This window comes from Streptomyces sp. NPDC085944, from assembly GCF_040686295.1.
Taxonomy (GTDB): domain Bacteria; phylum Actinomycetota; class Actinomycetes; order Streptomycetales; family Streptomycetaceae; genus Streptomyces; species Streptomyces salinarius.
The window spans coordinates 425661-483331 of the sequence record NZ_JBFBJX010000004.1; the positions used below are offsets into that span (position 1 = coordinate 425661).

General features: G+C 71.8%; 42 protein-coding genes and 3 pseudogenes (1 of these 45 only partly in view). 21 read left to right on the top strand and 24 right to left on the bottom strand.

Translation table 11 applies throughout. The features are described from left to right. Positions 1–21: 21 nt before the first annotated feature. The 3 genes from AB0P07_RS10575 to AB0P07_RS10585 are packed head-to-tail and all read left to right on the top strand — an operon-like array spanning position 22 to position 2590. Complete coding sequence (locus tag AB0P07_RS10575; RefSeq protein WP_365547962.1) at positions 22–1455, top strand: S8/S53 family peptidase; 1434 nt, start codon at positions 22–24, stop codon at positions 1453–1455. 8 nt (positions 1456–1463) lie between these two features. Continuing rightward, the gene (locus AB0P07_RS10580; RefSeq protein WP_365548156.1) at positions 1464–2102 is read left to right on the top strand and encodes a sigma-70 family RNA polymerase sigma factor; all 639 of its coding nucleotides are present in this window, start codon (positions 1464–1466) and stop codon (positions 2100–2102) included. Further along, positions 2099–2590 (top strand): hypothetical protein, encoded by a 492-nt coding sequence (locus tag AB0P07_RS10585; RefSeq protein ID WP_365547965.1) that lies wholly within the window; start codon positions 2099–2101, stop codon positions 2588–2590. The genes AB0P07_RS10580 and AB0P07_RS10585 overlap by 4 nt, the downstream gene beginning before the upstream one ends. 21 nt (positions 2591–2611) lie before the next feature. Here AB0P07_RS10585 and AB0P07_RS10590 read toward each other — a convergent pair whose 3' ends face one another. After that, a complete protein-coding gene (locus tag AB0P07_RS10590; RefSeq protein ID WP_365547967.1) occupies positions 2612–3835 on the bottom strand; it encodes a cytochrome P450 in 1224 nt (407 codons plus the stop codon). A gap of 83 nt (positions 3836–3918) precedes the next feature. Beyond that, positions 3919–4716 (bottom strand): N-formylglutamate amidohydrolase, encoded by a 798-nt coding sequence (locus AB0P07_RS10595; RefSeq protein WP_365547970.1) that lies wholly within the window; start codon positions 4714–4716, stop codon positions 3919–3921. Between the two features lie 79 nt (positions 4717–4795). Here AB0P07_RS10595 and AB0P07_RS10600 point away from each other — a divergent pair, with 79 nt between their 5' ends. Continuing rightward, complete coding sequence (locus AB0P07_RS10600; RefSeq protein ID WP_365547973.1) at positions 4796–5137, top strand: DUF5713 family protein; 342 nt, start codon at positions 4796–4798, stop codon at positions 5135–5137. Between the two features lie 67 nt (positions 5138–5204). Here AB0P07_RS10600 and AB0P07_RS10605 read toward each other — a convergent pair whose 3' ends face one another. The 4 genes from AB0P07_RS10605 to AB0P07_RS10620 form a co-directional block, all read right to left on the bottom strand. After that, positions 5205–7424, bottom strand: coding sequence for an NADP-dependent isocitrate dehydrogenase (locus AB0P07_RS10605; RefSeq protein WP_365547976.1), 2220 nt, complete (start codon positions 7422–7424; stop codon positions 5205–5207). A 102-nt stretch (positions 7425–7526) separates the two neighbouring features. Then, positions 7527–8606 (bottom strand): mechanosensitive ion channel family protein, encoded by a 1080-nt coding sequence (locus AB0P07_RS10610; protein ID WP_365547979.1) that lies wholly within the window; start codon positions 8604–8606, stop codon positions 7527–7529. A gap of 154 nt (positions 8607–8760) precedes the next feature. Continuing rightward, positions 8761–10275, bottom strand: coding sequence for an amino acid permease (locus AB0P07_RS10615; RefSeq protein WP_365547982.1), 1515 nt, complete (start codon positions 10273–10275; stop codon positions 8761–8763). Between the two features lie 31 nt (positions 10276–10306). Beyond that, positions 10307–11353: a hypothetical protein gene (locus AB0P07_RS10620; RefSeq protein WP_365547985.1), complete on the bottom strand. Its 1047-nt coding sequence runs from the start codon at positions 11351–11353 to the stop codon at positions 10307–10309. A gap of 273 nt (positions 11354–11626) precedes the next feature. Here AB0P07_RS10620 and AB0P07_RS10625 point away from each other — a divergent pair, with 273 nt between their 5' ends. Genes AB0P07_RS10625 through AB0P07_RS10635 form a run of 3 tightly spaced genes read left to right on the top strand, consistent with a single transcriptional unit; the run spans position 11627 to position 15704 of the window. Further along, complete coding sequence (locus AB0P07_RS10625) at positions 11627–13066, top strand: FGGY family carbohydrate kinase (RefSeq protein WP_365547988.1); 1440 nt, start codon at positions 11627–11629, stop codon at positions 13064–13066. Continuing rightward, positions 13063–14466 (top strand): NAD(P)/FAD-dependent oxidoreductase, encoded by a 1404-nt coding sequence (locus AB0P07_RS10630; RefSeq protein WP_365547991.1) that lies wholly within the window; start codon positions 13063–13065, stop codon positions 14464–14466. The genes AB0P07_RS10625 and AB0P07_RS10630 overlap by 4 nt, the downstream gene beginning before the upstream one ends. Continuing rightward, positions 14463–15704 (top strand): FAD-dependent oxidoreductase, encoded by a 1242-nt coding sequence (locus tag AB0P07_RS10635; protein WP_365547993.1) that lies wholly within the window; start codon positions 14463–14465, stop codon positions 15702–15704. The genes AB0P07_RS10630 and AB0P07_RS10635 overlap by 4 nt, the downstream gene beginning before the upstream one ends. Before the next feature lie 39 nt (positions 15705–15743). On the opposite strand, the gene AB0P07_RS10640 is transcribed toward AB0P07_RS10635, so the two are convergent. Continuing rightward, positions 15744–16643, bottom strand: a complete 900-nt coding sequence (locus AB0P07_RS10640) for a lysylphosphatidylglycerol synthase domain-containing protein (protein ID WP_365547996.1) — start codon at positions 16641–16643, stop codon at positions 15744–15746. 195 nt (positions 16644–16838) lie between these two features. Between AB0P07_RS10640 and AB0P07_RS10645 the strand changes: the two genes are divergently transcribed. Next, positions 16839–18713 (top strand): ABC transporter ATP-binding protein, encoded by a 1875-nt coding sequence (locus tag AB0P07_RS10645; RefSeq protein ID WP_365548159.1) that lies wholly within the window; start codon positions 16839–16841, stop codon positions 18711–18713. Between the two features lie 16 nt (positions 18714–18729). Here the strand turns inward: AB0P07_RS10645 and AB0P07_RS10650 are convergent, their stop codons facing one another. The 10 genes and pseudogenes from AB0P07_RS10650 to AB0P07_RS10695 form a co-directional block, all read right to left on the bottom strand. Further along, positions 18730–20511 (bottom strand): SpoIIE family protein phosphatase, encoded by a 1782-nt coding sequence (locus AB0P07_RS10650; protein WP_365547999.1) that lies wholly within the window; start codon positions 20509–20511, stop codon positions 18730–18732. 117 nt (positions 20512–20628) lie between these two features. Beyond that, positions 20629–22233, bottom strand: coding sequence for a glycoside hydrolase family 13 protein (locus AB0P07_RS10655; protein ID WP_365548002.1), 1605 nt, complete (start codon positions 22231–22233; stop codon positions 20629–20631). A 144-nt stretch (positions 22234–22377) separates the two neighbouring features. Further along, on the bottom strand, positions 22378–23253 hold the full coding sequence (locus AB0P07_RS10660) for a carbohydrate ABC transporter permease (RefSeq protein WP_365548005.1): 876 nt from the start codon (positions 23251–23253) through the stop codon (positions 22378–22380). Positions 23254–23271: 18 nt separating this feature from the next. Further along, positions 23272–24231 carry a sugar ABC transporter permease gene (locus AB0P07_RS10665; RefSeq protein ID WP_365548007.1) on the bottom strand — a complete coding sequence of 320 codons (960 nt, stop codon included), beginning with the start codon at positions 24229–24231 and terminating at the stop codon, positions 23272–23274. Positions 24232–24298: 67 nt separating this feature from the next. Beyond that, positions 24299–25714 carry an extracellular solute-binding protein gene (locus tag AB0P07_RS10670; protein ID WP_365548010.1) on the bottom strand — a complete coding sequence of 472 codons (1416 nt, stop codon included), beginning with the start codon at positions 25712–25714 and terminating at the stop codon, positions 24299–24301. 151 nt (positions 25715–25865) lie between these two features. Continuing rightward, positions 25866–26879 (bottom strand): LacI family DNA-binding transcriptional regulator, encoded by a 1014-nt coding sequence (locus tag AB0P07_RS10675; protein WP_365548013.1) that lies wholly within the window; start codon positions 26877–26879, stop codon positions 25866–25868. A gap of 73 nt (positions 26880–26952) precedes the next feature. Then, positions 26953–31238, bottom strand: a pseudogene (locus tag AB0P07_RS10680) (discoidin domain-containing protein). A 266-nt stretch (positions 31239–31504) separates the two neighbouring features. After that, entirely contained in the window at positions 31505–32515 is a 1011-nt protein-coding gene (locus tag AB0P07_RS10685; protein WP_176152992.1) for a LacI family DNA-binding transcriptional regulator, read from the bottom strand. 38 nt (positions 32516–32553) lie between these two features. Then, the gene (locus AB0P07_RS10690; protein ID WP_365548016.1) at positions 32554–33498 is read right to left on the bottom strand and encodes an endonuclease/exonuclease/phosphatase family protein; all 945 of its coding nucleotides are present in this window, start codon (positions 33496–33498) and stop codon (positions 32554–32556) included. A gap of 84 nt (positions 33499–33582) precedes the next feature. Further along, a pseudogene (locus tag AB0P07_RS10695) lies at positions 33583–33762 on the bottom strand (hypothetical protein); the annotation flags it as partial. A 474-nt stretch (positions 33763–34236) separates the two neighbouring features. Here AB0P07_RS10695 and AB0P07_RS10700 point away from each other — a divergent pair. The 4 genes from AB0P07_RS10700 to AB0P07_RS10715 all read left to right on the top strand — a co-directional run bounded on the left by AB0P07_RS10700 (position 34237) and on the right by AB0P07_RS10715 (position 38852). Next, positions 34237–35961, top strand: coding sequence for a carbohydrate-binding module family 20 domain-containing protein (locus AB0P07_RS10700; RefSeq protein ID WP_365548019.1), 1725 nt, complete (start codon positions 34237–34239; stop codon positions 35959–35961). A 177-nt stretch (positions 35962–36138) separates the two neighbouring features. Next, entirely contained in the window at positions 36139–37254 is a 1116-nt protein-coding gene (locus AB0P07_RS10705) for an NlpC/P60 family protein (protein ID WP_365548022.1), read from the top strand. A gap of 4 nt (positions 37255–37258) precedes the next feature. Continuing rightward, entirely contained in the window at positions 37259–38194 is a 936-nt protein-coding gene (locus AB0P07_RS10710; RefSeq protein WP_365548025.1) for a hypothetical protein, read from the top strand. 64 nt (positions 38195–38258) lie between these two features. Next, complete coding sequence (locus tag AB0P07_RS10715; RefSeq protein WP_365548028.1) at positions 38259–38852, top strand: GNAT family N-acetyltransferase; 594 nt, start codon at positions 38259–38261, stop codon at positions 38850–38852. A gap of 175 nt (positions 38853–39027) precedes the next feature. Here the strand turns inward: AB0P07_RS10715 and AB0P07_RS10720 are convergent, their stop codons facing one another. Together AB0P07_RS10720 and AB0P07_RS10725 are read right to left on the bottom strand one after the other, a co-directional pair. After that, positions 39028–40545, bottom strand: coding sequence for an SAV_2336 N-terminal domain-related protein (locus AB0P07_RS10720; RefSeq protein ID WP_365548031.1), 1518 nt, complete (start codon positions 40543–40545; stop codon positions 39028–39030). Next, on the bottom strand, positions 40542–42032 hold the full coding sequence (locus tag AB0P07_RS10725; protein WP_365548034.1) for a hypothetical protein: 1491 nt from the start codon (positions 42030–42032) through the stop codon (positions 40542–40544). The genes AB0P07_RS10720 and AB0P07_RS10725 overlap by 4 nt, the downstream gene beginning before the upstream one ends. Positions 42033–42217: 185 nt before the next feature. Between AB0P07_RS10725 and AB0P07_RS10730 the strand changes: the two genes are divergently transcribed. After that, the gene (locus tag AB0P07_RS10730) at positions 42218–42637 is read left to right on the top strand and encodes a hypothetical protein (RefSeq protein ID WP_365548037.1); all 420 of its coding nucleotides are present in this window, start codon (positions 42218–42220) and stop codon (positions 42635–42637) included. A 22-nt stretch (positions 42638–42659) separates the two neighbouring features. On the opposite strand, the gene AB0P07_RS10735 is transcribed toward AB0P07_RS10730, so the two are convergent. Continuing rightward, the gene (locus tag AB0P07_RS10735; protein WP_365548040.1) at positions 42660–47666 is read right to left on the bottom strand and encodes a hypothetical protein; all 5007 of its coding nucleotides are present in this window, start codon (positions 47664–47666) and stop codon (positions 42660–42662) included. A 664-nt stretch (positions 47667–48330) separates the two neighbouring features. Between AB0P07_RS10735 and AB0P07_RS10740 the strand changes: the two genes are divergently transcribed. The 3 genes from AB0P07_RS10740 to AB0P07_RS10750 are packed head-to-tail and all read left to right on the top strand — an operon-like array spanning position 48331 to position 51859. Next, positions 48331–49656: a solute carrier family 23 protein gene (locus AB0P07_RS10740; protein WP_365548043.1), complete on the top strand. Its 1326-nt coding sequence runs from the start codon at positions 48331–48333 to the stop codon at positions 49654–49656. Then, complete coding sequence (locus AB0P07_RS10745) at positions 49653–51152, top strand: amidohydrolase family protein (RefSeq protein WP_365548046.1); 1500 nt, start codon at positions 49653–49655, stop codon at positions 51150–51152. Before AB0P07_RS10740 ends, AB0P07_RS10745 begins: the two co-directional genes overlap by 4 nt. Next, complete coding sequence (locus AB0P07_RS10750; protein WP_365548049.1) at positions 51149–51859, top strand: sulfite exporter TauE/SafE family protein; 711 nt, start codon at positions 51149–51151, stop codon at positions 51857–51859. The genes AB0P07_RS10745 and AB0P07_RS10750 overlap by 4 nt, the downstream gene beginning before the upstream one ends. A 43-nt stretch (positions 51860–51902) precedes the next feature. Here the strand turns inward: AB0P07_RS10750 and AB0P07_RS10755 are convergent, their stop codons facing one another. Continuing rightward, positions 51903–52943, bottom strand: coding sequence for a LacI family DNA-binding transcriptional regulator (locus AB0P07_RS10755; RefSeq protein ID WP_365548052.1), 1041 nt, complete (start codon positions 52941–52943; stop codon positions 51903–51905). Between the two features lie 286 nt (positions 52944–53229). Here AB0P07_RS10755 and AB0P07_RS10760 point away from each other — a divergent pair, with 286 nt between their 5' ends. Then, positions 53230–54753: an MFS transporter gene (locus AB0P07_RS10760; RefSeq protein ID WP_365548055.1), complete on the top strand. Its 1524-nt coding sequence runs from the start codon at positions 53230–53232 to the stop codon at positions 54751–54753. Between the two features lie 127 nt (positions 54754–54880). Beyond that, positions 54881–55012, top strand: coding sequence for a hypothetical protein (locus tag AB0P07_RS10765; RefSeq protein ID WP_269671209.1), 132 nt, complete (start codon positions 54881–54883; stop codon positions 55010–55012). Positions 55013–55050: 38 nt separating this feature from the next. Here AB0P07_RS10765 and AB0P07_RS10770 read toward each other — a convergent pair. Then, a pseudogene (locus tag AB0P07_RS10770) lies at positions 55051–55332 on the bottom strand (nitroreductase/quinone reductase family protein); the annotation flags it as partial. A gap of 122 nt (positions 55333–55454) precedes the next feature. Between AB0P07_RS10770 and AB0P07_RS10775 the strand changes: the two are divergent. Both AB0P07_RS10775 and AB0P07_RS10780 read left to right on the top strand, forming a co-directional pair. Next, a complete protein-coding gene (locus AB0P07_RS10775; RefSeq protein WP_365548058.1) occupies positions 55455–55961 on the top strand; it encodes a MarR family transcriptional regulator in 507 nt (168 codons plus the stop codon). A gap of 136 nt (positions 55962–56097) precedes the next feature. Continuing rightward, positions 56098–56370, top strand: coding sequence for a DUF4190 domain-containing protein (locus AB0P07_RS10780; protein ID WP_102931645.1), 273 nt, complete (start codon positions 56098–56100; stop codon positions 56368–56370). 69 nt (positions 56371–56439) lie between these two features. Here AB0P07_RS10780 and AB0P07_RS10785 read toward each other — a convergent pair whose 3' ends face one another. Next, complete coding sequence (locus AB0P07_RS10785; protein ID WP_365548061.1) at positions 56440–56868, bottom strand: VOC family protein; 429 nt, start codon at positions 56866–56868, stop codon at positions 56440–56442. Between the two features lie 67 nt (positions 56869–56935). Next, complete coding sequence (locus tag AB0P07_RS10790) at positions 56936–57367, bottom strand: ATP-binding protein (RefSeq protein WP_365548064.1); 432 nt, start codon at positions 57365–57367, stop codon at positions 56936–56938. 189 nt (positions 57368–57556) lie between these two features. Here AB0P07_RS10790 and AB0P07_RS10795 point away from each other — a divergent pair, with 189 nt between their 5' ends. Further along, a protein-coding gene (locus AB0P07_RS10795) for a phospholipase D-like domain-containing protein (protein WP_365548067.1) crosses the window boundary here: on the top strand, positions 57557–57671 show its 5' portion. Its footprint extends 1112 nt past the window's final position; only the first 115 of its 1227 coding nucleotides appear in the window; the start codon lies at positions 57557–57559; the stop codon falls past the right edge of the window.

The window sequence follows — 57671 nt, forward strand, 5'->3', positions numbered from 1 at the left end:
CCGACCCAGTGGAGGACAAGCATGGCACCACAGCGATTCCGCGAGCAGTTCGACCAGATCCAGCGCTCGATGCCGGACGTCCCGCTGGCGATGGGGCCCGACGACTCCGCCGAGTTCTTCTACGAGAAGGGCGTGGTCCTCGCCCGCGACGGCGAGGAGGCCCGCCTCGTCGAGGACACCGTGCGCGACCACTTCACCGCCATGTCCGGCCTGACGCCCGACCACGTGCGCCGGGCGAGCCCCGAGACCAACCGCACCGGCATCACCCGCATCCAGGTCGCCGATCCCGGCCAGGGCGTGGGTGAGGGCGACCCCGTCGTCGCCCACGCCCTGCGCTCCCTCAGGACCACGGAGGGCCGCGCGGGCCGCCGGCTGATCAGCCGCAACCACGTCGTCTCCATCGCCGTCAACGCCTGCCCCGGCGACGAACCCGTGCCCGTCCCGCTGAGCGAGCCGCCCAACCCGGCCTCCGACGGAACGCCGTACGACGCCGGGTCCGCCGTCGGCGTCCTCGTCATCGACACCGGCCTCATGCACGACTACCGGTCCTACCCGCTGCTGGCCCACACCGAGGGCGACGCCCAGATCAGGGAGTGCGACGACGACGGCGTCCTGTGCCAGTACGTCGGACACGGCACCTTCATCGCCGGACTCGTCGCCGCCGTCGCGCCCAACACCGACGTGACCGTCCGCAACACCCTCAACGACGCGGGCGCCGTCCTCGAGTCGGAGCTGGGCGAGAAGCTCTTCGAGGCCGTCGACCGCGACGGCTGGCCCGAACTCCTCAGCCTCTCCGCCGGCACCTCCAACGGCCGCACCGACGGCCTGCTCGGCGTGCACGCCTTCATGGAGGAACTCCGCGATCAGCGCACGCTGCTGGTGGCGGCCGCGGGCAACAACGCCAGCGCGACGCCCTTCTGGCCCGCCGCCTACGCCACCCTGCCCGGCTGGGAGGACTCGGTGCTGTCGATCGGGGCACTGCGCTCCGACGGCGAGTTCGGCGCCTGCTTCAGCAACCACGGCGGCTGGGTGCGGGCCTACGCCCCCGGCGAGCGCCTCACCGGTCCCTTGACCGGCTTCGTCTCACCCGTGCCGTACGTCTACCAGCACTCCACCTACGACGCCTGTCGATTCGGTTTCCTCTACGCCTGCACCTGCCAGTCCCCGCGGCACAACGGGGTGCTGAGCGAGCCGGGCGAGGCGCCCGCCAAGCCGGACCAGGTGATGTTCGAGGGGCACGCGCAGTGGAGCGGCACCTCCTTCGCCACCCCCGTTGTCGCGGGCCTGGTCGCCTCCCACATGACGGCGCACAAGGAGACCGACCCCCGCACGGCAGGCCGGCAACTCCTCGCGGCCACCACCGAGTACGCGGAAGTGCGCGGGGCGCACGTGCCGGCGCTGCTGCCGCCCACGTGGCACCCGGTTCCCGTCGACCCGTCGGCCGGCGGGTCGTGAACGGCCTGCTGCCGGTCGGAACCACCCGCTCCGCGGCGTACGATGGCACGTCGTACACGAGGGGTGGGACCGTGGACCGTGCAGATGTCGGGGCGCTCGTCCAGTCGGCGGCCGACGGGGACGCGGCGGCCTGGAAGTCACTGGTGGACGGGCTCGGCCCGCTCGTCTGGTCCGTCGCGCGCTCGCACGGGCTGTCCGACGCCGACGCCCACGAGGTGTACCAGACCGCCTGGTTCCGCTTCGCCCAGCACCTGGGGCGGATCCGGGAACCGGAGAAGACCGGCTCCTGGCTGGCGAGCACGGCACGCAACGAGTGCCTGAAGCTGCTGAAGGCGTCGAAGCGGTGGACGCCGACCGACGATCCGCAGCTGCTCGACCGGCCGAGCGAGGACCGTACGCCGGAGGAGTCGCTGCTCGACTCCGAGGAGGCCGCCGCGCAGACCGAGCGCGTACGGCTGCTGTGGCAGGAGTTCGAGGAACTGGGCGAGCGGTGCCGTCAGTTGCTGCGGGTGCTGATCTCCTCGCCACCGCCCAGTTATCAGGAGGTGTCCGCCGCGCTGGGAATCGCGGTGGGCAGCATCGGGCCGATGCGCCAGCGCTGTCTGCGCCGGCTGCGGACCCGGCTGGAGGCACGGGGGACGAAATGAGCGATCTGAACGACGAGTACGACGAGCGCGAGGGATACGACGAGCGCGACGGGGAGTCGCACGACGCTCTGCTGGAGGAGGAGCTGCGGCAGGCCGCCGCGATCCTGGACCCGGTCCCGGCCGAACTGCGGCGCGTCGCGGTCGACGCCTTCGCCCTGCACGACCTGGAGGCCCGCGTCGCCGAGCTGACCTTCGACTCGCTGCTGGACGGCATCCCCGTCAGGGGGGTGGCGGACCCGCCGCGGATGCTGACCTTCAGCACGGACGGGCTGACCGTCGACGTCGAGGTGACCGCGGACGGCCTGATCGGCCAGCTGCTGCCGCCGGGCCCGGCCGGCATCGAGGTGCTGAGCGGTCCCCGGGCCCATGCGCGGCTGACGGCCGACGACATGGGCCGGTTCACCGGCGACGCCCCGCCGACGGGGCCGTTCGCGCTGCGGTTGCGCACCGGCCGGGAGGTGGTCGTCACGGAGTGGCTGCGGACCTGAGCGCCCCACCGGACGGCGGTGCTACCAGGTGCAGGGCAGCGTGCGCGGTCCCCTGATCATGGTCTTGCGTCGCCAGGCCACCTGCTCGGCCGGGACCGCGAGCCGCAGCCCCGGCAGCCGCTCCAGGAGCGTGTCGACCAGCAGCTCGGTCTGCATCCGGGCGAGCACGGCGCCGGTGCAGAAGTGGTGCCCGTTGCCGTATGCCAGGTGCGGGTTGGGGTCGCGGTCCAGGTCGATGCGGTCCGGGTCCGGAAAGATGTCCGGGTCGCGGTTGGCGGCCAGGTAGGACACGTACACCGGGTCACCGGCGGCGATGCGCGTCCCGTGCACCTCGACGTCCTCCAGGGCGATGCGGGCCAGGCCCACCGAGGTGCGGTGCGAGATCCAGCGCAGCAGCTCGTCCAGCGCCGTGCCCCGCGCCTCGGGCCGCTCGCGCATCCGCGTCATCAGCTCGCGACGGGTCAGCAGCAGGTACAGCATCTGGCCGACGTTGTGGGTGACGGCCTCGCCGCCGATCTGCAGCGGCCCCGCCAGCCCGACGGCCTCCGTCTCGCCGACCTCGCCGCGGCCCACGGCGGCGCCGAGCATGGAGTACACGTCGTCGCCGTCACTGTCCGCCCGGGCGCGGACGGTCTCGGTGATCCACCCGTACAGGCCCTGCTTCGCCCGCTCGGCGGCCTCGGCGCCGCCGGAGGTGGAGATGATCTGCCGGGTCCAGGAGTGCACGCGCTCCCGGTCGGCGGCCGGCACCCCCATCACCTCGCTGACGACGGCGATCGGGAAGGGTTCGAGGACCCGCTCGACCAGGTCCGCGGGCGGCCCCTCGGCGAGGATGCCGTCGACCAGACCGTCGAGGATCTCCTGCGCCCGGGGCCGCATCCGCTTCGCCGCGCCCACGGTGAACGCCCCCGCCACCGCCCGCCGCAGCCGGTTGTGGTCGGGCTGGTCGGCGAAAGCGAGCGAGCCGGGGCGCGGCTTGAAGTGCGGGGCGAGGCGCGTGATCTGACGCTGCGTCACCTCGGCCCGCCCGAAGCGCGGATCGTTCGTGATCGCCTTCACGTCGTCGTACCGCGTGGCCAGCCAGGCCCAGCCCTCGCCGTGCGGGAGCCGGACGCGGGTCAGCGGCCCCTCGCGCATCAGGTCGGCGAGGACCGGGTCGAACTCCGGGCCGTCCAGGTCGAGGGCGGGCCAGTCCCGTACCGGGGGCGGCGACTGGCCGGTGAGGGTGGTGGTCTCCTGCGTCATCCCCCCACCCTCGCCGCGCCCCGCCCGGCTGTCGCGCGGGAGTGCTCCAGCCGGTGGCGGCCGCACCGGCGGCCCGGCCCTCCTCAGCGCGACACGGCGTCGACGAGCGCCGCGAGCGACTCGGCGAGCCGGGACAGCCCGGGCCCGGCCGGACCGCCCGGCTCCGTCATGTAGGTGTCCCGGCGGATCTCCACCATCAGCGCGCTGACCTCGGTCCGCTTGCCGTAGAAGTCCAGGGGCACGTACGTCCCGCTGAACGGGCTGTCCAGGCCGGTCCCCCCGCACGCGGCGAACGCGTCCCGGGCGGCGGTGAGCAGCCCGGACGGCGTGTGGAAGTCGTCGGTGCCCAGGCAGACCGGCGGGCGAGGGCCCTCGCCGTGCAGTTCGTAGGGGAGCGGCTCGGCCGGGTAGGAGTGCACGTCGACGAGGACGGCCCGTCCGGTGACCGCGAGCCGGTCGGCGACCGCCTCGGTCATGGCCCGCGCGTACGGCCGGAAGTACCGCTCGATCAGCGGCTTTGGGTCGGTGCCGTCCGGGCGCAGCACCGCACGGTGCGAGGTCCGCGTGTACACGGCGCCCATCCCCACGGCCGTCATCTCCTCCCGCTCGTCCGGGAACCGCTCCGGGTCGACCACCAGCCGCGAGGCCCGGTTCACGAACCGCCACGGCGTGAGACCGGCCAGTTCGGCGGCCCGCCCGGCGATCTCGGCCGTGTGCGAGTCGGTCATGTGGTCCAGCTCCCGCTCCAGCTCCGCGTCGGACAGGACGATGCCGCTCCGGACGTCGGCGGGGACCGCGCGGGAGGAGTGCGGCACGTGGAGGATCACGGGGGAGTGCGGGGCGCCCGGCAGCAGTGCGAAGGCGGGCGGGGCGTCGGTCACGGGGCGGCTCCGAGGGCGTTGTCAGTGGGGTGCGGCAGGATCACGGGGACGGCACCGGGCAGCGAGGACAGGGGGCATCATGCCGATCACCAACCAGCGGTTGGCCGCACACCGGTTTCTGGCCGGACTGTACGAGGACGACTACTTCCCGCACCGGGTGGTGGACCGGGGCCGCGACATCCTGCTCCGGCTGTGCGCCCGCGTGGAGGCGGACCGGCCGGGCGACCTGGCGGCGCTCTATGCGCTGACCCACGCGGCCACCGAGGAGTTCAACGAGCTGGAGGCGGCCTTCGAGGAGGCGGGCAGCGAGATCGAGACCACGGCCCGGGAGGAGATAGGCGAGGCCTTCTGGTTCGTCGCCCAGGCCTACGGTTTCACGGACGCGGACCCGGAGGAGCTGATCGCGCCGCGGGAGTGGTGAAGCGGCGGCACCCCGCCTCCGAGAGACGGAAGACGGGGTGCCGGGGTCCGTGCGGACCCGGGGAGGATCAGGCGAGGGACGCCAGTGCCTCGTTCCAGGTGGCCGACGGGCGCATGACCTTGGCGGCCTTGGCCGGGTCGGGCTGGTAGTAGCCGCCGATCTCGGCCGGCTTGCCCTGGACGGCGTTCAGCTCCTCGACGATCTTCTGCTCGCTCGCGGTGAGCGTCTCGGCGAGCGGGGCGAAGGCCTTGGCCAGGTCCGCGTCGTCGGTCTGCTTGGCCAGCTCCTGCGCCCAGTACAGGGACAGGTAGAAGTGGCTGCCGCGGTTGTCGATGCCGCCGACGCGGCGGGTCGGGGACTTGTCCTCGTTGAGGAAGGTCGCTGTGGCGCGGTCGAGGGTGTCGGCGAGGACCTTGGCCTTGCCGTTGCCGGTGGCCTCGGCGTACTGCTCCAGGGACGGCACCAGGGCGAAGAACTCGCCGAGGGAGTCCCAGCGCAGGTAGTCCTCCTTGACCAGCTGCTGCACGTGCTTCGGGGCCGAGCCGCCGGCACCGGTCTCGAAGAGGCCGCCGCCCGCCATCAGCGGGACGACCGACAGCATCTTGGCGCTGGTGCCCAGCTCCAGGATCGGGAACAGGTCGGTCAGGTAGTCGCGCAGCACGTTGCCGGTCACCGAGATGGTGTTCTCGCCCCGGCGGATGCGCTCCACCGACAGCTTGGTGGCCTCGACCGGGTTGAGGATCCGGATGTCCAGGCCCTCGGTGTCGTGCTCCGGCAGGTACGCCTTCACCTTGGCGATCAGGTTGGCGTCGTGGGCGCGGCCCTCGTCCAGCCAGAAGACGGCGGGGTCGCCGGTGGCGCGGGCGCGGGTGACGGCCAGCTTCACCCAGTCGCGGATCGGCGCGTCCTTGGTCTGGCAGGCGCGGAAGATGTCACCGGCGGAGACGGTCTGCTCCAGCACCGCGTTGCCCGCGGCGTCCACCAGGCGGACGGTGCCCGTGGTGGGGATCTCGAAGGTCTTGTCGTGGCTGCCGTACTCCTCGGCCTTCTGCGCCATCAGGCCGACGTTCGGGACCGAACCCATGGTGGAGGGGTCGTAGGCGCCGTTGGCACGGCAGTCCTCGATGACGGCCTGGTACACACCGGCGTACGAGGAGTCCGGGATCACGGCGAGGGCGTCGTGCTCGTTGCCGTCCGCGCCCCACATGTGACCCGAGGTGCGGATCATGGCCGGCATGGAGGCGTCGATGATGACGTCGGAGGGCACGTGCAGGTTGGTGATGCCCTTGTCGGAGTCGACCATGGCCAGCTCCGGGCCCTCGGCCAGCTCGGCGTCGAAGGACGCCTTGATCTCGGCGCCCTCGGGCAGGGACTCCAGGCCCTTGTAGATGCCGCCCAGACCGTCGTTCGGGGTGAGGCCGACCTTGGCGAGGACGTCGCCGTACCGGGCGAAGGTCTTCGGGAAGAAGGCGCGGACCACGTGGCCGAAGATGATCGGGTCGGAGACCTTCATCATCGTGGCCTTCAGGTGCACCGAGAACAGGATGCCCTCGGCCTTGGCGCGGGCGACCTGCGCGGTGAGGAACTCGCGCAGCGCGGCGACGCGCAGCACGGAGGCGTCGACGACCTCGTCCTTCTTCACCGGTACCGAATCGCGCAGCACGGTCGTGGTGCCGTCGTCGCCGACCAGCTCGATGCGCAGGGTGCCGTCCTCGGCGATCACCACGGACTTCTCGGTGGAACGGAAGTCGTTCTCACCCATGGTCGCGACGTTGGTCCTGGACTCGCCGGTCCAGGCGCCCATGCGGTGCGGGTGGGTCTTGGCGTAGTTCTTCACCGACGCCGGGGCGCGGCGGTCGGAGTTGCCCTCGCGCAGGACCGGGTTGACCGCGGAGCCCTTGACCTTGTCGTAGCGGGCGCGGACGTCGCGCTCCTCGTCGGTCTTCGGGTCGTCCGGGTAGGCCGGCAGCGCGTAGCCCTGGCCCTGCAGCTCGGCGATGGCGGCCTTGAGCTGCGGGATGGACGCCGAGATGTTCGGCAGCTTGATGATGTTGGCGGCGGGCGTCTTGGCCAGCTCGCCGAGCTCCGCGAGGGCGTCCGGGATGCGCTGGTCCTCGGTGAGGTACTCCGGGAACAGGGCGATGATGCGGCCGGCCAGCGAGATGTCGCGGGTCTCGACCGCGACACCCGCCTGCGAGGCGTACGCCCGGACCACCGGCAGGAACGAATACGTCGCCAGGGCCGGGGCCTCGTCAGTGTGTGTATAGATGATGGTCGAGTCAGTCACCGGGTGCTCCGCTCCACGTCTGCAACATTGCTCGACATCAAGATATCTCGTGATCGACCCCGGCTCGACAGGGGTGGCCGGGAGATTCCGGCCACCTCCGGTTCAGCCGAGCGGGACGGAGTCCTCGCCCGCCCGCTGCTGCGGCAGGACCACGGCCCCCTGCCGGAGGGCCACCGTCCGCGCGGGCGACGGGATCCGGATGCCCTCCGCGCGGTAGCGCTTGTGCAGCCGCTTGATGAACTCGTGCTTGATCCGGTACTGGTCGCTGAACTCGCCCACGCCGAGGATCACGGTGAAGCCGATCCGCGAGTCGCCGAAGGTGTGGAACCGGATCGCCGGCTCGTGGTCCGGCACCGCGCCGCCGACCTCGGTCATCACCTCGGCGATCACCTCGGTCGTCACGCGTTCCACGTGCTCCAGGTCACTGTCGTAGGACACCCCGACCTGGACCAGGACGGTGAGTCGCTGCTCGGGGCGCATGAAGTTGGTCATGTTCGACTTCGCGAGCTGGCCGTTCGGGATCACGACCAGGTTGTTGGACAGCTCGCGGACGGTGGTCTGGCGCCAGTTGATGTCCTCGACGTAGCCCTCCTCGCCGCTGCTGAGCTGGATGTAGTCGCCCGGCTGCACGGTCTTCGAGGCGAGGATGTGGATCCCGGCGAAGAGGTTGGCCAGCGTGTCCTGGAGGGCCAGCGCGACCGCCAGACCGCCCACGCCGAGGGCGGTGAGCATCGGCGCGATGGAGACGCCCAGCGTCTGCAGCATCACCAGGAAGCCGATGGCCAGCACCAGGATCCGCGTGATGTTGACGAAGATCGTGGCCGACCCGGCTACCCCGGAGCGCGAGGTCGTCACCGTGCGTACCAGACCGGCGACCACCCGGGCCGCCGTCACCGTCGCCACGAAGATCAGCAGCACCTGCAGCACCTGGTTGACGCTGTGCTGCACCGTCCGGGTCAGCGGCAGCGCCGCCGCGGCACCGGCCGCCCCGCCCGCGAACGCCGCCCACGGTGCCACCGTGCGCAGCGCGGCCACGATCACGTCGTCGCCGCTCCAGCGGGTGCGGTCGGCGTGACCCGCCAGCCAGCGCAGCAGCAGGCGCAGCAGGAACGCGCCCAGCAGGCCCGCGCCCAGCGCGATGCCGGCGGGCAGCAGATGGTCCACGGTCAGGTCCTCGGTCACCGGCCGCCTCCAACGGAATGACTACGGAATGCCCACGGGATGTCGGGGATGCGCGATCCGGCAGAACCGCAAGGCAGTTCGACCGGCGCGAGGGCTCATCCTGCCGTACCCCGGGCGGTGCTCCGTACCGCGCCGGGGAGCGGAACGGGGCGTTTCAGACGATGCCCTCGGCCAGTTCCTCCTGCTCACGGTCGTCGCCGTAGGCCGCGGTCGTCGGGGTGCCGTACGACCGGCGGGCGACGAACCACCACACCGTGGCCAGTACCAGGACGGCGACCAGGGCGACGGCGGCGTAGTTCATCGTGTCGACCGTCACCGGCGACGACTGGGGGAGACAGAACAGCACGGTGACCAACGCCACCCACACCACCGCGACCCACCCGACCGGCCTGCTCCACCGGCCCAGGCTCCACGGCCCCGGCGTGAACCGGTCCCCGGCCCGCAGCCGCAGCAGCACCGGGATGGCGTACGCCGGGGTGATGCCGATGACGTTGATGGCGGTCACCGCGCCGTACGCCGTCGCCGAGTACAGGGACGGCAGCGCCAGCAGACAGGCCACCGCCACCGACAGCCACACCGCGGCCACCGGGGTCTGGGTGCGGGCGGAGACCTTGCGCCACAGCGACGAGCCGGGCAGCGCGCCGTCCCGGCTGAACGCGAACACCATCCGGCTGGCGGCCGCCACCTCGGCGTTGCCGCAGAACAACTGCGCCACGATCACGACCAGGAGCAGCGCGCTCGCGCCGTCCGTGCCCAGCCCGTCCAGGAGGATCTGCGCGGGCGGCACCCCGGTCGCGGTGTCGCGGGTCGCGTCGTAGTCCTGGATGGCGAAGGTCAGCCCGGCCAGCAGCACGAAACCCGCCAGCCACGACACCCAGATGGCCCGCACGATGCCGCGCGCCGCAGACACCGAGGCGTTCGACGTCTCCTCGGAGAGGTGGGCGGAGGCGTCGTAGCCGGAGAAGGTGTACTGCGCGAGCAGCAGGCCGATCGCCGCCACGTACAGCGGGTTCTCCCAGCCGGTGTCGTTGACGAACTCGGTGAAGACGAAGGACGGCGACTGGTGGTGGTCGGGCACGATCACCAGCGCGCCGACGATCAGCGCGACACCGGCCAGGTGCCACCACACGCTGACGGAGTTGAGCACGCTGACCAGGCGCACGCCGAAGAGGTTGAGCGTGGCGTGCAGGAGCAGGATCACGACGAAGATCAGCACGGTCTTCTCCGGCGTCGGCTCGAAGCCCCACTGGAGGTTCAGGAACGCGCCGGTGAACAGCGCCGCCCCGTAGTCGATCCCGGCGATCGCGCCGAGCAGCCCCAGCAGGTTCAGCCAGCCGGTGTACCAGCCCCAGCGCCGCCCGCCGAGCCGGTCGGCCATGTAGTACAGCGCACCGGAGGTCGGGTAAGCGCTGGTCACCTCCGCGAGCGCCATCCCGACGCACAGCACGAACAGACCGACGCCCGCCCAGCCCCACAGCATCACGGCGGGGCCGCCGGTGCCCAGGCCGAAGCCGTACAGGGTCATGCAGCCGGACAGGATCGAGATCACCGAGAAACTGATCGCGAAGTTGCCGAAGCCGCCCATGCGGCGGGCCAGCACCGGCCGGTACCCGAGTTCGCGCAGGCGGTGTTCCTCGTCGGTGGCGGACGCTTCGGTGGAGCGGGACATGACGGGCCTCCGGGGACGGAAGGGTGGGGGGTCAGGGTTGCCGGCGGTCACGGTCACGGGCGTGACCGCGTCTTTGGCCGCGGCCATGACCCCGGCCGCCGGCGGCCGAGCGGCTGCGCGCGCGGGCCTGGAGGAAGACCTCCACCGCCCGCCTGGCCGAACCGTCGCCCGGGGTCCGGCAGGCCCAGGGCAGCGGCGTCCAGTAGGGGCCGAGCGCGTCGAACACCTGGTTCGCCTCCCGGAACCGGAGGGCGCCCCACAGGGCGTGGGCCAGGTGGTTCAGGTCCGGCAGGGAACGCTCGTCCCGCGGGCAGAGCGTGAACCAGGAGTCGAACGCCTGCCCCGCCTCACGGGTGGCGTCCTCCGCCACCCAGTGCAGATCCAGCGCCGCCTCCCGCGGGCCGGAGCGGCGGTAGCGCTCCACCCGTACGTACAACGGCAGCATGTGCAGCGCCGAGCCGGGCGGCGCCGATCCCGCCGCCCAGTGCGCGAAGCCGGCCGCCCGGGCCAGGCGTTCGGAGTCGCCGCGCGGATACAGGAACTGCAGCATGCGGTGGTACGCCTCGCGGTTGTACGGGTCCCGCTTGCCGGCCTCGGCGAGCAGGCCCCACGGCCCCGGGGGCAGCATCGGCTCGGGCGGCGCCACCCGGTGCTCCTCCCAGCGCTGCCCCTCGTCCAGCCGGGCCAGCGCCAGCAGGCACACCCACGGCACCGGGTCGTGGGGCGCGGCCCGGGTCGCCGCGTCGCAGGCGTGCCAGGCCTGCAGCCACAGTTCGCGCGTGCGCCGATGGTCCTCGCGGTGGGCCCGCAGCGCGCGCTCCACGACCACCCGGGCGTGCATCACCGCGGCGGCCACGCTGTGCGGCTCCTCCGTGAGCCAGGCCCGCACCACGTCCGTACCGGCCGCCGAGGCGGCCAGCACCTGGGTGCGCCGCGTCCACTGCGACCACGAACCGGTCTGCTCCAGCAGGATGCGCATCGACATCCAGCGCCCGGCCCGCACCTCCTGCAGGGCGGAACGCAGCGCCGTGTCGTGGCCGGCGGGGTCGTAGGCGGGCTGTGCTCCGTCTCTGGCCATCACCGGCCCGCTGTCGGGAGCGGAACGGGCCGGACGGCAGCATGGCGTAACAAACAGCCCTCCCCAGGGGCGGCGGTGCGATGGTCGAGCGGTCGGCGCACACTATAGAGGCGGAGGTTCCGCCTCTGTTCGCTTTTGACCGTCCGACGCAAATCCGTTGCCACCAGGGGGAGCTGACTGCCAGTCAGTCACACTTGACGCAGTGTGCTCGCGGGGGCAGGCTGGCGCGCAGTGATCGCCGAGACCGTCGGCGCCGGAGCCGGGAGGTGCGCGATGCCGGACCCGGTGCTCGCCGTCGACCAGGGCACGTCCGGCACCAAGGCCCTGGTGATCTGCCCGGAACGCGGCGTGATCGGCACCGGATTCGCCGAGGTCCGTCCCCGGTACCTGACCGGCGGTCTGGTGGAGGTGGACCCGGAGGAGCTGTACGGCTCGGTGGTCGACGCCGGGCGTCGGGCACTCGCCGACGCGGACGAGCCGGTCGGCGCGCTCGGTCTGGCCAACCAGGGCGAGACGGTCCTCGCCTGGGACCCGGACACCGGCCGCCCGCTCACCGACGCGCTGGTGTGGCAGGACCGCCGGGCGGAACCACTCTGCGCCGAACTCGAAGACCACTCGGACGAGTTACGGCACCTGACCGGTCTGCCGCTGGACCCGTACTTCGCCGCACCGAAAATGGCCTGGATCCGACGGCACCTCACCCGCGCCGGCCATGTCACCACCTCCGACACCTGGCTGGTCCACCGCCTCACCGGCGCCCACGTCACCGACGCCGCGACCGCCTCCCGCACCCAGCTCCTCGACCTCGACCGCGCCGTGTGGTCGCAGCGCGCCCTGGAGCTGTACGGGCTGACCGGCGAACGGCTCCCGCACATCGTGGACAACGCCGCCCACGTCGGCACGACCAAGGCCTTCGGGCCCGAACTCCCGCTCACCGGCCTCGCCGTCGACCAGCAGGCGGCACTGCTCGCCCAGCGCGTCACCGAACCCGGCACCGCCAAGTGCACCTACGGCACCGGCGCGTTCCTCCTCGCCCACACCGGCGGCACACCACGCCGGGGCGCCTCGGGCCTCGCCGCCTGCGTCGCCTGGCGGCTCGGCGGGCGCACCGACCACTGCCTGGACGGCCAGGTGTACACGGCCGCCTCCGCCGTGCGCTGGCTCACCGACCTCGGTGTCATCACCGGCGCCGCCGACCTCGACCCCGTGGGCGCCACCGTCCCCGACACCGGCGGCGTCACCTTCGTCCCGGCGCTGGCCGGGCTCGCCGCCCCCTGGTGGCGCGGGGACCTGCGCGGCTCGCTCACCGGTCTCGGCCTGGACACCACCCCCGGGCACCTGGTGCGCGCCCTGTGCGAGGGCCTCGCCGCCCAGGTCGCCGAACTCGCCGACGCCGCGGCGGCCGACCTCGGCGGCCCGCTGACCGCACTGCGCGTCGACGGCGGCCTGACCCGCTCCGCGCTCCTCATGCAGACCCAGGCCGACCTGCTGCAACGCCCGGTCGAGGTGTCCGCCCTGCCGGACGCCACCGCGCTCGGCGTCGGCGCCCTCGCCCGGCTCGGCGCGGCCCCGTCCCTCACCCTCGCCGAGGCACTTCCCGACACCGGACCCACCACCGTGTACGAGCCCCGCATCACCTCCGACGCGGCCGGCGAGCGCCGCGCCCACTTCCGCACGACGGTCGCCGCACTGCTCGCCGGGGGACCGGCATGACCGTCACCGCGTCCGGGACCCTGCCCGTCGAGCCCTACGACGTGGCGGTCGTCGGTGCCGGGGTCGTCGGGTGCGCCATCGCCCGGCGGCTCGCGCACCACCGGGGGCTGCGGATCGCCCTCGTCGAGGCGCAGGACGACGTCGGGCAGAGCACCTCCAAGGCCAACACCGCCATCCTGCACACCGGCTTCGACGCCGTGCCCGGCTCGCTGGAGGCACGGCTCGTGCGCGAGGGCGCCCGCGAACTCGCCGTGTACGCCGCCGAGTCGGGCATCCCCGTCGAACGCGTCGGCGCCCTGCTCGTCGCCTGGGACGAGGAGCAGCTCGCCGCCCTGCCCCGCCTCGCCGAGAAGGCCGTGCGCAACGAGTGCCACGACACCCGCCTCCTCGGCCCCGCCGACCTCTACGCCCGCGAGCCCCACCTCGGCCCCGGAGCGCTCGGCGCCCTGCACGTGCCCGGCGAGAGCATCATCTGCCCGTGGACGACGACCCTGGCGTACGCCGTCCAGGCGGTCCGCGCCGGAGCGGACCTGCACCTCAACGCGCCCGTCGCGCACGCCGGTCACACGGACGGCGTCCACCGGCTCGACACCCCGCGCGGACCGCTGCACGCCCGCCGGCTCGTCAACGCCGCCGGGCTGCACGCCGACACCCTCGACCGGAGCCTCGGCCACGACGAGTTCACCGTCACCCCGCGCCGGGGGCAGCTCGTCGTCCACGACAAGTTCGCCCGCGCCCTCGTCCACCACATCCTCCTGCCCGTCCCCACCGCCCTCGGCAAGGGTGTCCTGGTCGCCCCCACCGTCCACGGCAACGTCCTGCTCGGTCCCACCGCCGAGGACCTCGACGACAAGCACGCCACCGACTCCACCGCCGAGGGACTGAACAGGCTGCGGGAACAGGGCCGCCGCATCCTCCCCGCCCTGCTGGAGGAGGAGGTCACCGCCGTCTACGCGGGCCTTCGCGCGGCCACCGAGTACGACGACTACCGGATCGCCGCCCACCCCGCTCAGGGCTACGTCACCGTGGGCGGCATCCGCTCCACCGGCCTCACCGCCTCCCTCGCCATCGCCGAGCACGTCACCGGCCTCCTCGCGGACACCGGCCTGGTCCTCGGCCCCCGGCGCCCGCTCGAACCGGTCCGCATGCCCAACCTCGGCGAGGCCTTTCCCCGTCCCCACCAGCAGCCGGAACTCGTCGCCGCCGACCCCGAGTACGGCACCCTGGTCTGTCACTGCGAACGGGTCTCCCGCGGCGAGATCCGCGACGCCCTCGCCGGCCCGGTCCCGCCCCGCTCGCTCGACGGACTGCGCCGCCGTACCCGGGCCCGTGCGGGCCGCTGCCAGGGCTTCTTCTGCGGCGCGGCGGTACGCGCGTTGTTCGAGGAGGCACAGCGGTGACAAGCCGACAGGTCGACGTCCTGGTGGTGGGGGCCGGTCCCGCCGGACTCGTGACCGCGTCCCTGCTCGCGACGGCCGGCGCCCGCGTCGAGGTTCTGGAGCGCGAGCAGACGCCCGGCGGAGTGCCCAGGCACTGCGCGCACCGGGGCTTCGGCGCCTGGCCGCGCGCGCTGACCGGCCCGGACCACGCCCGTGTCCTGACCGCATCGGCCGAGCGCGCCGGAGCAGACGTGCGCACCGGCGTCACCGCCCTCGACTGGGCGGGCCCGCGCACCCTCACCACCGTCGGCCCCCCGGGCGCCGAGACCCTCGCCGCCCGCGCGGTCGTGCTGGCCACCGGCGCCCGCGAACGCCCCCGCGCCGCCCGCCTCGTCCCCGGCACCCGGCCCGCCGGCGTCTACACCACCGGCGAACTCCAGCAGGCGGTCCACCTGTACGGGCAGCACATCGGCACCCGCGCGGTGATCGTCGGCGCCGAGGCCGTCTCCCACGCCGCCGCCGGCACCGTACGGGCCGCCGGAGCCGAGGTCGTCGCACTCGTCACCGAGCTGTCCCGGGCTCCCGCGGCCACCATCCGGACCCTGGACGCCCGGCTTAGGCACCGCACCCCCGTCCTCACCGGCACCGCCGTCACCGAACTCCTCGGCCACGGCCGCCTGTCGGGCGTGCGCGTACGCCGTCGCGACGGCCGTACGGCCACGCTGTCCTGCGACACCGTCGTGTTCACCGGCGACTTCGTCCCCGACCACGAACTCGCCCGGCGCGGCGGGCTCACCCTGGACCCCGGCACCCGCGGGCCCGCCGTGGACGGCGCCCTGCGCACCTCGCGGCCCGGCGTCTTCGCGGTCGGCAGCGTGCTGCACGCCGCCGAGAGCGCGGCCACGGCGGCCCGCGAGGGCGCGCACGCCGCGACCGCCGTACTCGACTGGCTCACGGACGGCCCCGGGCCCGGCCCGAAGGGCCTCCACTGGCCCACCGGCGTTCCCCTCGTCACCGATCCGCCCCTGCTCCGCATCGCCCCGAACCGCGTCACCCCGGGCGACCGCTTCCCCTACCTCCTGCGCACGGCGCTCCCCCTGCCCCGCCCCGTCCTGCACGTCACCCAGGACGGCCGCCCCCTGCACCGCGAGCGGTTCTCCCTCACCACGGCCGGACCGCACCGCCCGCTGACACTGACGGCACGCTGGACGCACCGGGTCGATCCCGGCGGCGGCCCGGTGCACGTCAGCGTCGCCTGACGGGCCCGGCCTCCCGCTGTCCGGGCCGTCTCAGTCCTCTCAGATCACCCGCATCCGCACCAGCGCCGCCAGCGTCAGGGCCCCCGGCAGCAGCGGCAGCCACACCGTCAGCAGCCGGAAGGCCAGCACCACCGCCGTGGCCACGGCCGCCGGGCCGCCCGCCGCCACCAGCGCCACGACCAGCGCCGCCTCGACCGAGCCGATGCCGCCCGGCGTGGGCACCAGCGCCACCGCCACCGTAGCCGCCAGATACGCCACCGCCATGTGCCCGGCCGGCACGTCGAGACCCAGCGCCCGCCCCACCAGCACCAGCACCGACGCCTGCAACGCGGGGAAGGCCAGCGCGCCGCCCCACAGCGCCAGCGCCCGCGCCGGGCGGGCGTGCACCGACCGGGCCTCGCCCAGCGCCGTCCGCAGGAAGGAGGCCAGCGCCCCGCGCAGCCGCGGCAGCAGCGCCAGCGCCACCGCCGCCACGAACGGCACCGCGCCCGCGACGGCCGGCAGCGGTCCCACGGCCGCGTCGGGCAGCAGCGCCCCGAGCCGCAGCGCACCGGGGAACGCGATCAGCAGGCCGCCCAGCAGGGCGAGGCGGCCGACGCACTCCGCCAGCAGATACAGCGCGAGCGCGGCCGAGGAACGGGCCAGCGGCAGCCCGCACACCGTCATGAACCGCAGGTTCACCGCGCTCGCGCCCAGCCCGGTCGGCAGCAGGTGGTTGGCCGCGCCCGCCGCGAACTGCGTGGCCAGCAGCCGCCGCCGGGGCAGCCGCTCCACCACCGCGCCCTGCCGGGTGCAGGAGGCGGCCACCCAGGTCAGACAGGTCGCCCCGGCCGCGGCCAGCAGCCAGGGCCAGCGGGCCGTGGCGAGATGGCCGAACCCGTCGGCCAGCACGGACCGGTGGCGCACGGCCACCACGCCCACCAGGAGCAGCGGAAGCACACACAGCACCCTGCGGACCGGGACGCGGTGCAGGAGTGGCTTCTCCGAGACTCGAACCGCTGTCGTCACACCACAAGACATTCCCCCAGCCGCGCCAACTACGGATGGCCGACGCGCGGACAAAAATTGACGGACCGGGAGAGGTGTCTCCTTGACCTCAAGGTTGGTCGAGGTTCTACGGTCATCCGCATGAGTATGGAGACCACGGCGTGGACGCAGCTGTACAGCGTCATGCACGCCAAAGACGAGCGCCGTCCCTTCGCCCGCGCCACGCTGCGCCGCATCGGCGCGTTCGCCCGCCCGCATCGCCGCCGCATCCTCCGATTCCTGCTGCTCGGGGTGGCGACCGCACTGCTCGCCGTCGCCACCCCCGTCCTCGCCGGGAAGGTCGTCGACGCGATCGTGTCGGACGGCGACGAGGGCACCGTCGTGCGCCTCGCCCTGCTCATCGCGGTCATCGCCGTCGCCGAGGCGGTGCTCGGCATCCTCTCCCGCAGGCTCTCGGCGACGCTGGGGGAGGGACTCATCCTCGATCTGCGCACGGCCGTGTTCGATCATGTGCAGCGCATGCCGGTCGCGTTCTTCACACGCACTCGTACGGGAGCGCTCGTCTCCCGTCTCAACAACGACGTCATCGGCGCCCAACGCGCCTTCAGCAACACCCTGTCCGGCGTGGTCAGCAACGTGGTCACGCTGCTGCTCACGCTCGCCGTCATGCTGACCCTGTCCTGGCAGATCACCCTGCTCGCGCTGGTGCTGCTCCCGGTGTTCGTGCTCCCCGCCCGCCGGATGGGCCGCCGCATGGCCCGGATGCAGCGCGAGGCCGCCGCGCTCAACGCCGCCATGGGCACCCGCATGACCGAGCGCTTCTCGGCGCCCGGCGCCACCCTGATCAAGCTGTTCGGCCGCCCGGAGGAGGAGTCCGCCGAGTTCGCCGACCGCGCCCGCCGCGTCGCCGACATCGGCGTGCGCACCGCCACCGCCCAGGCCGCCTTCATCACCGCGCTCACCCTGGTCTCCGCGCTCGCCCTCGCCCTCGTCTACGGCCTCGGCGGCTTCTTCGCCCTGCGCGGCACCCTGGACCCGGGCGCCGTCGTGGCCCTGGCCCTGCTGCTGACCCGGCTGTACGCGCCGCTGACCGCGCTCGCCGGGGCCCGGGTGGAGGTCATGAGCGCCCTCGTCAGCTTCGAGCGGGTCTTCGAGGTCCTGGACCTGACCCCGCTCATCGACGAGAAGTCCGACGCCCGCCCGGTCCCCGACGGGCCCGTGGCCGTCGAGTTCGACGACGTCCGCTTCGGCTACCCGTCCGCCGACAAGGTCTCCCTCGCCTCCCTCGAAGAGGTCGCCACCCTGGACACCCGCGGCGGCGAAGAGGTCCTGCACGGCCTCTCCTTCCGCGCCGAACCCGGTCAGACGATCGCGCTCGTCGGCTCGTCCGGCGCCGGCAAGTCCACCATCGCCCAGCTCCTGCCGCGCCTGTACGACACCGACGCCGGCACCGTCCGCGTCGGCGGCGTCGACGTGCGCGAACTGAGCGCCCGGTCGCTGCGCGACACCGTCGGCATGGTCACCCAGGACGGCCACCTCTTCCACGACACCGTCCGGGCCAACCTGCTGCTCGCCCGGCCGGGCGCCGACGAGAACGAGCTGTGGGAGGCGCTGCGCCGCGCCCGCCTGGCCGACCTCGTACGGTCCCTGCCGGACGGGCTGGACACCGTCGTCGGCGAGCGCGGCTACCGGCTCTCCGGCGGCGAACGCCAGCGCATGACCATCGCCCGGCTGCTGCTGGCCCGCCAGCGCGTCGTCATCCTCGACGAGGCCACCGCCCACCTCGACAACACCTCCGAGGCGGCCGTCCAGGAGGCCCTCACCGAGGCCCTGCAGGGCAGGACGGCCGTCGTCATCGCGCACCGGCTGTCCACCATCAGGGCGGCCGACCGGATCCTGGTGGTCGAGGCCGGCCGCATCGTGGAGAGCGGCACCCACGAGGAACTCCTCGCGGCGGACGGCCGCTACGCCGAACTGCACCGCACCCAGTTCGAACGCCCGGCCCTGGAGAAGGCCGCATAGGCGGCCCGCGGGGGCGCTACTGCGGGCCGGGCGTCCCGGCCCGCACCGGCAGGTCTTGCTCCGCCCACACGACCTTCCCGCCGGGCGTGCGGCACGAGCCCCAGCGCCGGCACATCATGTTGATCAGCTGGAGACCGCGCCCGCTCTCGTCGCTCACGTCCGCGTGCTGGATCTGCGGCAGGTCGGGACCCGAGTCCGAGACCTCCACGGACAGCCGCTCGTGCCGCAGCAGCCGCAGCTCCCCGGGTGCGTTGCCGTACCGCAGGGCGTTGCCGACCAGCTCGCTCACCACCAGCTCCGTGGTGTCGACGAGTTCCTCCAGGCCCCACCGCTCCAACTGCTCGCGCACCGCCGTGCGGGCCTGCCCGGCGGCCTTGCCGTCCGGCGGCAGCACCCGCACGTACACGTCGCAGTCCGGACCGAGCGGCCGGGCGAAGGCGGCCAGCACGATCGCGTCGTCCGACCGGTCGCCACCGACCCGCTCGGCCACCGCCCGGCACTCGGTGCCGTCCTCGGGCACCCCGTCGGCGACCGTCTCGCGCAGCCGCTCCAGCTGAGCGCCCAGGTCGGCCGTGCGCGACCTGACCAGCCCGTCCGTGTACAGCGTCAGCCGGCTCCGCTCGGGCACCTGCCGCTCGACCGGGTCGTACGGGATCACACCCGTCCCCAGCGGCGCCCCCGCGGGCACCTCGAGGAACGAGACGGCACCGTCGGGCCCGGTCAGCAGCGGGGGCGGATGCCCGGCGCTGGCGATGCGGAAGGTGCTGCCGTACGGGTCGTAGACCGCGCACAGACACGTGGCGACCTGGTCCTCCTCCAGATCGCGGGCGGCCAGGTCGAGCCGGGCCAGCAGCCGCTCGGGCGCGATGTCCAGCGCCATCAGGGTCCGGGCCACCGTGCGCAGCCGACCCATGGTCGCGGCGGCCGCCAGCCCGCGCCCCATCACGTCGCCCACCATCAGCGCGGTGCGGCCGCTGGGCAGCGCGACCACGTCGAACCAGTCGCCGCCCACGGCGGCCGGATCGGCGGCCGGGTCGTAGCACGAGGACACCTCCAGGCCCGGGGTGCTCGGGCTGGAGCGGGGGAGCAGCGCGCGCTGGAGGGTGACCACGTGGTCGCGCTCGCGCCCGTAGAGCCGGGCGTTGTCGATGTACACGGCGGCCTTGGAGGCCAGCTCCATGGCCAGCGCCACGTCGGTCCGGTTGAACGGCGCCCGGTGCCCGGCCCGGACGAAGTCGGCGAGCCCCAGCAGCACCCCGCGCGCGATCAGCGGCACCGCCAGGTAGGAGTGGACACCCGCCCGGCGCATGATGTCCGACGCCTCGCGCGAGGGCGCGATCACCGCGAAGTCCGCCCGCGTCATCCGGGACACCAGCACCGGCCGGCGGGTGGTGAGGCACCGCTGCCCCAGGCGGTCGGCGGTGCGCACCGACAGCTCGCCCACGGGATCGGGCGCCAGGTTCAGACCCTCGACCTCCGACACCGCCATGGCCCTGAGCCGGGGAGCCTCCCCGCCGCCGGCCCGGTCGCCGTCCTGGAACCGCAGCACCGAGTCGAGGAGGTCCACAGCGGCACCGTCGGCCAGCTCCGGCACGGTGAAGTCGGCCAACTCCTCCGCCGTGCGCCGTACGTCGAGCGTGGTGCCGATACTCAGGTCCGCCGCGTTCAGCCAGGCCAGCCGCCGTCGCGCGCCCAGTGCCTCCGACACCGACCGCAGCGCGCCCCGCGCCGCCCGCTGCCCGCTCACGAGGGGATTCGGAGGGCGGCGCAGCCCGCCCCGCCACGGTCGTTCCCGCACGCGTCCGCCTCCTCCCACGGCCTCCTGTCCCGATTCTGCCCTGCCGCGGCACGACCGGCGACGGCGGCACCCCCCGTCGGAGCCCGCTCCGTGCGGAAGGTGCCGCTCGGGTGCGGCTCAGGCGCCCAGCCACACCGCCGTGTCGGACGGCAGCCGGCCGGCCTCGTTCAGCGGCCCGCTGGCGAGCAGGACGGCGCCGTGCGCGGGCAGCTCGACCGGCGCGGCGGACAGATTGACGACACACACGGTGCCGCCCGCGCGCCGGAAGGCGAGGACACCGTCCGGCGCCGGCAGCCAGTCCAGCGGACCGTCGCCGAACCCCTCGGTGGAACGCCGCAGGCGCAAGGCCTCGCGGTACAGCGAGAGCATCGATCCCGGGTCCGCGCTCTGGCGGTCCGCCGCGTACGCCGGCCAGCCCTCCGGCTGCGGCAGCCAGGGCTCGGTCTCCGAGCCGAACCCGCAGTACGGCGCGTCGGCGTCCCAGGGGAGGGGAACGCGGCACCCGTCCCGCCCCGGGTCGACGCCCCCGGAACGGAAGTGCATCGGATCCTGGATCCGCTCACGGGGGATGTCGGCCTCGGGCAGGCCCAGTTCCTCGCCCTGGTACAGGTAGACGGACCCGGGCAGGGCCAGCGTCAGCAGCGCGGCGGCCCGCGCGCGCCGGGTGCCCAGGGCCAGGTCGGTCGGGATGCCGAAGGCCTTCTTCGCGAAGTCGAAGCCGGTGTCCTCGCGGCCGTACCGGGTCACCGTGCGGGTCACGTCGTGGTTGCAGAGCACCCAGGTGGCCGGGGCGCCGACCGGGGCGTGCTCGGCCAGGGTGTCGTCGATGGTGCGGCGCAGCCGGTCCGCCTCCCAGGGGCAGGCCAGGAAGTTGAAGTTGAAGGCCGTGTGCAGCTCGTCGGGGCGCAGGTAGCGGGCAAAGCGCTCGGCGTCGGGCAGCCACACCTCGCCGACGAAGACGCCCCCGTACGCGTCGGCCACCCTGCGCCAGGAACGGTAGATGTCGTGCAGCTCGTCCTGGTCGATGTACGGATGCGGGTCGACGCCCTCCACGAAGTCCGCGAGCGCCGGATCCTTCGCGAGCAGGGCCGCGGAGTCGATGCGCACGCCCGCCACCCCGCGCTCGAACCAGAAGCGGAGCACGTCCTCGTGCTCCCGGCGCACCTCGGGGTGGGCCCAGTTCAGGTCGGGCTGCTCCGGGGTGAACAGGTGCAGGTACCACTCGCCGTCCGGGACCCGGGTCCAGGTGCGGCCGGAGAACTGCGAGGGCCAGTCGTTGGGCGGCAGCTCGCCGTGCTCACCACGGCCGGGACGGAAGTGGAACCGCTCCCGCTCCGCGCTGCCGGGACCGGCCTCCAGCGCCGCCCGGAACCAGGCGTGCTGGTCGGAGACGTGGTTGGGGACGATGTCGACGATGGTGCGGATGCCCAGCTCCCGCGCCTCGGCGATCAGCTTCTCGGCCTCGCCCAGGGTGCCGAAGGCCGGGTCGATGGTGCGGTAGTCGGCGACGTCGTAGCCGCCGTCCACGAGCGGGGAGACGTACCAGGGGGTGAACCAGACGGCGTCCACGCCGAGTTCGGCGAGATACGGCAGTCTCGCCCGGACGCCCGCGAGGTCACCGGTGCCGTCGCCGTCGCCGTCGGCGAAACTGCGGGGGTACACCTGGTAGATGACGGCATCGCGCCACCAGTCGTCGGTGCGGTGCGAGTTGGGGGCTGCCACGTGACGGTCCTTTCGGGCAGGGTGGATCTTCGCCGCCGGCCCGGACAGAGCGGGGCGTCGGACGGGCCGGCGGCGAAGGTTGACGGGACGAGCCGGGAGGGCGGGAAGGAAGGGCGGGCGGCAGGCGCCCCGGCGCCGGAACCCTCAGCCCTTGAGTCCTCCGGCGGTGAGTCCGCTCATGATGTTGCGCTGGAAGATCAGGAAGATGATGAGCGTCGGCAGGGAGGCCATGGTGAGCGCGGCGATCAGCACGTTCACGGGCACCCCGTTGGACAGGGAGTAGATCCCGACGTTCAGGGTCTGCCTGGCGGGGTCCGGCAGGGTCAGCATGGGCCAGAGGAAGTCCTTCCAGACGCCCACGATCGCGAAGATGGAGACCACGCCGAGGATCGGGCGGGAGATCGGCAGCACGATCGACCAGAGCGTGCGCATCGGCGAGGCGCCGTCCATGGAGGCGGCGTCGAGCAGCTCCCGGGGGATCGAGTCGAAGAACCGCTTCAGCAGGAAGATGTTGAAGGCGTTGGTCACCGACGGCAGCCAGATCGCCCACGGCGTGTTCAGCAGGTTGCGCTCGAAGATCGGCACGTCGAGCACCGTCAGGTACTGCGGCACCAGCAGCACGGTCGCCGGGATCATCAGCGTGGCCAGCATCAGCCCGAGGATGGCCTTGCCGAAGACCGGCCGGAGCTTGGACAGGGAGTAGGCCGCCGCCACGTCGAACACCAGCTGGAAGGCGAGCGCGCCGAACGCGTAGAACAGGGTGTTCCCCAGCAGGCTCGCCAGGTCCATGACGTTCCAGGCCTGCGCGTAGTTGTCGGGCTGGAAGGACTCGGGGAAGAGCGTCGGCGGGGTCTGCACGGCCTCCTGGGTGTCCTTGAAACCGCTGGACACCATCCAGTACATCGGGCCGAGGAAGACCACGGTGAACAGGGTGACGACGAGGCCGAACACCACCCAGTACAGCGCCTTGCCGCGCGGGCGGGCGAGCTGGGCCGGTGAAATGAGTGTGCGTGTGGACATCTGTGGCTTCCCCCGGCTCTACTCGTCCTCGGCGCGGCTGAGCTTCACGTACGCCGCCGAGAACCCGGCCAGCAGTACGAGGAGCAGCAGGCCGAGGGCCGCCGCGGCACCGTAGTTGTTGAAGTTGAAGGCGTACTGGTAGATGAGGTAGACGACCGTGGTCGTCGAGCCCTCGGGGCCGGCGCCGCCGGTGAGCAGGAAGGGCTCCACGAAGACCTGCATGGTGGCGATGATCTGCATCAGCAGCATCAGCGACAGGATGAGCCGCGTCTGCGGGATCGTCACGTGCCAGACCTTGCGCAGCAGCCCGGCTCCGTCCAGCTCCGCCGCCTCGTACAGCTCGCCGGGGATGCCCTGCAGCGCGGCCAGGTAGATGAGTGCCGCGCCGCCCATGTTCATCCAGGTCGACGCGATGACCACGGACAGCATGGAGAGGTCGGGGTCCTGCAGCCACTGCTGCTCGGGCAGCCCGAAGAAGCCGAACACCTCGTTGAGCAGCCCGTATCCGGGGTCGTAGAGGTACTTGAACAGGAGCACGGAGGCGACCGGGGGCAACATCACCGGCAGGTAGACGAGCAGCCGCAAGTACCCCTTGCCGTGCCTGAGTTCGTTGATGACGACGGCGACGACGAACGGCACGGCGAAGCCGAGGACCAGGGCCAGCACGGTGAAGAGCGCGGTGTTGCGCCAGGCCTGCCAGAAGGCCGGGTCGTTGAAGACCGTCTCCAGGTTGTCCAGGCCGACCCAGGAGACCTCGCCCCGGTCCGTCTTCTGGAAGGCGAGGAAGAACTCCCGGACCATCGGGTACCAGGAGAAGAACGCGAAGCAGAGAACCGCTCCGATCAGGAAGCCGTGCGCGGTGAGGTTGCGCTTCAGGCTTCTGCCGAACGCCCCGCCGCGCTGGGGCGGGCCGTCCACCGGCGGCTGGGCGTGGCGGGCTCTGGCCGGCTTGCTCGGGGTCAGGCTGGGGGCCGACATCGTCGCTCCTTGGGGCTGGTCTCATGGGCCCCGGGGGGCGGTGCGGCCCGCCCCCCGAGGGAGCCGGTCACTGCGTGGCCAGAACCTGGTCGACCTGCTGCTCCGCGGTGGAGAGCAGCTTGTCGATGTCGGCGTCCTCGTTGGTGAGGAGGCCGGACATCACGTTGTCCAGGACCTTGTAGACCTCCTGCGCCTTCGGCGGCTCGGCCATGCCCGGGACCGGGTTGTCCATGAACGACTTGAAGTTCTCGACCGGCATGGTGGCGTGCTCGACCCGGGCCGCGTCGTCCTTCTTCTTCGACTCGTTCAGCCAGAAGTTGGGCTGCGGGAGCCCCACCGGCAGGTCGTCCTTCTTCTTGCGGGCCCAGTCGAACTGCCCCTTGCCGACGGTCAGGTTCTCGAAGTTCAGCCAGGCGACGGCCGCCTTGATCTTGTCGGAGGAGATCCCCTTCTTGATCATGTAGCTGTTGCCGCCGGCGAGAGTGCTCTTCGCGCCCGGTATCGGGCCCATGCCGAAGTTCTCGTAGTCGGCGCCGAGCTGCTGGACCATGTACGTGATGTCGTCCGGCGCGGCGAGGAACATGCCGAGCTTGTCGGTGGCGATCTGCTTCTGCAGGTCGCCCCACTTGAGCAGCTGGGTCTTGCCCATGCTCTCGTCCTCCCAGCGCATGGCGTGGAGGTTCTCGGCGACCTCCTTGCCCACCTCGTTGTTGAAAGCCGCCTTCTTGCCGCTCCCGTCCACGACTTCGGCGCCGCGGCTGTACATCTGGGCGGTGAAGTGCCAGCCGCCGGTGTTGCCCGCGCTGTACTCGCCGAAGCCGGCGATGCCGTCGCCCAGGCCGGCGATCTTCTGGGCGGCGGTGCGGACCTCGTCCCAGGTGCGCGGCGGGGTGTCCGGGTCGAGTCCGGCCTTCTCGAAGAGCTTGCGGTTGATCAGCAGACCCATCGTGTAGTTGCTGGTGGGCAGGCCGTAGAGCTTGTTCTCGTGCTTGAGCGAGCCGAGGACGTTCGGGTCGATGTCCTTCAGGGCCGGGACGGTCTTGTCGTTGACGTAGGCCGTGATGTCCTCGGCGCCGTCGTTGTCCAGCACCTGGGGCAGGTCGGTGAAGTAGGTGTAGAAGACGTCGGGCTGCGACTTGGCCTTCAGCATGGCCGTGAAGCGCGGCGGCTCCAGACATTGGCCCGGGGTGGAGCGCCCCTCGATGGTGACGTTGGGGTAGGTCTTGTTGAACTCCTTGACGTCCTCCTGCCATTCCTTCAGCTCGGCCGCCTTCGCCTTCGGCGGCATGCAGTCGATGGTGATCGTCACCTTGGTCTTCGGGTCCAGCGGGGCAGCCGGGTCGGACGACCCGCTGCCGCCTTCGGAACCGCCGCCGTCGTCGCTGCTGCTCGTGCCGCAGGCGGCGAGAGCGGTCAGGGTGAGAGCGGAGACGAGCGTGATGGCGCCGGCACGGCGAGTACGGCGGAACCGAGCACTTCTCATGGGTGGTCCCCTTCGGGCATGAACGTGGAAGGCGCCCCACCGCCGATGCGTTGTGGGGCGCCGCTCACTCAATCACCGTGAACAAGTGAACGCAATATCTCGCGCTCATTTCGTAATTGTTTGACAGACGGCCGTAGAAGTTGAGGTTCCGCTACCGGGTGGAAACCTGTGCCGTGGAGCCGCGGACGACGAGTTCGGGTTCGAAGAGCAGCTCGCTGTGCGGGACTTCGGTGCCTTGGATTTGTGCGCAGAGGAGGTCGACGGCGGCGCGTCCCATGGCTTCGATGGGTTGGCGGACGGTGGTGAGGGGTGGTTCGGTGCAGGTCATGAAGGCGCTGTCGTCGTAGCCGACGACGGAGACGTCGTGGGGGACGTGGTGGCCGCGTCGGCGGGCGGCGCGGACGGCGCCGAGGGCGAGGGGGTCGCTGGCGCAGATGATGCCGGTGACGCCGCGGTCCAGGAGGCGGGTGGCGGCTGCCTGGCCGCCTTCCAGGGAGAACATGGCCCGTTCCGCATACGCGTCGGGCAGGGCACCGCCGGCCGCCGCTGCGGCCTCCCGGGCGGCGGCCAGCTTGCGCCGCGAGGGGATGTGGTCCGAGGGCCCGAGCACGAGCCCGATGCGCTCGTGCCCGAGGGACGTCAGGTGCCGCCAGGACTGTCCTACGGCCACCGCGTCGTCGCAGGCGATGCAGGGGAAACCCAGGTCCGCTATGGAGGCGTTGACCAGCACCACGGGGATGTTGCGCTCGGCCAGCAGCCGGTAGTGGTCGTGCGGCGCGTCGGCCTGCGCGAACAGCCCGCCGCCGGCGAAGACGACGCCGGAGACCTGCTGCTGGAGGAGCAGCTCGACGTAGTCGGCCTCGGAGACGCCGCCCTTGGTCTGGGTGCACAGCACCGGGGTCAGTCCCTGCTGGGCCAGCGCGCCGCCGATGACCTCGGCGAACGCGGGGAAGATGGGGTTCTGCAGCTCGGGCAGAACCAGCCCGACCAGCCGGGCGCGCTCGCCCCGCAGCTGGGTGGGCCGCTCGTAGCCCAGCACGTCCAGCGCGCTCAGCACGGACTGCCGGGTCGCCGCCGAGACCCCCGGCTTGCCGTTGAGCACCCGGCTGACCGTGGCCTCGCTGACCCCAACCTTCTTCGCCACCTGAGCAAGTCGTCGCGTCACAAACGCAAGACTAGCGCAAGTCTCCGCAAGAGACTTGCGCCAGTCAGTGTCCTACGGGACTAGGATCGTGATGCTAGGGATTGCGAATGATCTTGAAGGTGGACGTCGTGTTCCGGATGTCCACGGCGTTGTCACTGAGCTTCAGTCCGTTGAAGGTGACCTCACCGACCGCCGGTCCCTGCCCGCCCTCGGGCATCTCGTTGGCCCACAGGCCGAAGCCGGACTTGGCGTCGAACTCGTCACCGCTCTTGTGCGCGCCCGTGACGGAGACGTCGGTGAAGACCGTGTCCTTGATGGGGTACTGCGGCTGACCTCCCACGTAGTTCGTCTGGAACATGATGCCGCTGTAGGTCGGGTCGACGATGTCGACGTTGTTGACCCTGATTCCCTGGAACACCTTGGACGCCGAGAACACCCAGATGCCCGGGAAGGTCTGTCCGTTCCAGAAGTGCCCACCGGCCCGGACGATCGACACGTTCTCGAACGTCGTCGGATCGGTGCCGAAGCCGTTCATCGGGTAGCCGAAGTCCAGCGAGCTGATGGTGATGCCCGAGTAGACCAGGGTGTCCGCGATGTGGATGTTCCGGAAGGTGTTGTTGTAGCCGCCGTAGACCGCCAGACCCGCGGCACGCCAGGTCAGTGTCGTCGTGAGGTTCTCGTACAGGTTGTTCTTCATGTCCGCGCCGCCCGCGTCGATCGCCGAGAAGAGCGCGAAGCTGTCGTCACCGGTCGCCCGGGCGTCGTTGTTGGACACCAGGTTGTCGGTGGAGCCGTTGGTCATGTTGATGCCGTCGGCGAACATGTTGCGGATCCGGGAGTTCCTGATCGTCATCCGGTCCGTGTTGGCGCCCCAGTACAGGCACACCATGTGCTCGTTCCAGATGTTGTCGATCACGATGTCCGAGGTGTTGGAGAAGTCGAACACCTTGCCCGGCCCGTCGATGCGGGACGTGTAGTTGCCGAAGTAGGCGAAGTTCGCGAACGTCGAGCCCTTGGCGCTCGCCTCGGCACGGAAGCCGATGTCGGTGTTGTCCTGCGTCGTCGGCGCGTGGAACCGGGTGAACCAGGGACCGGCGCCGACCACCTTCACCGCCTTGCCGTACACCTGGAACTTGCTCGACGTCTGGTAGTCGCCGGGCGGCAGATACACCCCGACGAGCTTGCCCGAGGTGTCCATGCGGACCTTGTCGAGCGCGTTCTGCACGTCCTGGTGAGTGAACCCGCCCGGCACCGCGTACGCCGCCGGATCGGGGTTCGGCAGCGCGGAGACCTGCTCCAGGTTGACGAAGTCGATCGCGTAGTCGGAGGTGTTCGCCGCGTCCTTCTGCAGCCGGATCCTGCTGCCCGCCGGGACGGTCTCGCCCAGCATGATGTGCGCCTCGTCGTAGATGTGCCGCGGGGCGCCCGCGCCCGGGGAGTTGCCCGGCGAGGCCTCGGCACCGTACAGCCAGGCGTACTTCGACGTCAGCGGCAGCGCCTTCTTCATGACGCCGTCGACGTACACGTTCAGCGTGGCGTCGATGCCGCCGCCGCCCGGGGCGTCCGGGATCGAGAAGCGGGTCACCAGGGTGTTGGTGTCCGCCTTCGTGGTGAACTCGACGTACTCGCCGGTCCTGTCCAGGTGGACGGCCTTGCGGCCGGACGCCTCGCCCGCGATGTCGCCGATGGTGCGGTTGGGCCCGACCACGGTGGCACCGCCGCCGACCGTGCCGTCCTCCGCCTCGTACATGTCGTACGGCATGTTCGCGCCGCGCCCGACGAACAGCGGCTGCGTGGAGGTGTTGTTCTCCCGCTTGACCGGCACCTCGTTCGCGTCGTCGCCGACCGTGACCTTCAGGGAGTACGAGCCGTTGGCCGCCTTCCAGGTGCCGAGGCGCACGGCCGGGGCGGTCTCGCCCGCGGCGATGACGCCGGAGTGCTCGCCGGTCAGGGTCTTGACGGTGCTCCCCTTGGCGTCGAGGAGGGCGAGCGTCACCGGGTGGCCGCCGCCCGCGGAGTCCTGGGTGCCCTGGTTCTTCAGCGCGACCTTGAAGGTCACGTCGTCACCGGCGGCCGGACTGGACGGTGCGGTGGTGACGGTGGCGGCGACCAGGTCGGAGCTCTGCACCGGCCTGACGACCAGCGGGTCGGGCCGGGTGTAGGTGTTGTTGGTCTCGTTCTGCTCGATGATCTCGTTCGCCTCGTCGGCGACCGCGCTCAGTTCGTACGAACCGGCGGCGCGGGCCCCGACGGACGCGTTGACGGTGGTCTGGGCACCCGACTTGAGGGCGGGGACGTCGGCGGTGGCGACCTTGGTGTCGCCCAGCCGGACGGCGACCTTGCCGGCGGGGGCGTCGGCGGCGCCACTGTTGCGGACCGTCGCGCCCACCGTGATCTCGTCCGACTCGACGGGGGAGTCCGGGGACGTCGTCAGCTTCGTCACCTCGAGGTCCGGGTTGGGCGCCGGGGTGCCGACGACCTGGAACTCGGCGACCTGCCCGGCCGTCGCCCCGCTGTTGGCGGTGAACCTGAGCTGCACGTCGGCGGCCCGCTTCCCGACGGGTATGGACACGCTGTTGCCGCCGCTCGCCGGGTCGAAGACGTAGTCCTTCGCGTCCACCAGGGAGGTGAAGCCGGACGCGTCCTGGTCCCGGCCGAGCACCTGGATGTTCTGGGTGCGCTTGGACCAGGCCGTGTCCGGATTGAGCTTCAGGACGACGCGGTCGACGTCCGCGTCCGCGCCCAGCTTCAGGGTCAGCGTGTTCGGGTAGCTGCCCGCCGCGCCCTCCCAGTACGTCGACGTGCTGTTGTCGTTGGCGTTCTCGGCGACGTAGGTGTGGATGTGGGACGAGGCACTGATCGGCTTGCCGACGGCCAGGTTCGAGCCGTCGCCGCCGGTGCCGGCACGGAGTTGCTGTCGCCCGACTGGTTGCCGGCCGCGTCCTTGGCCCGCACGAAGTAGGTCACGTTCGCCGACGCCGGCTGGTTGTCGGTGTAGGTGGTGACGTCGCCGCCGACACTCTTGCGGAGCTGGTTGTTGGCGTAGATGTCGTACCCGGTGACGCCCTCGTCGTCGGTCGAGGGGGTCCAGGTCAGCTTGATCTGCCCGGTGGCCGGTTCGGTCAGGGCCAGGTTCGCGGGCGCGGTGGGCGCCTGTGTGTCGCCGGTGTCGGCCCGGCGGGTGACCGTGTTGCTGTTGCCGGACTGGTTGCCGGCCGCGTCCCTGGCGCGCACGTAGTAGGTGACCGTCGTGTCGGCCGGCCTGGTGTCCGTGTACGTGGTGACGTCACCCGCGACCGAGGTCAGCAGATCGCCGTTGGCGTAGACGTCGTACCCCGTGACGGCGGTGTCGTCGGAGGACTCGTTCCAGGTGAGTCTGATCTGCCCGGTGGACGGCTCGGTGAACGCCAGGTCGGCAGGGGCGGTCGGGGCCTGCGTGTCGCCCGTCTCGGGACCGTAGACCTCCAGCTCGGAGACCTGCGCGGCGGGCTGACCGGTGTTGGCCGTCACCAGGACCCGGACATAGCGCGCGGTGGCCGCGTCGAAGGTGATCGTGGCCGACTGGCCCCCTGCCGCGTCGAAGGTGTAGGCCTTGGCCGCGGTCAGGTCGGTGAAGTCCGAGCCGTTCTCACTGGCCTGGATCTTCAGGGTCTGGCTGCGGTCCGGCCACCCCTCCGGCAGCCGCAGGACGACGCGGTCGAGGCGGCGCGAGGAGCCGAGGTCGGCCTGCAGCCACTGCGGCAGGGCGTTGTTGGCGCTCTCCCAGTAGGTGGCCTTGTTGCCGTCGTTTCCGTTGCCCGGGGTGTACGCGCCCGTGGAACTGCTCGCCGTCAGTCGCCGGCCGGCGGCGAGGTTGGTCGACGACTCCCCGGCCGCGTGCACCTCCAGCTCGGAGAGCTGGGCCGCCTGCCAGCCGGTGTTGGCGGTGATGTTCACCCGCACGAACCGGGTCTGCGTGGCGGGGAAGGACACGGTGACCGTGTTGCCCGCGCCCGGGTCGAAGGCGTAGGTGGCGGACGTCTTCAGCGTGCTGAACCCCGTGCCGTCGGCACTGCCCTGCACGGAGAGGGTCTGCCTGCGGCTCTCCCAGCCGGCGGGCAGTCTCAGGACGACCTCGTCGATGCGCTCGGTGGCGCCGAGGTCGGTCTGGACCCACTGGGGCAGGCTGCTGCCGGCGCTCTGCCAGTACGAACTCTGGTTGCCGTCGGTGATGTTGGCGGCTCCGTACTCGGCGTGCGAACTGCTCGCCGCAGTGGCGTCTCCGACGGCGAGGTCGGGACCGCCGGCTGCCGTGGCCGACAGCAGTGGTCCTCCCAGCGCCAGGAGACTGGTCGCGACCACCGTGCACAGGGCACGTGATCTCCAGTTCCGGTTTCTCATCTGTCCCCACATCAGGTAGACACGCGAATGTTCTCTGCCATTTACGTTGAGCGCTCGCAGAGTTGCAGAGAAATGTTGAGTCGTCTACAGGTGGAGCAGCGTGGAGTCGTCATACGACAGGGCGCGATGGGGGCACGGAAGGGCGGGCGCGCACCTGGGCATGCCTAGGATCAGCGGCTTTCACGGGCTGTGTCGGGTAGCCGCAAACCGCTGTCATTTCCCGCAAGGAACTTGCGGGTCAAAGGGATGGTGCGAGGAGAACTCTGCTAGCCGGCGGCCGGCTGTGCCGTGGAGCCGCGGACGACGAGTTCGGGTTCGAAGAGCAGCTCGCCGTGGGGGACTTCGGTGCCTTGGATTTGTGCGCAGAGGAGGTCGACGGCGGCGCGTCCCATGGCTTCGATGGGTTGGCGGACGGTGGTGAGGGGTGGTTCGGTGCAGGTCATGAAGGCGCTGTCGTCGTAGCCGACGACGGAGACGTCGTGGGGGACGTGGTGGCCGCGTCGGCGGGCGGCGCGGACGGCGCCGAGGGCGAGGGGGTCGCTGGCGCAGATGATGCCGGTGACGCCGCGGTCCAGGAGGCGGGTGGCGGCTGCCTGGCCGCCTTCCAGGGAGAACATGGCCCGCTCGACGAACTCCTCGGGCAGTTCCGCGTTCGCGGCCCGGGCGGCCTCCTGAGCGGCGGCCAGCTTCCGACGCGAGGGGATGTGGTCCGAGGGCCCGAGCACGAGCCCGATGCGCTCGTGCCCGAGGGACGTCAGGTGCCGCCAGGACTGCTCGACGGCCACCGCGTCGTCACAGGCGATGCACGGGAAGTCGAGGTTCTCGATCGACGCGTTGATCAGCACCACGGGGATGTTGCGCTCGGCGAGCAGCCGGTAGTGGTCGTGCGGGGCGTCGGCCTGCGCGAACAGCCCGCCCGCGAAGACCACCCCGGAGACCTGCTGCTGCAGCAGCAGCTCGACGTAGTCGGCCTCGGAGACGCCGCCCTTGGTCTGGGTGCACAGCACCGGGGTGAGCCCCTGCTGGGCCAGCGCGCCGCCGATGACCTCGGCGAACGCGGGGAAGATGGGGTTCTGCAGCTCGGGCAGAACCAGCCCGACCAGCCGCGCGCGCTCGCCCCGCAGCTGGGTGGGCCGCTCGTAGCCCAGCACGTCCAGCGCGCTCAGCACGGACTGCCGGGTCGCCTCGGAAACCCCCGGCTTGCCGTTGAGCACCCGGCTGACCGTGGCCTCGCTGACCCCAACCTTCTTCGCCACCTGAGCAAGTCGTCGCGTCACAGACGAAAGGCTAACGCAAACACCGCAAGCGGCTTGCTTCAGCGCCAGGTGACGCGGGCCAGCACCGGAAGGTGATCGCTGCCGGTGGCGGGCAGGGCGCGGAGGGCGCCGACGGTCCCGGCGCGGGCCATCACCTGATCGATCCGGGCCAGCGGGACGCCGGCGGGGAAGCTGAGGGCGAGGCCCCGTTCGGCGATGTTCAGCCGGGTGGTCAGGGGATCCAGTGCCCGGTCGTCAACCGTGCCGTTGAGGTCGCCCAGCAGGACCACCTTGCGCAGCCCTTCCCGAGCGAGGGCTTCGCCCAGCAGCCCGGCGCTCTCGTCCCGCCAGGAGGACGCGAGTCCGCTCGCCCCCACCCGTACCGACGGCAGGTGCGCGACGTAGACGGCGACTTCCCCGCGCGGGGTGTGCGCCACGGTCCGCAGCCCGCGCTCCCACTCCTCTTCGATGCCGCGGGGCTTGATGTCGAGCGGACGGGAGCCGGAGAGCGGATACTTCGACCAGAGCCCGACGGTGCCCCGGACCACCTGGTACGGATACGCGGGGGCGAGGGTCTTCGCGTACACCTCCAGCGCCGGCGGCACCAGTTCCTCCAGCGCGACGAGGTCGGGCTCGGCACGGGCCAGGGCGCGGGCCGTGCCGGCGGGGTCGGCGTTCTCGTCGCTGACGTTGTGCTGGACCACGACCAGGTCGTCGGCGCCGGGGTCCGGTGCGGGCAGGAGCAGCCCGCCGAAGTGGTACGTCCAGGCGGCCGCCGGCAGCAGCAGGGCCACGAGGGCGAACGCCGAGCGGCGCACCACCGCCAGGACGAGGAGCACCGCCACGACCGCGCCCAGCCACAGCAGGAAGGACTCCAGCAGACTCCCCAGCCCTCCCACACGGTTGGGCACCGCCCCGTGGAACGACAGCAGGAGGGCGGTGACCACCGCAGCCCCGGCGAGCACCCGCCCCCGCCCGCCCGTCCAGGCCGCCCAGTCGGTCATCACACCCCGTTCCCTCGTCCTCGCCGGCAGTCTCACCAGTCAGGACGAAGGAACGGCAGCGGTAGTTCCGAAAGCTTGAGACGCCTACTTCAGGTACGGACCGTCCGCTCCGATCTTCCCGGTGCCGTTCAGGACGTACACCCGCAGATTGCCCTTGCCGGGGGCGGCGACGGTGAGGCGGCCGCCGGTGACGGTCCGGGTGTCGCCGGTGACCGCGTCCCGGTAGTTCCCGTTGGGGATGCCGGTGTAGGTGGCGCCGCCCGTCGCCGTGTTGTCGGCCGTGGCTGCTGCGGGAGCGGTCGCGGGGGAGGCCGCCGGTGGTGAGGGTCACGTCACCGCGAGGACGGCGCCGGCGGCGAGGGCCGCGGCCGACGGCCGTACGGGCAACCGCATGCGGCTGCGTCTCGTGCGTCTCATGCGTGTCTCCAGGCAGGCGGGCGGCGGGGCTACGGGCGGTCGAACGCCCGGACCCTGAAAGAGTGAACGGAAAGTTGCAGAAAGCTCTTACGGCAGCCGGAAGCTACCCCTACGCGGTGGCTTCGTAAAGGGGTCACGCTTCAACTTCTCGGAGTGCGGGAAGGGTTGACCTCTGTTGAACGGCGCCCTTACGGTCACGACCGCAACCCCTTGCAGACCCCTTCTGCAACGCATTGCAAGACGGGTGTCGACTCCCCAGACACCAGACACCCATTGGCATCCTGCCCCCCGAGACACCCGCATCCTCACACGGGAGACTCCATGCACGGGAACACCAGCACAGCGCGAAGAGTGACCGCCACCGCGCTGGCCCTCACCGCCGGCGTGGCCGGCAGCCTCCTCGCCACCGCGGCGCCGGCCCAGGCGGCCCCGCCCGGGGACAAGGACGTCACCGCGGTGATGTTCGAGTGGAAGTTCACGTCCGTCGCCCAGGCGTGCACCGACACCCTCGGCCCGGCCGGCTACGGCTTCGTCCAGGTCTCACCGCCCCAGGAACACATCCAGGGCGCACAGTGGTGGACCTCGTACCAGCCGGTGAGCTACCGGATCGCGGGCCGCCTCGGTGACCGCGCCCAGTTCAAGAGCATGGTCGACACCTGCCACGCCGCCGGCGTGAAGGTCGTCGCCGACTCGGTCGTCAACCACATGTCGGCCGGCAACGGCACGGGCACCGGAGGCTCGTCGTACACCAAGTACGACTATCCGGGCCTCTACTCGCCGAACGACCTCGACAACTGCACCTCGCAGATCAGCAACTACGGCGACCGCTACAACGTCCAGGAGTGCGAGCTGGTCGGCCTCGCGGACCTGGACACCGGCGAGGACTACGTACGGGGGAAGATCGCCGGTTACCTCAACGACCTGCTCTCCCTCGGCGTCGACGGTTTCCGCATCGACGCGGCCAAGCACATGGCCGCCGCCGACCTCGCCGACATCAAGTCCCGGCTCACCAACCCGAACGTCTACTGGAAGCACGAGGCGATCTACGGCGCCGGCGAGGCCGTGTCCCCGGCCGAGTACCTGGGCAGCGGCGACGTGCAGGAGTTCCGGTACGCGCGCGACCTCAAGCGCGTCTTCACCGACGAGAACCTCGCCTACCTGAAGAACTTCGGCGAGGCATGGGGTTACATGCCCTCGGACAAGGCAGCCGTCTTCGTCACCAACCACGACACCGAGCGCAACGGCGAGACCCTCACCTACAAGGACGGCGCCGCCTACACCCTGGCGCACGTGTTCATGCTGGCCTGGCCGTACGGCAGCCCCGACGTCCACTCCGGCTACGAGTTCACCGACCACGACGCGGGCCCGCCCGGCGGCGGCCAGGTGAACGCCTGTTACAGCGACGGCTGGAAGTGCCAGCACGCCTGGCGCGAGATCTCCTCCATGGTCGGTTTCCGCAACTCCGCCCGCGGCCAGGCCGTGACCGACTGGTGGGACAACGGCGGCGACCAGATCGCCTTCGGGCGTGGTTCGAAGGCGTACGTCGCCATCAACCACGAGGGCGCCGCGTTGACCCGTACGTTCCAGACATCGCTGCCCGCAGGGGACTACTGCGACGTCCAGTCGGGCAAGGGTGTCACGGTCGACGGGGCAGGACGGTTCACCGCGACCCTGGGCGCCGACACGGCCGTCGCCCTGCACGTGGGTGCCCGTACCTGTGCCGGCGGAACCGATCCCGGCGACCCCGACCCGGTCGCCTCCGGCGTGTCCTTCGCGGTCAACGCCACCACCAGCTGGGGCCAGAACATCTACGTCACCGGCAACCGGCCGGAGCTGGGCAACTGGAACCCGGCCGGCGCGCTCCCGCTCGACCCGGCCGCCTACCCGGTGTGGAAGCGGGACGTGGAGCTCCCCGAGGGCACGTCCTTCGAGTACAAGTACCTCCGCAAGGACGAGGCGGGCAACGTCACCTGGGAGGGCGGCGCCAACCGCACCGCGACGGTGAACTCCACGAAGATCAGTCTCGACGACACCTGGCACAACTGAGTACCGCGCGCTGAACAGTTGCGTGTGAGCAAGCTGACACGCCCGGGGAGACCGGGGTGGGCCGTTCGGGGGAAGGTAGTGTGTTCAAGGCTCGAACGGCCCACCGCGTGACCTGCGGTGGCGAGCGCGACGGCGGCCGTTTGGGCCGCCCGCACGCGACCTCTGAGAGTGGAGCTCATGAACGTGTCGACCGGCGGCAGACGGTTACGGAGCCGGGGCGCCACGGCGGCCCTCGTCTGCGCGATCGTCCTGTCGCCCGGCCCCGGTTACGCGGCCCCGGGCGACCCCGACCCGAACACCGGCCGGTCGATCGAGGACATCCGCGACGAACTGGACGGCCTCTACCGTGAGGCGGAAGTGGCCACCGAGGCGTACAACGCCGCCAACGAGAAGGCCACCGAACAGGAGAAACGGCTGACCACCCTCCGCAAGGACCTGACCCGTGCCGAGAAGCGGGTGAAGGACCTGCACGCCCTCGCCGGCGCGGCCGCGCGCACCCAGTACCGCGGCGGCGATCTCGCCGCCACCGGTATCCAGTTGCTGCTCGGCGACCACCCGGAGTCGGCCCTCGACGAGGCGTCCCAGGCCCGCCAGGCCATGCGCGGACTGGTCAACGTCTCCGAGACCCAGAAGACCGCCCGTCAGGAGCTGGGCGAGCAGACCGAGGCCGCCACGAAGGAGCTGCGCAAGCTGAAGAGCAGCCGCGCGGACAAGGCGGCGGCGAAGCAGAAGATCGAGAAGAAGATCGCCACGGCCGAGCGGATCGAGGCGGGGCTCGAAGAGGAACAGACCCGCAGACTGGCCCAGTTGGAGAAGGAGCGGGCCAAAGAGGCCGAGGCCAGGTGGACGGAATCGGGCGGCTCCTCCGGCGGCTCGGCGGGCAAGGGCAAGGGCAAGGGCAGGGGCAAGGCCCAAGGGCCCGGCGGCGGGACCCAGGTGAGCGGGGCGGCCGGCAAGGCCGTGGACTTCGCGATGGCGCAGATCGGCAAACCGTACGTGTGGGGCGCCGTGGGCCCGTCCTCGTACGACTGCTCCGGACTCACCTCGGCGGCATGGGCGGCGGCCGGGCACCCCATTCCGCGCACCTCACAGGCTCAGTGGGGCGGCCTGACCCGCGTCAGTCTGTCCTCGGCCCGCCCCGGGGACCTGATCATCTACTACAACGACGCCACCCACGTGGGCATGTACATCGGAGGTGGACAGATCGTCCACGCACCGCGGCCCGGCCGTTCGATCACCACCGCGCCGGCCGCCTCCATGCCCGTCCTCGGCGTCGTACGACCCGGAATCTGAGCGGATGACCCACTTGCCAACCCCCCGTGACGAGGGGAACCTGCCCGCGCTCGGCGCCGCGCCGCTGATCCGCCTCGACGCCTACGTGGCCGAGGACGGGTCGACGGTGGTCAACGGTCACCTGCTGGAGATGGGCGGTATGCGGCCGCCCAACGAGGCGATCCTCGACGCCGTCGCCATGTTCGCCCGCACCCTGGGGGCACCGGTCGCGGCCACCGTGATCGACCGCACCGTGCAGCAGGTGGCGCGGCTGCGGGTGCACCCCGACGGGTCGAGCCGGACCATCGCCGACGAGGACGACCTGCCGCCCGGGCAGGAGCGCACCGCCGCGGAGGAGGCCGCCTTCCCTCCGCTCGCCCGCGTGGAGCGCATCATCCAGCACGCGCAGCGCGAGGAGCTGCACGCCGCCTTCGTCCTCGCCAGCGCGCTGCGGGAGCACCTCACGCTGCGCCGGGGTGCCGAGGACGAACTGTCCCTGGAGGCCCGGGCGATCGAGGCCTATCTCGCGTACAAGCGCGGCGACCACATGCTCTCCACCGTCCTCGCGCTGACCGTCGCCCGTATCCGCTGCCGCACGGACCTGGACCGGGCCGCCCCCGACGTGGCCCGCGCCACCGCGGCCTGGCAACGGCTGTGGGACGAGGGGCAGGTGGCCACCCGCGGGCAGGAACTCCTGCACATGTGGGAGCGGCTGTCCGCGGCCGGCCTGCTGCGGGAACCGGCCCACCGGGCCATGGCCCAGGCCGTGCGGAGTCGGCTCGCCCAAGGCGGCCGCTCCGTACCACCGCCCGCGTCCGCGCCCGCGGCCCTGCCCGCGGTTCCCGGCGCGGCGCAGTCCCCGGCCCCGGTGGCCCCCGAGGACAAGCCCCTCAAGCCCACCCGCCGCGGCCTGCGACGCTTCACCCGGCGGGCCGGCCGGTCACCGGGGGCATCGCCGTGACACCGCGGCGCGTACCTGTGCGGGCCCCCTTCAAGTGGCCGGTCGGGTAGGCCAAGATGCTGGCATGACAGAGGGAACTCTTTCCAGGCTTCCACGAGAGAACATCGACCTGCCGGACGGTTCCGTACTGCGACGGCGTTCCCTGGTGTCCGACGACGCGTTCATCGACGCGGTCGCCGCCGACGTCGAGCACCTGGGGGAGTGGCTTCGCTGGGCCCAGCACCCGCCCACCCGCGAGGAGACGGAGGGGGCCCGCGCCGAACAGGACGCGGACTGGGACGCGGGCCGGTCCTTCGTCTACGTGCTGACCCCGCCGGACCGTCGCGACCGAGTGATCGGCGGGGGCGCGATGTTCCCGAACGGCGAGGCCGGTGTTCTGGAGATCGGCTACTGGGTGTGTTCCCCGGCCACCGGTCGCGGGCTCGCCACCCGGGCCGCGGCCGCGCTGACCGAGGAGGGACTGGGGCTCCCCGGCGTCAGAGCCATGGAGATCCACTGCGACCAGGCCAATGTCCGCAGCGCCGGCATCCCGCCCCGGATCGGCTACCGCCTGCTCCGGGTCGAACCGGACGAGCCGCAGACCGCGGCCGAGGCAGGGCAGAGCATGGTCTGGCGCCGCGACGGCGCCGGACCACGCCCCCTGGTTCAGGCGCCCTGACTGTTGCTGTCGCCGGTGGTTTCCTTCTTGTCCAGCGGACGGATCTCGATCTTCTGCGCCATGGAGCGTCCTTCCGTTGAAGGCGGTGTGACCGCGCTGCGTGGTGGTGCTCTGGTGCTCGTGAGGCGTGGTGCTGGACGTGCTCATGCCAGAGTTCGGGCCGAGGGCGCACTTGTCAACGACCGGTGGGCGGCTGGTCCCGGGTCCCGCCCCGTTTGAAGCGATCGATCGTCTCTCCCAGGCGGTGAACGGTGTCGGCCCGGGCGTGCGGGACGCGCGCGTGGAAGATGTCCCGCTCCACCTCCAGGAAATGGAGGTTCTCGTAGGTCACGTCCACGGAGTCCGGTGGCGTGAGCTGTCGAATGCGTACCGCGAGACCTTCGACCTCCGGGACGGCCGGCGACAGGTATCTGTCGATCAGCTGCGCCACCTCGTAGCAGTCCCGCCTGCCGTCCCGCTGCCGGGACAGCAGTTGCATCCGCACTCCCGGCAGGAAGTCGAAGACGATGCGGTGGTACGGGGTGCTGCGGGGGTCGTTGGTGTCCACGACCTGGAGCAGGCCGCTGCTGAGGATCTCGGCGAGATGCTCCGGGCCGGTCCGGGGCATCAGGTGGTAGGCGATGAGCTGCATGATGTGCCGGTTCAGCGGAGCGGCCGCCAGCAGCACGGTCAGCTCGCAGGTGTCGCCGAGCGCCTTCCCGAGGAACTCGACGACACGCTGTTCCGCCGTCGGCTCGGCGCACGCCTCCTGCCGGGGCGCCGGCACCCGGGGCTGGGGCACCCCGGCGGCGTGCGCCGGCTCCACCCCGTCCGGGACTTCCGCCGCGTCGCCGTCCGGGGTGACCACTATGGCCTGCTGGCTCACCCACTTGCTGGAGTTGAGCAGCCGGCACCACTGTTCGATCCAGCGCTTGCTGAGCTCCAGGACGGGGATGACGACGCTGTTCGGGGGCACGGGCTCCGCCGGCACCAGCGCGTCGAGGGCGGCGTCGTCCGGGGTCTGCACCTCGAACGTGGTGTTCGGCCCGCCGAGTTCGGGGGATCTGAGGTTCAGGGGCCGGGTGGCCAGGGCGGAGCGGCTCCAGTGCGGGTGCGGCGCGACGTGGAGGACGGCCAGGGGATGGACCGCCGCCCAGTCGGCGAGCCGGCTCTTCAGCGGTTCCCCTTCCCAGGCCGGCCCCACCGCGTCGGTGATGACGAGGATGATCTTCTTCCGTGTCTCGTCCCCGAGGCCGGCCCGCCCCACCTCCGTCGCGTCGAAGACCGGGCGCGTCGGATCGAATCCCTGACTGTGGAGGCTGATGACCGGGATATGCGCGAAGTGGGCCAGTTTGTAGGCACTTTCGACGAAGGCCTTGATGCTGTCGTACCACGCCGCCATGGAGGCGCCGGTGTCGATGATGAGCACCAGGTCCCACGCCGGTGGCCTCGCGCGGGGATAGGGACTCGCGCCGGGCAGGTTGGGAAGCGTGGGGGTGTTCGCCTGGGCCGTCGGATCGAGTGTCTCCAGGGCCCGCAGCGCACTGGCCGCCGCCGGCACGGCCGGTACCGGAGCCGGGCGTGGCCAGTCGTCCGGGGGCTCGGAGAAGAGATCGGGCGCCGGAAAGGGACGCGGGCGCAGGGAGGAGAACTGGCGTCGGTTGTCCTGTGGCGTGCTGGTGATGAGCCAGTTGCCGTCCGGATGAGTGTTCACAGCACCCTGGCCTCGCTGGGGGCGACCAGACTGTGCAGGGTGGGCAGGGTGTGCGTCGGATCGTCCCAGAGCAGCGTGATGTCGGCGACGGCGTCGTCGGCGGAGGTCGAACGCCGGTGGTCCGCGCGCAGCGCGCTGATGCGGTCCGGCAACTCCTGCAGCGGGCCCGCGCCGATCAGCCGGAGGGCGGCGCTCTGGAAGGCGGCCGAACAGTCCAGCCGGTGCCACAGGATGGCCGGGGCCCCGCTGCGCAGGGCGTCGAGGAACTGCAGGCGTCCCTCCTTGTCACTGGGCGGGCTCTTGAGGATGACGGGGTCCTGGGTCTTCCGTGGCGTGGTGGGCTCCCGGTGCGACTCTGCGTCGTGCGGGGCGGAGACGGCCGTGCCCCCGTCCGGGGACTCCGCTTCCTCCGAAGCGTGCATGAGGCTGTCCCACCTCGCGCGCCACGCCGACTGGATCGTGGGGATCTGCAGCCGGTCCAGGCTCCGGACGAGCACCGTGCGGGCGGGGTGGGCCGGCTGGGTGGCGTCCGCGCACCAGTCCCAGACGGGCTCGTTGATCAGCGGCAGCGGAAGCCAGAACTCCACGCACATGTCGTCCAGGACGGCCTCGCTGGTCTCCTGCACCCACTGCCGCAGGCGCTGCGCGACGGTGGGCCTCAGCTCGGTGTGGCTGACGGCCTGGGTGTCCTCGTCCCGCAGCGCCGGTTTGGCACGGGCCCCCTCGCGGTGCCACATGCGCAGGGTGTAGGTGTCCTTCTGCAGCCCGTCGGGCAGCAGCACGAACATGACCCGGGCCGGTGACCGCTCGGGCAGGACGAAGTCGGCGGCCGCGGTGCGGCATGCCCGGAGTTCCTCGGTCACTCCCCAGTCCTCGGCCTTCCGCCCCGCCCAGGCGTGTAAGGCGCTCTCCTGAGCCGGTCTGGCCGCGGCCAGGTGCTCCAGGTAGGCCAGGAGGGGAGGCAGGCCGGTGGGCAGCATGTTGCGGCGCAGCAGGTGCAGGGTGGTGGGCCAGGTGCCGGTGCAGTGCGCCGGCAGGTCGGCCGCGAGGAAGGGCAGGCACGCCTGGGCGGCCGAGGTGGCCTGGTGGGCCGGTACCTGGTCGAGAAGCCCCCTCAGCTCGTCCAGTTCGGCGTCCGACAGCAGTGTCCTGGCCGTCAGCCAGTCCGCGACGGTACGCAGGGGGAGGGCGAGGCCGGGATCGCGGGTGACGTGATCGAGGGCGTCGGCCAGGGCTTCGGCGTCGTCCGCCTGCTCACCGCAGGCCGCGACCAGCTCTCCGATCCGGTCCGCCGGTGGTGCGCCGTCGCCGGGGGTCGGCGGGAAGGGGCCGCCCTGCCGGGCCAGGCGCGCGGTCAGGGAGCGCCATCCGGACTCGCTGTTCAACAGCGGATTGGAAGCGAGACCCTGGGCCAGGGCGCGCTGAAGGTCGGCGACCGTCCGGCTCGACGAGCCGGTCGTGGGCGCTGTTGCTGCGGAATCCGTCATGGCTGGTCACTCCTGCGATGCCGGTTTGGCGAGGGGTTGGCGTGTGGGTCGACCGGTGCGGGGGTGCCGTGCCCGCCCATGGTCCGGCATGGCGAGGGGGCTCGGCTAGAGCGCGAAGGGGTGAGTTTGGCGTTCTGGGACGAACTGCCGTGCGCGGGCTGCCGTATTGCGACAATCAGTGCCCTATGGATGCGAGTGCGTGGGCGGCCTGGGCCGCGGCGGTGACGAGTCTGGCGACGCTGGTCGTCACGACGGTCGTCGGCGGACGACGGGAACGGCACCGGTGGGCGCGCGACGCGCTGACGGACGCCTTCGTGGCCTTCCTCGAGGCGAGCTGGCGGCATTCCGACACGGCCGCAGGGACGGCGGGTGCGGACGCCTGCGCCGAGCCGTTGCTCGCCGAGTACAGGGAGATGCGCAGTCAGCTCACGCGGCTGCGGCTGCTGGCCGCCGACGGAGTGGTGGACGCGGGGGAGTCGCTGTTGCGCCGGCAGCGCCAGGTGCACGACGTGCCCGCGGGGCCGGAGCGCGACGAGGCGCTGGCGGCCGCGTCCCGGGCCCGGCGGGCGGTGATCGACGCCGCCAAGAAGGAGATGGGCCTGTGAGACGGACGACACCGCACGGAACCTACCGGACATAGCGCCCCATTCGTGTCTCCGCGCTGTCGCGGATGTGGACGAGCGCCGCTCGGGTGGGGGACGGGATCCCGCTCTGCCGCAAGCGCTCGCTGATCGAGCGCGCGACGCTGACGAGCGGGTCCTTCTCCTCGGAAGGGGGCGTCCACGGTCCCGGCACCCAGTGCATGACGATGTTCCAGGCGGCATGGTGCATCACCGGATCGTCGGCCTCCAGGCCTTCGAGGATCTCCGTCCAGTCGCCGAGGAAGCCCATGCCGACCAGACGGGCCCGCCGCAGGCTCGGATGCGCCTCGTCCGGAGCGAGGATCATGCTGTTGAGCTCCTTGTACGCGGTGGAGACGAGCCGCCCGGCCGTGGGGTGCTCCTCGGCCGCCAGGAGGCTCAGATAGCCGATCGCGGCGACGGCGTGGGCGGCCGGGACGACGGTCTGGACGCCGTGCAGCGGGTGGGAGTGCACGACGGTGGTGGTCCGGTTGCCGGGGTGGTCCGCCGCAGCGCGGACGAAGCTCAGTGCCTGGTGAAGTCCCGTGCTGGCGGCCAGTATCACGAACCGGTGCGCGTCCAGACTGCCGGGGTCGTCCGGTTGCAGCCGCTCGAGGCGCGAGCGCTGTTCCTCGCTCAGGGGCACCGGGTCGAAGGGCGGCGCGTCGAGCAGCACGTCGGTGGTGCCCAGCAACTTGAGCATTTCGCTGTCGTCGAGACGGGGAGCCTGGGCGAAGAGGTCGATCTCGGAGCGGTCGGGGACGCTCTCGCGCCACGCCGGGGCCCACGGCCAGTACATGCTCGGAGCGCGGCCCGGGCGACGGGTGGCCTCGTCGAGAAGCAGGGCCGCTCGGGGCCGGGCCTCCAGGTCGTGGCTGCTGACCGCGCGGACGAGCGCCGACAAGGGTTCGAGATACCCCTCGTCGAGCCGGTCCGTGTAGGCGCGCACGATGTCATCTACGGCAGGCATCTCGTGACCGTTCAGCGTGTGCACGAAGGCGGCGAGTGCCAGCAGCCGGGTGGGCGAGGCGTCGGCGGCGAGTTGCTGCACGCGGGTGACGGGCAGGGTCCGGCCGCGATGGAGAAGCATGTGGCAGGCCAGCACCATCGTGGTGTCGTCGTCCCGGTCGAGCAGCGCGTCCCAGTCGACCTCCTCGCCGTCGCGCAGCAGCCGTGCCGGACCGGTGTCGTCACAGTGCTCCGCCGCCGTGGTCAGCAGCGGGTGCCAGGTGATGTCGTCGGCCAGGCCGGTCCGGAAGCGGTATTCCAGCAGGGTGGACAGATCGCCGTTGCCGGCCAGGACGGTCAGGATGTCCCGCTGTTCGAGATGGAGCTGATGGACGGTCGTGGCATCGGCGGTCCGCGACAGCTCCGTGAGCGTTTCGGGAAGCCTGCGCCGGCACGCCTCGGTGTAGGTCCGGCGCACGGCACCGCTGGGCCGGACGTTCAACTGGGCCAGTGCCTGCCAGGCCTGCCGGATGACCGGCCACGGCGCGTCGGCCCGGACGCGGTCCCACAAGTAGCCGACGAGTTCGTGCAGCCGGGTCGTGGCGATCGACCGTACGGCCCGTACGGTCAGGTCCTGGTCGACGTCGTCCGGCTGTGCGTCCAGCAGGTGGCTCACGATCTCCGTGAGCGCCTTCCGGGCGCCCGGCACGAACCACTGGTGCATCATCACGAGGCCGTCCAGCGCTTCGGCCGCCGCCGGCGCCGCCGCGTCCATGGCGGTCGTCCGCAGCGCCCGGAGCGCGTCCGGGGTGCCGTACTTCGCAAAGCCGTACGCCGCCTGCCGCCAGGCCGGCTGACCGCTGTCCCCGGCCTCCAGCTGCGCGGTGAGTGTACGCAGGAGCCGGTCCCGCAGCCTTCCGAACCGGCCGGGAGGGGCGGCCTGCAGCAACCACGCCCCGTACACGAGGTTGGCGTCCAGCGCGGTCCGCAGGATGTGCTCGACCATGTCCTGCGGCGTCTGCGGATTGGCCACCAGCAGCTGGGCGGCCTCCCGCCAGTGGAACTGCAGGATGCGATCGGCGACCTTCTCGGAGTCCTCCTCCTGGGCGAAAGTGGCCGCGAAGTAGGCGTGGATGACCGGGTTGTCGAAAGCCACCCACCTGCCCGACGGGTCGGTGACGACGGCCGTGCTGCGCAGCAGCGCCTCAAGGGAGTCCCTGGCGTTGAAGGGCCGTAACCGCTCCAGGGACTTCACCGCGTCCTCGTACCGGATGGCCGCCCCGAACGCGTCCATGTCGCCGGCCAGATGGGCCAGGAGCTTCATGCGACGTTCGACTTCCCTGTCGTCGACGCCGGCGATCAGACCCCGGGTGTACTCCTCCACCAGCTTGCCCGGGTTGGTGGTGCTGACGGCCTCTTCCTCGAGGTATCGGTCGACCAGGATGCGCAGGAACAGCGGCTTGGCGGCGAGGTCGCGCAGACTGCCCGCCTCCGGGTCGTCGAACACCGCCTGCTGGAGACTGCTGACGCGGGTCCGCCACGTCACCTGGTCCCGCCGGCGGATCCGGTCCTCGATGTACTCGCGCGCCTGTGGGGCCCTGACCCTGTGCAGCACCACCGCCGGCCACCCCAGAGCGCTGGGCTGGTAGTCACCGCCACGCTGACAGACCGTCATGCGCAGGGCGGGGAAGGCGGCAACGAGGTCGCGGATCCAGCCCAGTACGAAGGGCTTCTCCTTGGCGTCGACCTTGTGCAGCTCGTCGACGACCGCGTACACGCCGCCCAGCCGCAGCACCGTCGTGATCACGGACTCGTCGACGTCGCCCAGCTCGGCACACTCGCACAGGAGTTGCTCGACGGCGGGCTTCGCCACTCCGGGCACCGCCTCGGCGGCGTCCTCGGCAGCGGTCCGCCACGTGCGCAGATACTCGCTGATGCGCAGCGCGTTCAGCTCGAGTGGCCAGCACAGGGGTGGATGGGAGTCCAGGTGGTACTGGGGTTCGATCCCGCCCCTGATGACTCGCGCCTGCAACTCCCTGACGGTCGCGCTCTTTCCCGCCCCGCAGTCGCCGACGAGCACGGAGCGCTCGTGCGACCACAGGAGTTCCGTGGCGGGCCGGGGATCCATGGCGAGCGCCCCGTCGCCCTGTTGGACGAAAGGTTCGCCCGGGCGCAGGACGCGACCGGTCAACGCGATGAACGGGACCGGATTCCCGCAGTGTTCACGCTGCTTGTCGAGGGTCTCCGACAGCGGGCCGCGGAAAAGGGCGCGCAACAGGGCGCCGTCGAGGTCCAGTTCCTCGAGTCCGGCCGTCCACGCCGCCTGCCGGGCGCCGATGAGCAGGTCGACGGCGCCGGGACGGTGCGCCTGACCGGAATCGAGCAGCGCGCGCATGAGGGTGGCCGCCTGGTCGGTCTCCCACGACGAGAACAGGCCGACCGGCTCCCCCCGCAGGGCCTCCGCCGCCACGCCGGCCGTCGCCGCGCACACCGCCACCCGGAACGGGCTCTGTTCTTCCTCCGGGAACTTCAACGGCCGTAACGCCGCCAGGGTCAGGTACTCGAAGAGGTGCCGCTGTGCCTCCTCGGGCGAGCAGTGCCGTCTCTCCAGGAGCAGAGCCGCGCGTCTGATCTCCCACACGAGGGCCAGACACCGCCCGAGAGGCCCCGGACCGGTGTCGACCAGCGCGGCGAGGATCTTGTCCAGGCACTCGTCGTCGACGAAGACGAACAACTTGCTCATCACGGCCAGTTGCCGCTGCAGGACGAGCAGCTCGCGCCAGGCGAGGCCGGAGTCCTCCAACTCCCGCAGCAGGCACACCTCGAGCCATGCGTAGTCGGTCAGCGTCAGACCGTCCGGCTCGGCGTCGGCGAAGTCGATCAGATAGGTGCGGTCGCCCCGGAGAAGGACGTTGCGCGGATTGAGGTCGCCGTGCACGGTGCCGGTGACGCGAGCGTCTCGCGTGCGGTGCAGGATCGCGTACAGCTCACGCAGCGGATGGGCGACGCGGACGCCGTCGCAGGCCAGCTCCTGCGCGGTCTCCTCGACGTGCCCGAACGACGAGAGCTTGGTCTTGAGCAGCTGGGACCGGAGCTCGGCACGCGTGTGCAGGACGTTCGCACTCACGCGGAGCGGGGAGCTGCCCTTGAGCTCCACGCGGAGGTCCTTGTCGCGAGCGCTGCCCTGGGCCACGGCTTCCACGCGGGCCCCGTCGATGCGGCCGGAGAGCCTCTCCCGGTCCAGGGCCGGCTCCTCCAGCAGGAGCGTCACCCGGCGGCCGGAGCAGATCGTGCGCTTGTCGCCGGGGGGAGAGGAGGAGCTGAGGAGTACGTCCTCCTCGCCACAGCGTTCGGCCTCGACCTCCTCGCGGCTGGGAGCGGTGATTCCCAGGTCGAGATCGACCCCTTGGCCGTCCTGGGGTTTGATCCGTTCGAAATACAGGTGCAGATCCGTTCCCAGCGTGCCGTTCAGGTGACCCAGGGAAAGACTGCTTTTCCGTGCGGCGCGGTGGAACTGGTCGGCCAGGTCGGTGAGCGTATGACGCAACGACTCGCACGCCGATTCGGTGAATGCCTCGTCGGCGACGCCCTGCGCCACCACCTCTTCCAGCGACCGGGTGTCGCCGCGCGTGCCGTGCCGGTCCTCCACATGCTGGTAGACGACCGCCTGAAGACCGGAGGCGTTGGGGTTCGCGGGGTCGGCGTCCAGGACGCCCCTGCTGGCGGCGACGATGTCCAGATGCATGGGGAAGCGGCGTGGCTGCGCCACCGGTGCCGCGGCCCGGTACTCCTTGACGGCATGGTCGCGGTCGGAGAGTTTGGCGACTTGGAGGAGGGTGTCCCCGTCCTCCAGCAGCAGGCGGATCTCGAGGACCGCGGAGCCGCTGCGCCCTCCGGCGAGCCGGCGCAGCACCCGCACTTCCCTGAGGCCGTCCGGCCAGTGTCCGTCCTGTGACGCACCGGTGCTGAGGGGGATGTTCCGCAGGGCACCGCGGATCTCCCGCTGGACCGACGTTTCGAAATCGGAAGGCCGCTCGAATTCGACGGTCCAACTCTCTTTGCGCACACTTTCCCCCTGACCGACCGATGGGACGGACCACTTGTCGGCTGCATCACGTGCGGGGAGTGTAGCGGTTCGGTGCATATGCTCACCCGATCCGTCGGAAACTCCGCCCTTCGAGTTCAACGCTTTGCCGGTGTAAAGGAAAAGGGCGTCCCCGACGGGGAGAAGGCGGGCGCGGGGCCGGTGCGCGGCCCGCCGTCGTCGCCGAACCCCCTCGGCCCCTCACTGGGCGCGGGGGTGGGCGGGGGACGGGGGCCCGCGAGCGCCGCATCCCGACCTTGACGTGACGCGGGAGGCTCCGCATACTGACGGCCAAATCGATTTGGCCAAATCGATTTGGCTCTCCGTCCAGGGCCGGATCGCGGCTGAGAATCCGAACGTGCCCGTATGCCCGAACGGAGCCCGAAACGTGTCCAGTCCCCGTCAGAACCGTCCCCCGGCAGGCCCGGTGCCGACCTCCGGCCCCGCCCCTCGGAGCCCCCAGCCGCACGCCGTGCGGACCGCCCGCCCGGACGGGCACCCCCGCGCCGGGGGCGACAGCCCGAACGACCCCCGGCCTCCGTCCGACCCGTCCCCGTCCCCCTCCGGCGCCGGCCCCCTGACCCCGTCCGGCGCCGGCGCCTCGACCCCGGCCGGGGAGGCCGGCAGCCGGGGCGGGGTGCACCCCGTGGACGAGGCGCGTCCACTCGGCCGGATCCTGCTCTTCGGCATCCAGCACGTCCTCGTCATGGCCGCGACCCCCATCTCGGCGATCTTCCTCATGAGCGCCACCCTCGGGCTCGGCGCCGGTCTCACCGTGGACCTGCTCTCGGCGGCCTTCGTGCTCTCCGGCGTCGGATCCCTCGTCCAGTCGCTCGGCGTCTGGAAGTTCGGTCCCCGGCTCCCGTTCGTGATGCTGCCGGGCGGAGCCCCGCTCATCCTCTTCCTCGCCATCGCCGAACAGCACGGCCTGCGCACCGCCACCGGGGCGGTGATCCTCACGGCGGTGTTCACCTTCGTCGTCCTGCCCCTCTTCTCCCGCCTCCTCGCGTACTTCCCCGCCCTCGTCATCGGCACGATGATCGTCATCGTCGGCGTCAACCTGGTGAAGGTCGGTGCCGTGCTGGTCACCGGCCAACCGGGCTCGCCCGGCTTCGCCGACCCCGGCAACCTCGGCCTCGGCATGGCCACGATCGCGTTCACCGTCGCCTTCTACCTGTTCTTCACCGGCGTCCTGCGCCAACTGGCCGTCATGCTGGGCCTGCTGGCCGGAGCCGTCCTCGCGGCAGCGACCGGCGCGATCGACGGGGCCGGCGCCGACGCCGTGGGCGGCGGCCTGGTGAACCTGCCGCAGCTGATGCCCTTCGGCGCACCCGAGTTCAACCTCGTCGCCGCGCTGCCCCTGATGCTCTACACGCTGGCCTCCATGGCCGAGGCCACGGGCCAGACCGTCATCAACGCCGAGGCCGTCGGCAAGCGGATCGACACCCGCACCGATGTTCCCAGAACCGTCCGCGGCGACGCGCTCACCTCGCTCTTCGGCGGCTTCTTCGGCCTGCCGCTCATGGTCACCAGCGGCGAGAACATCGGCATCGTCCGCGTCACCGGCGTACGCAGCCGCTTCGTCACCGCCGCGGCCGGCGTCGTGCTCATCGCCATCGGTGTCCTCGCCCCCGTCACCCGCGCGATCAGCGTGATCCCCACCCCGGTCGTCGGCGGCACCGCCATGGTCGTCTTCGGCGTCATCACCGTCCTCGGCGTCCAGATGCTCGGCCGGTCCGACCTCGACAAGCACACCAGTACGTTCGTCTGCGCCGTCGCCCTCGCCCTCGGGCTGCTGCCCATCCTCGTGCCCGGCGTGTACGGGGGCTTCCCGCCGAACCTCCGCATCCTGCTCGAAAGCGGCGTGGCCGTCGGCACGTTCACGGCCGTCGTCCTCAACATCCTGTTCCACCACGTCAGGCCCGGCGTCGTCGCCCGCCTGACCTCACCGCGCACGGAAAGCGACCGATGAACCGACCCGACCGAGACGCCCTCGCCCACCCCGGCCCGCTCCTGCTCGTACCGGGCTCGGTGCTGCTGCCCGAAGGCCCCGTCGACGGCTGGGCGGTCGTGGTCGACGACGGCCGCTTCACCGCCGTGGGACCGGCGGACGAGCTGACCCGCACCCATCCGCACCTGAACGCCGTCCGAGCCCCCGGCCACCTGCTGATGCCCGGCTTCGTCGACACCCACCACCATCTCACCCAGAGCTTCGGCGCCGCGCTCGCCTTCGGGGAGCCGTCCGAGATCTTCCGCCGCGTCTGGGTCCCGCTGGAGGGCGCGCTGGACGAGGAGTCGGCCTACACCGCGGCCAAGCTGGCGGCGCTCGAGGCACTGCGCGGCGGCTTCACCACCGTCGCCGACGCCGGCACCCGCGCCGATGTCGACGTGGACGTGGTCGCCTCGGCCGCGCGGGACGCCGGCATACGCTGCGCGCTCGGGCTGATCTGCAACGACGCGGACGGCACGGCCGGCGCGGAGGGCACCGGCGGCGCCTCGGCCCCGGCCGTCCCGGAGAACGCGGAGAAGCACCTCGCCCGCTACACCGGCGACCCCCTCGTACACCCCTCGCTGGCCGTGTCGATCCCCGAGGCGGCCACCGAAACCACCTTGCGTGCGACGGCCCGGCTGGCCGCGGAAGCCGGCGCCGTCGTCCAGATCCACGTCAACGAACACCTCGCCGCGGTGGAACGCTCCCTGGTACGGCACGGACTGCGCCCCCTCGAACACCTGCACACCGTCGGCGCGCTCGGCCCTCAGCTGCTCGCCGCGCACGCCACGCTCCTCACCCCGCGCGAGCTGACCCTGCTCGCCGACACGGGGACCGCCATCAGCTACAACCCCGTCGCCAGTGCCTGGAAGGGCAACGCGGTCGCACCCGCCACGGCCCTGGCCGAGCGCGGCGTGCGCTTCGGTATCGGAACCGACGGCACCCGCGGCGACGGCTTCCGGCTCGCGGACGCCGCCGAGTTCGCCCAGCGACTCGCGTACGGCCTGGCGACCGGCGACTCGTCGTGCGGCGCCGGCTGGACCTGGCTGGAGCGCGCCACCCACGGGGGAGCGGACGCCCTCGGCCTCGGCGCCCTCACCGGCACCGTGGAACGGGGCAAGGCGGCGGACTTCCTCCTCGTCGACGTCGACACCCCGGAACTGGCCCTGACCTGGGACCTGCCGTGGGAACTCGTCCGGCGCGGCAACCGGGACCAGATCACCGCCGTCTTCGTGGGCGGGCAGCTGCGGATGTGGCAGGGCCGGCCGGCCGGCTGGGACGGGGCCGCGCTGGTGAGCCGGGCGGCCGAACTGGCCCGCGCCGCCGTCGCGGGGGCCGACGTCACCCGGGTCCACCCCACGTCGACGGCGGCGCGGGCGCTCAGCGGAGCCCAGAGGGTTCCGAGGGCTGAGAGGGTCGAGAGGGCTCAGAGAGTCCGGAAGGCTCAGGAAGCCCAGAAGGGAAGTGCACGGCGTTGAGTGCGCAGATGCTGGCGGTTCTCGCCGTGGCGGTGGTCGTCGCCGCGTTCGTGCAGGGCAGCAGCGGACTCGGCTTCGCCCTGATCGTCGCGCCCGTCGCCGGGTTCATCGACCCCGGTCTGGTCCCGGTGTTCGTCCTGGCGTCGATGGTCCCGCTCAACCTGTACGTCGCCTGGCGTGAACGGACCTCGCTCGACCTGCGCGGCGCCGGCTGGATCACCGGGGCGAGACTCGCCGCCACGCCGGCCGGGCTGGCGCTGCTCTGGCTGATCCCGGAACACAGCCTCGGCCTCTTCGTGGGCGTAGCCACCGTACTCGCCGCCGTCGTCAGCCTGGCGGCGCCCACGTTCGCGCCGGGGCGGGCGGCGTACGTCGGCGCGGGCGCGGTCACCGGACTGACGGAAACCGCGACCGGGGTGGGCGGCCCGCCGCTCGCGCTGGTCTACCAGCACCGGCCGCCCGCCGAACTGCGCTCGACGGTCGCCGCCTGCTTCCTCGTCGGCGAGGTCGCCTCCCTGCTCCTGCTCTTCGCGACGGGGAAGGCCGCGCCCACCGAACTGGGCCAGGCGGCCCTGCTCCTCCCGGCGATCGCCCTCGGCGCCTGGCTCAGCCGCCTGGTGCACCACCGCCTGGACGCCCGCAGGATGCGTCTGTTCGTCCTGGTCTTCGCACTGGTGTCGGGGGTGGTGCTGATGCTGGGCGGCTGAGGTCGGGCAGGGGCCCGTCCCGGTGTCGGAACCCCACCCCGCCTCAGGCCCCGGCCCCCCGGGTCGACGATGCGCGGGCGATCACCCGTGGCGGTGGGGGTGCCGTCGTCGTCGCGGGGACCGTGTCCCCGCGGAGTCGGGCCAGGAGCAGTTCCACCGCGTCGGACGCGGCACGGTCCAGATGCAGGTCGACGGCCGTCAGAGGTGGCTCACAGGTGCGGGCGCGCAGGCCGTCGTAGCGGGTGACGACCATGACGTCCTCCGGCACGGCCCGCCCGCTGTCCCGGATCGCCCGCACCGCACCCACCGCGAACGCGTCGACGAGCGCGCAGACGGCGTCGGTCTCCGGGTGCTCGGCGAGCAGGGCCGCGCAGGCGTCGTAGCCGGCCTGCTCGCCGCCCGACTCCACGACGCGCGCCACGACCGGCTCCCAGCCGTAGCGATCGGTGGCCCGCCGGTAGGCGGCGAACGCGTCGACGGACGAGTGCCGGGAACCGGAGCCCACGATCAACGCGGGCCGCCGCGCCCCCTGTGCGCGCAGATGATCGAGGAGCAGCTCCGCCACCAGGCCGCCGCGCAGATCGACGTAGGGGGCGTCCTCGTCCGGCGAGACGGGCCGGCCGAGCGCGACGTACGGCAGCCCCCGCTCGCGCAGCTGCGCGGCCGCCGCGTCGTCCACCTCCGGCTCGACCACGATGGCTCCGTCGATGTCCACGGAGTACAGCGCGGAACCCGACTGCACGGGTGGTACGAGCACGAGGGCGTAGTCGTGCAGCAGGGCGCGCTCGGCGGCGGCCGCCGCGACCTCCATGTAGAACCCGAGCCGGGAGGGCCCGCCCGCCACCGCGAACGGCATGGACGAGGCCAGCGCGATGGCCTTCGCCTGCCCCCGCCGCAGACGCTGGGCGCGCAGGTTGGGACGGTAGCCCAGCTCCGCCGCGGCCTGCCGGACACGCTCCCGGGTCCGGGGATCGACCTTGCCCAGTCCGTTCAGGGCGTGCGACACGGTCGTGCGCGAGACACCGGCGAGGCGCGCGACGTCGGCGATCGTCGGCGGCCTCGGACCGGGTGCGGAAGTGGCCATCTGCGCGAAAACTCCTCGCTGACGTGGACGGTGGACGTGACCATCTTCGCCGACGCCCCGCCGGACGGGGATCAGGGCTGCCGTGACCGCCGCCGGCACGGACGCGCTCTTCCTTTTGCGGTCGGCGGTGCGGGCGGGCAGGCTTTTGGCCACTCGGCACGGACCGACCACGGCCCATCCGGTGGTGGCCGTCCCGTGGGGTGCCGCACTTTCACGAGGAGGTCCGAGGAGGTTTGTTCATCCTGCCGACGGCCACTGCCGCCGCGACCGTCGCGGCCACCGCGCAATGAGGCCGTCCCGGCGCGTCCGGATCCTGGCCGAGCGGGGAGCGCGGGCCCTCGGCGGGCCCGCCCGGGCCCGGGTCGTGCTGACCCTGGCCGGCGCCCTGGCCGTGGACGGCGCGGACAAGGGCGCCGTGTCGGCCATGGCACCTCAGCTCGCGCGCGCGTTCGATCTCGGTTACGTCCAGATCGGACTGCTGGCCTCCGTCACCGCCCTGTCCGGCGCGGCGCTCACCGTCCCCGTCGGTCTCCTCGTCGACCGCACCTGCCGTACGCGGATGCTCGCCATCAGCCTGGCGCTGTGGTCGGTGGCGATGCTCATGGCGGGGGCGAGTACGTCCTACCTGTGGCTGCTGACCTCCCGCGCGGCCCTGGGGGCCGTCTCGGCCACCGCCGGCCCGACCGTCGCCTCCTTGGTGGGGGACTACTTCCCCGCCGGGGACCGGGCCCGCATGTACGGGCTCGTCCTCGCCGGCGAACTCGCCGGCACGGGCCTCGGCTTCGCCCTGTCCGGTCTGATCGGTTCCTTCCTCACCTGGCGTTTCGCCTTCTGGTGGCTGGTCGTACCCGGCACCGCTCTGGTCTGGTTCATCCACCGCCTCGCGGAGCCCGCGCGGGGCGGCCGGTTCCGCCCCGAGCATGGACGGGGCCGCGGCACCGACGAACGGGACGAGGCCGAAGCCGACGAGCGGGGCCGGCACCACGACACCCCCCGGCCGGCGGACGCCCACCGGTCTGACGGCGGTCCGACCGCGCAGGCGGCACGGCGCGCACGCCTCGATCCGCACGAAGACCTCGTCCTCGACTCCGACCCGCGCAAGCGGTCCACGTGGTGGTCGATCCGCTACATCCTGCGGGTACGCACCAACCTGGTGCTGATCCTGGCGTCCGCCCTCGGCTACTTCTACTTCACGGGGCTGCGCTCCTTCGCCACCCTCTACACCACCCGCCACTTCGGTGTGACCACCTCCGTGGCGACCTCCCTGGTACTCGTCGCGGGCATCGGCGCTCTCGCCGGGGTCCTGTCCGGCGGGCGGATCGCCGACCGACTGCTGCGCGACGGGCGGGTCAATGCCCGCACCCTGGTTCCCACGGTGTGCATGCTGACGGTGCCCGTCTTCGTCGCTCCGGCCGTCTACGCCACTTCCCTCGCCGTGGCGGTGCCCCTGCTGGTCACCGGCGCGCTGCTGCTGAACGCGGTCAATCCGCCCCTGGACGCCGCCCGGCTCGACATCCTCCCGCCGTACCTGTGGGGCACCGGTGAAGGAGTGCGTACCATGCTGCGCACCCTGTGCGAGGCCGCCGCGCCCACCCTGTTCGGCTACGTGTCGGCCCAGGTGTTCGACGGCCGGGGCGGCGACGACGGCGGGACCGGTCTGCAGTACACGCTGCTCTTCTTCCTCCTCGCCCTGGTGGCCGCAGGTCTGCTCGGCCTGGTGGCGATGCGCACCTACCCGCGCGACGTGGCCACGGCGCAGGCGTCCACCCAGCGGATCGCCACGTCCCTGCGAGAGCGGCACGGACGTTGAGGACCGCCGACGACACGCGGTCCCGGCGTGAGGGAACGCCGGCGGAGGGCACCCGCAGTCGTGGAATCCGAGGTTTCCGCTGGCGGAGCCAGGAGCCCCACAGCGGGTCCAGAAGGAGACGGTCCTGATGAACGTCGCATACGAAAAGATCCAGTACGTGGCGGCCGGTGCGGAGGAACTCTTCCCGTGGTTCGCCATCATGTTCGGGATTCTGCTGGTGGTCCTCGTGGTCGGGCTGCTGAAGACCAGGCATCGCTGATCGCGACGGCCCCGCCTCCGGCCCGGTGCGGCCGGTTCGACCGTCTTCGGCTGGGCACGTAGGTTGCGGTACCAGTCTGAGCGCGGGCCGAAGCCGGAGGCGACGGTCCAGCAGCGGTACGGCGCTTCGTCTGCCACGACTTCGAGAACCACCCCGCGGTCGCGTCCGCTGACCCGGCCCACGTGGTGCAGGAGCAGGAACCGTCTGCCGAGCAGCGGTCCCAGGCCGGCCCGGAACAGGAGGACGGGTGCGCGAGCGACCAGCCGGCGCCAGCCGGTGGGAACGCGAGGTCGGACGGAGTCCGTCTCATCGCGTGTCATGCTCGCCCTTCCCAGGTCGGGCGGTTCACTCCCCGCCTGGACGGGGAGTGAACTCGTCGGCCATCACTTCGGCAGGCAAAATTTTGTACAGTCCAAATGAACGATCCCGGTAGAAAAGACCCATGGTGGAGCGCGAGTCCCGCGAGGGGACCATGGAGGACGTCGATGCCGTCACGCGGGAGGTGCTGACCGCCTCCCGGGTGCTGGTGGCGGTCTCCGCCCGTTCCCTGTCAGCCGTCGAGGACCGGGTCACACTGCCGCAGTTCCGGATGCTGGTGGTCCTGTCCAGCCGGGGCGCCACCAAACTCGTCGCCCTCGCCGGCCTCCTCCACGTCGCCCCCTCGACGGCCATGCGCATGGTCGACCGGTTGATCACAGCCGGCCTTGCGGACCGACAGGTCAACCCGGACAACCGCCGGGAGACCCTGCTGCGCCTCACGGCGGAAGGGCGTCGCACGGTCGAGGAGGTCACCGCCCGGCGGCGTACGGAGATCGCCGCCATCGTCGAACGTCTGAGGCCGGAGCAGCGACGGGTGCTGATCGACGCCCTGGCCGCCTTCAACGAGGCGGGAGCGGAGCCCTCCGCCCCGCGCACCGACAGCGAGCCGTTCCCTCTCGGCTGGGAGTGACGCACTCAGGCCGAGGGACCGAAATCGCCGCGAGGGCAACGGATGTGACGAACCATAGGCGTAATTCGAGCTCCGGGGGCAACTCGGAGGTAACCGAAGGAGAAAACAACTGAACTACGAACAATCGGGAGAAAGCATGGCGACCTACAGCAGAACGGGAACCCGGAAGGGCGGCAGGACCAGCGGTCTGGCGATCGCCGGACTGGTCTGCGGCATCGTCGGACTCTTCATCCTGCCGATCGTCCTCGGTCCGCTCGCGATCGTCTTCGGTGCCGTGGCGCTGCGGCAGACGGGATCCACGATGGCCAAGTGGGCGCTCGGCCTGGGAGTGGCCGACATCCTGCTCATGATCGTGATGTTCGCCGTGGCCGCCAACAACGGAGGCAGCTTCTCCTGGCACATCGGCTGACGCCGCGCGCTGTGCCGTTCACCCGGTGCCCGCACCTCTGGTCGTAGGAGGTGCGGGCACGGCAGTGTCTCAGTCGAGGCAGAACTCGTTGCCCTCGATGTCCAGCATCGGAATGCACGCGTCGTTGCCGTCGTACAGCGTTCGCACGTGCACCGCTCCGAGCGGCGTCAGTCGCGCGCACTCGGTCTCGAGTGCGGCCAGACGCTCCTCGCCCACGAGCCCGGTGGCCACGCGTACATCGAGGTGCACGCGGTTCTTGGCGGCCTTCCCTTCGGGGACGCGCTGGAAGTACAGGCGTGGGCCTTCGCCGGTGGGGTCCTCGCAGGCGAACCAGGCATCGCGCCGCTCGGGCGGCTGCGCACTCCTGTAGTCGTCCCAGCTGCCGAAACCCTCCGGGGGCGGCGGTACGACGTACCCCAGCACCTCGCACCAGAAACGGCCGAGGCGCTCGGGTTCCGCGCAGTCGAAGGTGACTTGGAACTTTCTGATCGCCGACACCGGCGCACCCTACCAAGGGGGCGACGGGGCTCCGCGGCCGATTTCCGCAGCGCCACGCAAGTGACGACTAAGCCCGACGGCCGCCGGGACCAGACGCGTCGGGCGGACGGAAGCAGGCGGTGACGGTCTTGCCGTAGGGGCAGGGGCGCGCTTCCCAGCTGTCGGCGAGGGCGTCGACCAGGAGGATGCCTCGCCCGCCGAGGCGTTCGGTGCTCGGCGGGCGAGGGGCGGGCAGGTGGCTCGATGCGTCGTGGACCGCCACGTGCAGGCAACGTGTGTCCCACGTCAACACCAGCTGGGCGTTGCTGTGGGCGTGGACGTGGGCGTTGGTGACCAGTTCCGAAACGGTCAGGAGTACCGCGTCGACCGTCTGCGGAGCGGTTTCCGTCCAGCCGAGCACCTTCAGACGCTCGCGGGACCAGTCCCTCGCCGCCTTCACGTCGCAGCTCACCGGAAGGGACCGCGCCCAACCCACTGCCCTGACCGATGATTCGTCCACCTGCGCGCACCTTCCGTGATCCCGGGTCGAGCCCCGCTGCCGTCGCGTGTACCCCGTGTCGAGGCGTCGACGCGAGGCACCGGGGACGGGGGAGGGCATGAACGCTCTCGAACAGGGCAGTCGGAGCTTCGCCGCCCTCGCCCTGCGCGACGGGATGCTCAGCGAGTGCTGAGGCAAGGAGGGAGAGGGATGACGAGTGTCCAGGAGGTGCCCGCGGCCGCCATCGACGGCGCAGGCACGGAACAGCACGCACCGGCCACGGACGAGCGCGCCCAGCGCCTGCGCCGCCGACTGGAGCGTTTGA

Coding starts and splice junctions, on each gene's coding strand:
- AB0P07_RS10590 (WP_365547967.1), bottom strand. CDS start 3,835: ATGACGCAGGAGACCACCACCCTCACCGGCCAGTCGCCGCCCCCGGTA.
- AB0P07_RS10690 (WP_365548016.1), bottom strand. CDS start 33,498: ATGACCGACTGGGCGGCCTGGACGGGCGGGCGGGGGCGGGTGCTCGCC.
- AB0P07_RS10745 (WP_365548046.1), top strand. CDS start 49,653: ATGAACCGACCCGACCGAGACGCCCTCGCCCACCCCGGCCCGCTCCTG.
- AB0P07_RS10715 (WP_365548028.1), top strand. CDS start 38,259: ATGACAGAGGGAACTCTTTCCAGGCTTCCACGAGAGAACATCGACCTG.
- AB0P07_RS10780 (WP_102931645.1), top strand. CDS start 56,098: ATGGCGACCTACAGCAGAACGGGAACCCGGAAGGGCGGCAGGACCAGC.
- AB0P07_RS10705 (WP_365548022.1), top strand. CDS start 36,139: ATGAACGTGTCGACCGGCGGCAGACGGTTACGGAGCCGGGGCGCCACG.
- AB0P07_RS10710 (WP_365548025.1), top strand. CDS start 37,259: ATGACCCACTTGCCAACCCCCCGTGACGAGGGGAACCTGCCCGCGCTC.
- AB0P07_RS10665 (WP_365548007.1), bottom strand. CDS start 24,231: ATGTCGGCCCCCAGCCTGACCCCGAGCAAGCCGGCCAGAGCCCGCCAC.
- AB0P07_RS10760 (WP_365548055.1), top strand. CDS start 53,230: ATGAGGCCGTCCCGGCGCGTCCGGATCCTGGCCGAGCGGGGAGCGCGG.
- AB0P07_RS10600 (WP_365547973.1), top strand. CDS start 4,796: ATGCCGATCACCAACCAGCGGTTGGCCGCACACCGGTTTCTGGCCGGA.
- AB0P07_RS10755 (WP_365548052.1), bottom strand. CDS start 52,943: ATGGCCACTTCCGCACCCGGTCCGAGGCCGCCGACGATCGCCGACGTC.
- AB0P07_RS10730 (WP_365548037.1), top strand. CDS start 42,218: ATGGATGCGAGTGCGTGGGCGGCCTGGGCCGCGGCGGTGACGAGTCTG.
- AB0P07_RS10585 (WP_365547965.1), top strand. CDS start 2,099: ATGAGCGATCTGAACGACGAGTACGACGAGCGCGAGGGATACGACGAG.
- AB0P07_RS10670 (WP_365548010.1), bottom strand. CDS start 25,714: ATGAGAAGTGCTCGGTTCCGCCGTACTCGCCGTGCCGGCGCCATCACG.
- AB0P07_RS10700 (WP_365548019.1), top strand. CDS start 34,237: ATGCACGGGAACACCAGCACAGCGCGAAGAGTGACCGCCACCGCGCTG.
- AB0P07_RS10725 (WP_365548034.1), bottom strand. CDS start 42,032: ATGACGGATTCCGCAGCAACAGCGCCCACGACCGGCTCGTCGAGCCGG.
- AB0P07_RS10615 (WP_365547982.1), bottom strand. CDS start 10,275: ATGTCCCGCTCCACCGAAGCGTCCGCCACCGACGAGGAACACCGCCTG.
- AB0P07_RS10625 (WP_365547988.1), top strand. CDS start 11,627: ATGCCGGACCCGGTGCTCGCCGTCGACCAGGGCACGTCCGGCACCAAG.
- AB0P07_RS10775 (WP_365548058.1), top strand. CDS start 55,455: ATGGTGGAGCGCGAGTCCCGCGAGGGGACCATGGAGGACGTCGATGCC.
- AB0P07_RS10630 (WP_365547991.1), top strand. CDS start 13,063: ATGACCGTCACCGCGTCCGGGACCCTGCCCGTCGAGCCCTACGACGTG.
- AB0P07_RS10660 (WP_365548005.1), bottom strand. CDS start 23,253: ATGTCCACACGCACACTCATTTCACCGGCCCAGCTCGCCCGCCCGCGC.
- AB0P07_RS10620 (WP_365547985.1), bottom strand. CDS start 11,353: ATGGCCAGAGACGGAGCACAGCCCGCCTACGACCCCGCCGGCCACGAC.
- AB0P07_RS10575 (WP_365547962.1), top strand. CDS start 22: ATGGCACCACAGCGATTCCGCGAGCAGTTCGACCAGATCCAGCGCTCG.
- AB0P07_RS10645 (WP_365548159.1), top strand. CDS start 16,839: ATGGAGACCACGGCGTGGACGCAGCTGTACAGCGTCATGCACGCCAAA.
- AB0P07_RS10765 (WP_269671209.1), top strand. CDS start 54,881: ATGAACGTCGCATACGAAAAGATCCAGTACGTGGCGGCCGGTGCGGAG.